Genomic DNA, 56,943 nt, shown 5'->3' with positions numbered 1-56,943 from the left:
AGGGACATCGGAGCTCGTCACGCCTCGATCCTGCCATGTCGGCAGCGACGCCGGGCGAGGCTGTGCGCGGTCTGTGGATGGATGCGGGTTATCCACAGAATCCACAACTTGATCCACAGGTCTCAGCTATCGGTCAGCACACTTTCGCGAGGCGTGGGCTATCAACCGACGTGCAGCCGGGGAAGCCAGCGGGCGGAACGGCCGATCCGAGACTCCCCTCCATGTCATCCCGGAGCGACCGTTCGCCGCTGACGTCGGGATTCCGAGGTTGTATCGGTCCCGACATCTACTTGGACGCGAGCCGGGCCGATTCGGTTCCATAAAAACGACATCACTAGAGAAAATCCTAAATCCTGGGATCCAGGCGGCCGGATCGGTAGCCTGAGCGCATGAACGTGAGCAGGGGGCTATTCGACAGTTTCGACATCAACGGCCTTAATACCGCTTTGTCCGAATCAACCTGTCTCGGAGTAGAGGTGGACGCCACGGCGGGGCGACTGCAACTCGCTCTCGAGGTGCTGACACTACCCGCCGACGGACCAGCGCCGACCGAGGCGAAAGTCCTGCTCACCTTCACCGGAGTCACCCGGGTCGCCGCTTCCCTGCGCATCCAGCGCTGGGACGACATCGAGGCCAGGGTCCTCCCGCTGACCCTCGACCAACTTGACGAGGCCATCGAGAGTTTCGGCGGCGGCGGGCTGCACGGCTGGGAATTCATCGATCTCGACGACAGCGGCTGGGCCCTGTGGAGCGAGCTGCTCAGCTTCGACACCGTGCTCGATCAGCGGATCGCCGCGCACGTCATCGAGTTCTCCCAGGAAGAGGGCATCGATCCGCGGGAACTCGATGTCCGCGTCTGGTTCGACAAGATCACCGTCACCGCCTCCGGTGGCCGGGAGATCCCCATGGCGGAGTTCATCGATGGCGGTCGCCGCTGGTGGGCCGCACATGATTCCGGCGACGCCAGGGCATCGAAGGCCGACGTCGCCCCTCCGCTGTAATCCGGGCCGATTCGGCACCACCCGCGCGCTCCCGGGAATGAGGGGCCGCACGCCTGCGGTTGCAGCGAGCGGGTGTACGAATGATGGTTGGTGTGCTCGTCCGAATGGGCGCACACAGCCCGACACACGGAAAGGGACATCGTGGCCGTCTACACACTGCCCGAACTCGATTGGGACTTCAGCGCGCTGGAGCCGCACATCTCCGGACAGATCAACGAGATCCACTTCACCAAGCACCACGCCGCCTACGTCGCCGGTGCCAACGCGGCACTGGAGAAGCTGGAAGCCGCCCGTGAGGCCGGCGACCACGCCGCCATCTTCCTGAACGAGAAGAACCTGGCGTTCCACCTGGGTGGCCACACCAACCACTCCATCTGGTGGAAAAACCTCTCGCCCAACGGTGGCGACAAGCCGGTCGGTGACCTGGCCGCCGCGCTCGACGACCAGTTCGGTTCGTTCGACAAGTTCCGCGCGCAGTTCACCGCTGCCGCGAACGGCCTGCAGGGCTCCGGCTGGGCCGTCCTGGGTTACGACACCCTCGGCCAGAAGCTGCTGACCTTCCAGCTGTACGACCAGCAGGCCAATGTGCCGATCGGCATCATCCCGCTGCTGCAGGTCGACATGTGGGAGCACGCCTTCTACCTGCAGTACAAGAACGTCAAGGCCGACTACGTGACCGCGTTCTGGAACGTCGTCAACTGGGCCGACGTGCAGGAGCGCTTCGCCCGCGCCGTGACCCAGGGCAAGGGCCTCATCTTCGGCTGAGCTGCTGTTCCGCCTCTCCGCGTATTTTGCCGGTCGTAGGTAGTTCGGCGAGTCTCAACCGGACTTGCGGTCGGGTGCGCTCGGCTTCTGGGCGTACCCGACGAGTTACCCATGTTCGGTCGAAATCAGATGGTGCGTGAAAGACCTCCCAGCTTCTGCTGGGAGGTCTTTTGCGTGTATTGACCGGTTCCTGGCACTCAGTGGTACTTGTGTGCCAGATGGGTTCGGGGCTATTCCTGTTGTATACGGGCATCGCCGCCCCGGATATCGGGAGGCCATCATGACGACGCACGGTCCGATCGGGATCACGCCGTTTCAGGCGCGCGGTCATCTGCAGGGATTCGTGGTGGGGGGGCCGGGGGGGGGGCCCCCCCCACGAATGGGGGCGCGGGGGGGGGTGGGGGGGCGGGGGGGGGCCGTTTCCCGCCCCCGGGGGTCCCACCCCCCCCCGGTTTTGCGGGCGGCAATATTCCCGCCCCCGGGTCGTTTCGGTATCCGGCCTTTTCTGGCGCGGGGTAATCTGCTGGTTTTGGGGGGGGCGGGCGGGGGGCCGCACACCACCAAGGAATGGGCGCAGGTGCTGGTGCTCGCGGTCCGGGTGGCCTCGATGCCCGGCCTGCTGGTCACCTCGACCGTGTTCGGCGTGCGCGAGGAGTTGCCCGACGACCCGGAGCCGGGCACCGTCGGGCTGGTGCTGGCGGAGGGGCCGGTGCTGGGCGCGGAAGCGGTCGAGCCGGGCCGGTTCGCCGATCACGTGCCGCCCGCGCTGCTGATGCTGCATCCGCCGTCGGAGACCCGGCCGTCGCTGCCCGAATGCGTGGGCGCGGCCTCGGGCTGCGTGCTGCTGCCCGGCGTGCCGCATCTGGGTCTCGAGCATCGCGCGGCGTGGGCCGAGGCCGAGCTCGACGGGACCGTCACCTCGCTGGTGAGCCGGGTCGGGATGGATCTGATCAGCGATCCCGATACCGCCGTTTTGGCAATGTTGCTGGCGGCCTGAGACTTTCGAAAGCCAGTCCTGGCGAACCTCCGGCAACGGCCGTCCGGCCGACGCGATTCAGGGAAACCGAACTCTCCCGGCCGCATTACCAAACTTATTGCGGCCATTGCGATTTCGATTACACGGAGTTGGCATACCAGCAGCAATCGCGCTAGGGTGAAAGCAGCGAAGGGGAGTAGCCCGCAATCGCCCAGTCGACATACTGATCGGCGCCACATCGGCGCGGTCCGGCTGCGCGAACCGGTCACCACCGGTGGGCGAGACCTTCGGCCACAAACCGATCCGTAGACCGGTGTGGCTGGAGGCGCACCCGTTTCTTCAGCCACAGGCCGGAGTGTCCACCTGGGAGCTGACTTTCATGATCGCCACGATCCTGCTGAGCTTCGGCGTGCTCTTCCTCGCCGAGCTGGGCGACAAATCGCAGCTGATGGCGCTGACGTTCTCGTTGCGCTATCGCTGGTGGGTGGTGCTGGCCGGAATCAGCGTCGCCAGCGTGGCGGTCAATCTCATCGCCGCCGGTGTCGGCCATTTCCTCGGAACCGCACTGCCCGCGAACGCCATCGCCGTCGTCACCGCGCTCACGCTGCTGGTCGTCGGCCTGTGGACACTGCGTGACGCGCTGAGCTCCGCCGCGGAATCCGACGACGCACCCGCGCCGAGCACCCGCAATGCCTTCCTCGTCGTCATCTCCGCCTTCATGCTCGCCGAACTCGGCGACCGCACCATGTTCGCCGCCGCCGCGCTGGCCTCGAAGAACGGCTGGCTCGCCGTCTGGATCGGCTCGACCGTCGGCATGGTCGCCGCCGGTGGCCTGGCGATCCTGGTCGGCAAGCTGGCGGGTAAGCATCTGCCCGAACGCGGCATCGCGTTCGCCTCCGGCCTGCTGTTCCTGTTCTTCGCCGCGAAGACGGTGCTCGACGCGTTCGTGCCCGGCCTCGGCGGCTGGGGTTCGACCGGCCTGGCGCTGCTCGCCCCGGTCGTGGTCGGCCTCGGTATCGGCGCCTGGCGGTTCTACGGACCGCGCAAGGACGTGGCGGTGTTGGATCAGCCGGCGAATGCGGTGCCGTAGACCGGACCCGAGCGGCGGGCGAGGTCGATCAGCGGTTCCTTCAGGCAGCGCAGGCCGTCCAGATCGTCGCCGGCGATCTTGCCGGTGACCATGGCGCCGATCGCGGCGGCCAGGGTCGCGCAGGCGAAGTGCTGCTCGACGGTCTGGGCGCCGAGCATGGCGGCCACCACCGCGACGAACCGGCTCTGCAATTCCATCCGCGCCTCGATCGCCGACGGCCCGACCGCGTACACCTCCACCAGGAACAGCCGGGCCGAGGCCGGATCGTCGATCATGTGGTCGAAGTAGGCCGTGAGGATGCGGTCCATCCTGGTGAACGCGTCGGCGTCGGCGGTTTCGGCGATCACGCCCTGTAGCCGCTCGGCCAGCAGCGCAGAGACCCGGTCGAAGGCGGCGGCGAAGCAGTCCTCCTTGGACCGGAACAGCTCGTAGAACGTCTCGCGGGACACCCCCGCCCGTTTGAGCACGGCGGCCACCGGCGTTCCGACGTAGCCGCCCTCGGTCATCGCCTCCCCCATCGCGACGAGGATGCGTTCCCGCTGAGAGGCCACCACTTCTTCGCGCGAGAGATGATGCCGTCCGCGCGGGAGCTGGCGCAGGGTGGATGCCGAATCGCTCATCGTCGAACTCCGTGTTTGTCGGCGGCTGGTGCCGCGATTCTCGCAGGTCAGGCTTGCCGTTCCATTCTGCGCGGTCGGGCAGGCTGGGTGGTGGTGAAGGGGACGTCCTCGGTGCGCGCGATCTCGATCGCGCGGGCGACCCGCTTGCCGAGCAACCGCTGCACCAGCAGCTGCGCCAAGGGTCGCACCGGCAGCACGAGCGACACCCACCAGGGTGAGACGACGGTCTTGCGCCTGCGCGCGATCGCCCGTTCCAGCGCGTCGACGGCGGGACCGATCGGCGAGACGCCGGTCAGGCTGGTCCCGCCGAGACCGGTGTGCGCGGCGGCCGTGCCGAAGCCGCGACTGGTCATGTCGGTGTCGATCTCGGCGAAATAGCTGACGCCCACCCGCGCGCCGGTCTGCCGCAGCTCGCAGCGCAGTGTGCCCGCCAGCGACTCGACGGCCGCCGCCGACGCGCTGTACGCGCCGGCCAGCGGCAGCTGCACGGCCGTGGAGATCGACGACATCATCAGTACATACCCACCGGGCCGCGCAAGATGCGGGCCCGCCGCCTGCACGGCGTAGGCGACGCCGAGCACGTTGACGGCCAGGGTCTCCTCCAGCACCGACGGATCACCGCCGATCATCGCCATCTGCTTGGCGATGCCCGCGTTGGCGACGAGCACGTCGAGCCCGCCGAGTTCGGCGACCAGCGCCTCGACCACCCGGTCGACCTGGGCGCGGTCGGCGACATCGCAGTAGCGCCACGGCGCGTCACCGCATTCGGCGGCCACCTCGGCCAGCAGTTCCGGTTCCAGGCCGAGCAGGGCGACGTGGGCGCCCCGCGCGGCCAGCTTCCTGGCCAGTGCGGCGCCGAGCCCGCGAGCGGCCCCGGTGATCAGGACCTTGCGTCCGGCCACCGACGGACCGGAGAACGATCTCATGAAGGCACGTTACCACCGGAAAACAGGGCTGTTCGCTGGTATTTTCGCAGTAGATCCGGCGGTGCCGGGAGGGGTGATGTGTGCCTCACCGAAACCCGCTAGGGTGCCAATTGACGAAGTGCCAACTAGCAGTCATGAACGAGAGGACCATCGTGGAGATTTCGGGTTCCGCCGCCATCGTCACCGGAGGCGCATCCGGCCTCGGTGCCGCCACCGCCCAGCGTCTGGCCGACGCGGGCGCTACCGTCTTCGGGCTCGACGTCCCGGCATCCATCGAGCGCGCGGGCGACAACGTCCCGGCCGGGGTCACCCTCATCGCGGCCGATGTGACCAGCAACGACGAGGTCGCGGCCGCGATCGCCCAGATCACCGAGGGCCCGGCGCCGCTGCGCATCGTGGTCAACTGCGCCGGTGTCGGCTGGGCGGGTCGCATCCTGTCCAAGAACGGCCCGCACGACCTGGAGCTGTTCCGCACCGTCATCACCGTGAACCTGCTCGGCACGTTCAACGTGATGCGCCTGGCCGCCGATGCCATCGCCAAGACCGAGCCGGTCGACGAGTACGGCCAGCGCGGCGTGGTCATCAACACCGCCTCCGTCGCCGCCTTCGAGGGCCAGATCGGCCAGATCGCCTACTCGGCGTCCAAGGGTGGCGTGCACGGCATGACCGTTCCGGCCGCGCGCGACCTGGCCCAGTTCGGCATCCGCGTGAACACCATCGCCCCCGGCATCATCGACACCCCGATGCTGGCCGGCGTCACCGAGGAGTACCGCAAGGGCCTCGAGGCCGGTGTGCCCTTCCCATCGCGCCTTGGCCGCCCGGACGAGTACGCCCAGCTGGTCGAGTACATCGCCAGCCACGACTACCTCAACGGCGAGACCATCCGCATGGACGGCGCACTGCGCATGGCCCCGCGGTAAAAACGCAAGCACCGGTCGACGGCGCCCTGTTCCCCGCGTGGACAGGGCGCCGTCGCCGTGTCAGGCCGCGGGCACGGCGGCGACGCCGAACAAAGCGGTGGTGTGCAGTGGGGTGTTCGGGCGGTAGGTGACGGTGAGGCGTTCGACGGCCGCGTCGGTGCGGCGCTGCCATTCCTCCTCGCCCACTTCGTGTCTGAGCACGGTCAGCGGGGCGCTGCTGCGGGTCATGGTGTCCCACAGGGCTTCTGCGCTCGGGAAGCACACCTCGACGGTGTGGCTGCGGATCGTCACCTCGTCGAACCCCGCGGCCCGCATCTCGGCTTCGAAGACGGCGGGGTTCTCCAGGCTGTGCCGATCCGGTCGCGGCAGTGCCGCGTTCGGGTCACCGGCGGTCAGCGCACCGAACAGCGCGCGCATGAGCGAGGAGTCGACGGCGGGCGCCCAGGCGGTGACCACGGCCGTCGCGCCCGGACGTAGCACGCGCCGCAGTTCGGCGAAGCCTTTCGGCCGGTCGGGGAAGAACATGAGGCCGAACAGGGAGAATCCTGCGTCGAACCGTTCGTCTTCGTAGGGCAGCTCCTGGCCGTCGCCCACCTGCGTGGTGATCGTGGTGTGCCCGGCGAGTTCGGCTGCCGCGGTGAGTTGTTCGATCATCGGCGCCGACAGGTCGATGGCGTGTACCCGCGCGCCCTGCGCTGCGGCGGCGAGGCTGAGCAGCCCGGTACCCGCGGCGACGTCGACGATCTCGGAATCCTTGTCGAGATCGACGTATTCGAGCGCGTGCGCCGCGAACGGGCCTAGGACGGCCGCCCCCGCTTCGGCGTAGCCCTCGGCCACCAGATCCCACGGTCGTGCCGTGACCGGCGTCCCCTCCGACATACGCGGTCGTTCCTCTCACCCAGCCGTCAATACCGCGACCAGCCTACGGAATTCGTGCGATGCGGGGTCAGAGCGTCCGCTCGAAGGTGATCAGTGAGCGGCCGGGGCCGTTGTAGTCGGCGACCGGGCCCGTGACGGTGAAGCCGAGGCTGCGGTGGAAATCGATCGAGGTGAAATTGGCCGGGGAGGTGATGGCGGTGACCACTTTCCGGCCGTCGGCCCTGACGATCTCGAAGAACTCGTCGTAGAGAGTGCGGCCGAGGCCGACCTTGCGCGCGTCGGGCCGGACGGCGACGAAGTGGATGTAGGCCGCGTCGGCGTCCGAGGGTGAGCCGAAACCCACCAGGAAACCGGATATTCCGTCCTCGTCGGTCGCGACCAGGCTGGTGCGGTGGAAGTGGTCGAGGAACAGCCGGGGCAGGTTGTGCACCACTGTTCTGCCCCACCAGCTGTCGACCATGCCGATCAGATCGTCGTAGTCATCGGGACGTGCCCGCCGGATCTCGTGCCCAGCCATATCTCCATGGTGACCGCAAACCGCCTCGTCGGCACGGGAAATGCGCGTGAACAGAAACTGCCCGCTGCCGAAATCGACAACGGGCAGTTCTGCAGACGACCGGGTAGTGGCCCGGGACTAGACCGTGCGGGTCAGTCGCTCGGTCAGCAGCTGGGCGAACCGTGCCGGGTCCTTCAGCTCGCCGCCCTCGGCGAGAACCGCGGTGCCGTAGAGCAGTTCGGCGGTCTCGGCGAGTTCGGGCACCTTGCCCTCGTCGGCATCGGACTTGCGGGCGTCGTAGGCGTCGCGCAGGCCGGTGACCAGCGGGTGGGTCGGGTTGAGCTCGAGGATGCGCTTGGATTCCGGCAGCGCCTGGCCCGAGGCGCGGTACATGCGCTCGAGCATCGGGGTGAAGTCGAAGACGTCACCGACGAGGCAGGCCGGGGAGGTGGTGAGCCGGTTGGTGAGGCGCACCTCCTTGGCGACCTCGTCGAGGGTCTTGCCGAGCCAGGTGAGCAGGTCGGCGAAGTCCTTGTCCTGCTGCTCACGCAGCGCCTCGGTCTCCTTCTTCTCGTCCTCGGTCTCCAGGTCGACCTCGCCCTTGGCGATGGACTGGAACTTCTTGCCGTCGAACTCCGGCACCGAGCCGACCCACATCTCGTCGACCGGATCGGTCAGCACCAGCACCTCGCGGCCCTTGGCCTTGAACGCCTCCAGGTGCGGCGAGTTCTCCACCTGCGCACGGCTTTCGCCGGTCATGTAGTAGATCGCGTCCTGGCCGTCCTGCATCCGCTCGACATACTGCGCGAGCGTGGTGAGCTCGGACTCCGAGGCGGTCGAGGCGAAAGACGAGACGGTGAGCAGGGTCTCGCGGTTGTCGGTGTCGGAGAGCAAGCCCTCCTTGAGGACTCGGCCGAACTGCGCCCAGAAGGTCTGGTACCTGGTCTGGTCCTCGGCGCCCTGCATGTCCTTGACGGTGGACAGCACCTTCTTGACCAGGCGCTTGCGGATCATCTGGATCTGGCGGTCCTGCTGCAGGATCTCGCGGGAGACATTGAGCGAGAGGTCCTGCGCGTCCACCACACCCTTGACGAAGCGCAGGTACTCCGGCATCAGCTCTTCGCAGTTGTCCATGATGAACACCCGGCGCACGTAGAGCTGCATGCCGCGCTTGTGCTCACGGGTGAACAGGTCGAACGGCGCGATCGACGGGATGAACAGCAGCGCCTGGTACTCGAAGGTGCCCTCGGCCTTCATCGGGATGATCTCGAGCGGCTCGTCCCAGGCGTGGCTGACGTGGTGGTAGAACTCCTTGTACTCCTCGTCGGAGACCTCGCCGCGCGGGCGCGTCCACAGCGCCTTCTGCGAGTTGAGGGTCTGGTCCTCGACGACGGTCTTCTCGACCTTGTCCTCGCCCTCGCCCTCCATCACCGTGCGCTCGACCTGCATGCGGATCGGCCAGGCGATGAAGTCGGAGTACTTGCGGACGATCTCGCGCAGCTTCCATTCCTGCGTGTAATCGAAGAGGTGATCGTCCTCGTCGGCGGGCTTGAGCTCGAGGGTCACCGCGGTGCCCTGCGGCGCGTCGGCGACGGTGTCGATCGTGTAGCTGGAGCTGCCCGCCGCGGCCTCCCAGCGGGTGCCCTCGGTCTCGCCCGCCTTGCGGGTGGTGAGGACGACCCGGTCGGCGACCATGAAGGTGGAATAGAAACCGATGCCGAACTGGCCGATCAGCTCCTCGGCGGCGGCGTCGGACTTGACCTCGATCAGCTTGCGGCGCAGTTCGGCGGTGCCGGACTTGGCGAGCGTGCCGATCAGGTCGATCACCTCGGCGCGGGACATGCCGATGCCGTTGTCGCGGACGGTCAGGACGCGCTTGTCCCCGTCGACCTCCAGCTCGATGTGCAGGTCGGAGGTGTCGGCGACCAGATCCTTGTCCTGGAACGCGGCCAGCTTCAGCTTGTCCAGTGCGTCGGAAGCGTTCGAGATCAGCTCCCGCAGGAACGTGTCTTTGTTGGAGTAGACCGAGTGGATCATCAGCTCCAGGAGCTGGTGTGTTTCGGCCTGGAACTCGAGAGTTTCGACGTGCTGAGTCACGGCACCGATCGTATTACTGTGCGCTCTGCGGTGCTCCCGAGGACCCTGCGTGGTTACGCTCCGCTGCCGCCTCCGGGTCCGCCGGTCGCACCGCGCCCGAAGTCGGTGAGCGAGGGAACCTCGTCGACAGCCCGCTGCGTCATCCATTCGCGCAAGACCTGGGTGGCTCGTACGTCGTCCTCGTTGTACTCGAACAGGCGGGTGCGCTGGGACAGATCCGGGTCGGCGTCGTAGCCGACGGCGCGGCGGTACCAGCCCATCGACGCCTCGCCGCCCGCCTCCGGGTCGCGCCAGCCGAAGCCGGCGACCGGGGCGATCTTCTTGAGGCCCTTGCCGTTCGGGCAGATGAACTGATCGGTGACTGCCTGGAACATGTCGACCCATTCGGGCGAGTCGACGAAGGCGCGCACCTGCTCGTGGGTCGGCACGCCGGGCTTGCCCGCGAAGCGGCGGGCCGACTCGTAGAGCCACTTGTCCTCGGCGGTCCGGGAATAGCAGTAGGCGGCGAAGGTCTTGCCCGCGGCGTGCGCGTCGGCCCGCACCTGCATCAGCCAGGTCCAGAATTCGCCGAACGAGCGGCCCTCGTCCTCGGTGGGCAGCGGGTCCCAGGTGACGAACGGGCGGTAGACGCCGTCGAGCAGGGTGCCCCACAGGTAGGCGCCGTCCTCCTGGTAGCTCTCCAGGTCGACGTCGACCTCGACGTCGGCGCGGCGCACGCTCACCGTGTCGAAGCGGCGGACCAGCGGGGCGCCCGCGATCCAGGCGCGGGCGGTGACCACGGTCTCGGAGAACGGGCCGTGCTGCCAGTCGTCGGGTTCGTCGCCTTCCCAGGCCGCCAGCTCGTCGACGGTCTGGACGCCGTGCACGCGCAGCACCTCGGCCCGCGAACCGGGCGCGACCAGGCTGACATCACGCATCAGCGCCAGCTGACCCTCACAACTGGGATTACCGTCGGCCCCGCGCACCCACCAGGGGCACTGCCTGCACTCGGGCACCTTCGACGGCTGCGTCGGCAGCTCGCCGCGCACCACCGCGATGCGGTCGGCGTAGCGCTGGTCGTAGTCGGCCAGGACATTGGTCAGGTCGTGCACGAGGATGCGGTCGAAAGCCAGACCGATCGCGCCGCCGACCAGGGCGGGGCTGGCCATGCCGTGGCGCTGCAGCATCCGGTACAGATGGGCGAGGCGCTGCTGGTCGCGCGGCTGCGGGCGCAGCTTCACGTGCTTGTCGCGGCGGGGCTGCCAGCGGAACAGGTCCGAGGTCAGCGGGTGGAAATCGGCCGGGTCGGGCCTGCGCGGGTCGGTGACCTTGTGGTTGACCACGATGATCGGGATGTAGCCGCCGCGGTCGTCGTCGCGCAGCAGGAACTCGGCGCCGCCGCGGCGGCCGGTGTCGGGTTCCTGGGGCAGCAGGCCACCCCAGATCCGGGGTGCACCGGCCTCGATGGCGGCCATGGTCGCCGCGGCCTTCTCCCCGGCGCGCAGCTGCGGGTCGATCACCACCCAGTCGGCGGGGGCGGCGGCGACCAGTTCGTCGCGCACCCTGGTGCGATGCGCGGTCGCGGCTTCCCTGCGCTGCTGTACCCCGGGATCTTCCCTGACCTCGGCGATGATCCCGGGATGCTCGGCGTCCAGGTGCAGGCGATGCCTGCAGCCGATCAGCGAGCGCGCGTCCAGGAAAGCGATCCGTGAAACCGTGGAATCGGCACCTCGATCGAGCGCAGCGGAAGCGGGGACCGGGCGAAGCACCGGCCCACCGTCGAAGTCGTCCTCGGCTGCACGCACGCAAGCAGTATGGTCCCTCCCCCCGACACAATGCCCAATCGCTACCCTCATCCCACTACGCTACGAAGTACGGCAGGCCGCTACCACGGCACTGCCTCATGACTTGGCGAGCATGACGGAGGGCCTGATCTCATGGGGTTGTTCAGCAAGCGCAAGCGGCGGCCGAGCCGACGCGCTGAGGCGAAGGCGCTCAAGCACAAAGCAGCGATGGAGGCGAAGCTCAGCGCCAAGAACGAGCGCAAGGCCGCCAAGGCGGGCGAACGCACCACCCGCCGCGCGGCCAAGGCACAGGCCAGGACCGAGGCCAAGGTGGCCAAGGCGCAGATCGCGACCCTGCACGCCGAGGAGAAGGCCGCCGAGAAGCTGGCGGCGAAGGCCGACCGCGAACTGTTCAGCGCGAGCCAGATCCGCAAGTACATCGGCGTCGCCCGCGTGCTGGTCCCGGTGCTCACGCCGCTGGCCTACCGTGGCGCGACCTACGTGCGCGGCCAGCTCGACGCCCGCAAGGCGCAGCAGCTCGGCATCGGCCTCGACCAGCTCGGCGAGTTCAGCGGCCACGGCGCACGCCTGCAGGCCCGCATCACCAACACCGAGACCGCGCTGGACAAGATCGCCGCCGATTCCCCGGGCGACGCCGACACCACGAAGTTCGTCGCGGCCGCCCGGTCCCGACTGGCCGACCTGACCGTCGCGGTGAACACCGCCGAACAGATGCCCGCCGCGCGCCGCAAGGCCGTGCACGCCTCCATCTCGGCCGAGCTCTCCGTGCTCGAGAACGACGTGCTCGCCCGCCTGGGCGTGCGCTGAACCGTGCCGTGACCACGCCGCAGCTCACCGCCCGCCTACGCGGTGGTGGCTGCGGCGTACTCGTCGGTGCGCTGGCGGTCGCCGCGCACGGACTCGGCGGTGGCGGGGTGCCGCGCTCCGCGGAAATCGCTCTGCTGCTGATGGTTTCGCTGGCGGCGGGGGTCTTCGCCAGTGGCCATAGCACCAAACGTGATGCGGCGCGGCCCGGTTCCCGGGCCAGCCGCCACGTGGGAACTGGCGCGCAGTACGCCCGAGGCGATGTCTCCGAATACACAGCGGCGCGGCCGGGTTCGTCGGTCCGCCAAGTCGTGGTGCCGGCGGGCGCACTGCGTGGGCGGGTTACTCGTGCCGTACGAACCTTCGCGACCACCCCGGCGGTGCGCGCCGCGTCGGCGCTGATCGGCGGCCAGTGGGCAGGGCATTTCGCCCTCACCGGCACGCTGGATCATCACGGCCGCGCCTTCGATCTACTGCATCTACCCAACGCCCCGATGATCACCGCCCACTTCCTCGCGGCCTTCGTCTGTGCCGCACTGGTTCTCACCGCCGAGCGGCTCTATCTCGTCGCGTCGAGCGTGGTTCGAGCGGTGCTCACCGCGCCGTCGCTCCCGATCCCGCAGCGCGCTGTCCGCTGGCCTGCCACCGTCGCCACCGCCCGTGGCGGCCGTCCGGAGGGGGTGCGCGGTCCGCGCGCACCGCCGCTGTTCGCCTGATTCCAGACGACCTCAGAACTCTTCGGACAGAAGGCAATTCCATGCAGAACTTCCTCACTCGCGGTACCGGCACCGCCGCGCTCGCGGCCGGGCTGGTGCTCGCCGCCTGCGGTTCGGCGGCCGCGCACGTGACCGTCGACGCCCCCGGCGCCGCACAGGGCAAGTACACCGTCGCCACGTTCAAGGTGCCGACCGAATCCGAGACCGCGTCCACCACCGGGCTGCGCGTCACCGTGCCGAACCTGAAAAGCGTGCGCACCGAACCGATGCCGGGCTGGACCGCGAAGGTCGAGCGCAACGACAAGGGCGAGACGGTCGCCGTCGCCTGGACCGCCGACCCGGGCAACGCGGGCGTCGGCCCTGGCCAGTTCCAGCGCTTCGTGCTCTCGCTCGGCCCGCTGCCCGCCCAGGACACGGTGAACTTCCCCGCCCAGCAGACCTACAGCGACGGCAAAGTCGTCGCCTGGGATCAGCCGAGCACCGGCGGCGCCGAACCCGAACACCCGGCCCCCTCGCTCACCCTGAGCGCCAAGGGCGGCGCCGAGGGCGGCGATCACCAGGTCGCCTCGGGCGAACCCGCTCAGTCGGAGACCGATTCGGTGGCCCGTTGGCTCGGCGGCATCGGGCTCGCGCTCGGCCTGTTCGCCGCCGCCCTCGGCCTCGGCCTCGTCTTCCGTTCGCGGCGGTCGTGATGCGCGTCGATCACTGCCGGTGCGCGAACACGATGATCTCCGACCGCTCCGGCGAGTTCGCGCCTGCCGAGCCGTCGGATGCGCTGCGCGGCGAATCTCGCAGCGATCAACTCGTCGCTGACATCAACAGGTCCTCGCGTCGGCGCATCGCGCGCAGGGCGCTTGCCGTCCTGATCGCCGGACTGCTCGCCGTGTTCGCGGCGTCGGGTGTCGCGAGCGCGCACTCCGGTGCCGTGAGTAGCGTGCCCGAGGACGGGTCGACCATCGAGGTCGGGCCCGCGCGCGCCGGCGTCACCTTCAACGAGGAACTGCAGCAGAACTTTCCGTCGCTGACCGTGGTCGGCCCGGACGGCAGGCTGTGGTCGAAGGGCAAGGCGCTCGTCGAAGGCCGGACCGTCAGTGTGGAACTGGGCGAACTCGGTCCGGTCGGTGAGTACACCATCGCCTTTCGGGTCACCTCCGCGGACGGCCATCCCGTCAGCGGGACACGGCATTTCACGCTGAGCAAGGCGGGCACCGGAACGCCGGGCCCACGCCCGGGCGAGGACAAGGCCGACGGCGGCGGCGACTCCGGCGGGGTGCCCGTCTGGGTGTTCATCGCCGGTGGCGTCGTGCTGTTCGGCGTTGGCCTCGCGGTGGCGCTGCTCGGCGGTCGCGCCGGACGCAAGAAGTAGCCATCCATGACGACCGGTCGCCGGGCACCCGGTTCGACGCTGCGGCAATGGCGGGTCCTGGTGCCGGTCGTGGTGGCCGCCCTGGCCGGGGTGGCGCTGGCGTGGGCATTGCGCCGCGGGGGTGGGTTCCCCGGTGCGGCGTGCGCGCGCGTCGTCGCCGACGGCGCGGGCGCGGCGGTGCTCGGGCTGGCGGCGCTCCCCCGGCTCAACGCGCGGCTGCATGTCGCCTGGCGGCCGCTGGCCGCGCTGGCGGGCGGCTGGTTCGCCGCCGAGTTCACCGTGCTGGTGTGTGAGGCGGCCGAGATCGTCGGCGTGCCGGTGACCGAGCTCGGCGCGGACGAGTTCGGCACGTTCCTCGGCAAGCTCAGCGGCGGCCAGATCGGCATCGCGATCCTGTTCTGCACCGGCGCGATCGCCTGCTACGCGGCACTGGCCTTCCGCAGGCCCGACGCGGCGTCGGCCGATCTGGTGCTGGTGTTCGCCGCGGTCGCGCTGGCCTTGCGCCCGATCACCGGGCACATGTCCCAGCAGGCGCTTGGTTCGGTGCTGGCCGCGGCGCACGCGCTGGCCGCCGCGGGCTGGTTCGGGCTGCTGCTGGCGATGGCGCTGGTGCTGCGCACCAGGGGCGACTGGGCGGCGACGCTGCCGCGCTATTCGGCGCTGGCCGCGCCGCTGGTGCTCGTGATCGCGGCGACCGGGCTGATCGACGGGCTGGTCCGCATCGGCGGGCTGGAACCGCTGTGGACGAGCGGGTACGGCCGGATCCTGCTGGCGAAGTTCACCATCCTGTGCGCGCTGGCCGGCCTCGGCTGGTGGTGGCGGGGCACCTGGGTGCGCCGGGCGGGCGAGCATCGGGTCACCGCCGATGTCTCGCTGCGCAACGCCGCGATCGAGGTGACGGTGATGGGCGTGGCGCTCGGCCTGGCGGCGACGCTGGCGGTCACCGCGTAGTCGGATCGGTCACCGCGTAGTCGGATCGGTCGCCGCGCCCCATTAAAGTGACCGATATGACCGAAGTGAGGATTGTCGAAGACTGTGCCGCATCCGCCGATACGGCGTTCGAGTACGTCAACGACTACCGCAATCTGCCGCATTTCCTGTACGGCATCGAATCCTTCGTCCCGGTCACCGACCAGACCGACGGGCTCGGCGCGACCTTCGACGGCCACATGAAGCTCGGCCCCGCGGCGCTCAAGTCCAGGGTCGAGGTCGTGAAATGGGAGAAGGGGCGCGTGATCGGCATCAAGTCGATCAAGGGATTCGAGATCATCTCGACGTTCCACTTCTATCCCAAGGGCGAGGAGCTGTGCACCGTCGACGCGACCATCGAGTTCTTCGTGCCCGGTGGCATCGCGGGCAAGATGCTGGGTAAGACGATCGAGCCGTTCGTCAAGATCGCGGTGAAGCACACCACCGACAACCTGGTCCGCGAGATCGCCAAAGCGCACCTCGAGGGCGCCTGACAGAATGCAGGCCATGACCGAATCAGCGAATGTTGTGGCCACCGCCGATCTGGCCGATGAGATCGGCCCCGAGATCCGCAGCTGCGACACCCAGTTCATCCAGTTCGGTGGCCGGGCCGCGTTCGCCGGACGGATCACCACGATCCGTTGCTTCCAGGACAACCTGCTGGTCAAGCAGACCCTGAGCGAGCCGGGCGAGGGCAAGGTCCTCGTCGTCGACGGCGGCGCGAGCGTGCACACCGCCCTGGTGGGCGACATCATCGCAGGCCGTGGCGTCGACAACGGCTGGGCAGGCGTGATCGTCAACGGCGCGGTGCGCGACTCCGCGATCCTGCGCACCCTCGACATCGGCGTGAAGGCGCTGGGCACCAACCCGCGCAAGAGCACCCAGACCGGCAGCGGCGAGAAGGACGTCACCATCGAGTTCGGCGGCGTCACCTTCGTGCCCGGCGAGATGCTCTACAGCGACCACGACGGCGTCGTGGTCCGCGCCGAGGACTGAGGCACGCCTCGCGGGTGTTCGGGGCTAGTTCCCGGACACCCGCACCTTGTGCCCGGCCAGCACGACGACATCACCGATCTGTAGCTGCCTGCCGCGGCGCAGCTCCACCTCGTCGTTGACCCGGACCAGGCCCTGGGCGATCACCATCTTGGCCTCGGAACCCGAATCGATCAGGTTGGCCAGTTTCAAGAATTGCCCGAGCTTGATGACATCGTCATCGATCGGCACATCGACTGGTTCCGACATGGGAAAATTATTACCCGCCCAGGGAAATCGCGTCGCAACCGGCCCCGCCACGGCCACGGTGACGAACACGCCGCAGCGACGGCGGCACCGATCCGGCCCGAATGGACGCACACTGGATCGGTGACCCTCACGCAGGCCGAGCAGCATCCCACCGTCGAGGCCCCGCCGGACCGCGCCGCCGTCCCGCATCGCGGGCGGGGCAGATTGGCCGAGGTACCGCACATCACCGGGCTGGTCCTCGGTGTCTTCGCGGTCCTGTGCTTCCTGTGGAGTCTCTCGCCTGCCCTGCGCCATCTGACGCAGGCGCCGCGGCACTACGTCGACACCTACTACTTCGACGCACCGGACACCAGCCTCGTGTGGGCACTGGTCGTCGGCCTGCTGGCCGGGGCGCTCGCCGCGCGCAAACGTGTCGCGTGGTGGCTGCTCATCGTGTACCTGCTGCTCTTCGCGGTGACCAACATCCTGGATTTCGTCTCCGCGGACGACATCGACGCGCTGGTCGCCTTCGTGGTGCACGTCGTCGTGCTCGGGATCCTGGTCGCGGCGCGGTTGGAGTTCTACACGCGGGTGAGGCCGGGTGCGCTGTGGAAGGCGCTCGGCGTCCTGGTCGGGGGCCTGGCACTGGGCTGCCTGCTCGGCTGGGGGCTGGTCGAGCTCGCGCCCGGCTCGCTGCCCGCCGGTGCGCAGCGGCCGCTGTGGGCGGTCTACCGGGTCACCGCGGCGGTGCTGGTCGACAACGAGCACTTCGACGGGCACCCGCCTTCGTGGGTGAACTTCCTGCTCGGCCTGTTCGGCGCGATCGCGCTGCTGGCCGCGGTGGCGGTGCTGCTGCGTTCGCAGCGCGCCGACAACGCGATGACCGGCCTGGACGAGTCGGCGATCCGCGGGCTGCTCGCCGCGAGCGATGTCGAGGACTCGCTCGGCTACTTCGCCACCCGCCGGGACAAGGCCGTTGTGTTCGCGCCGAACGGCAAGGCGGCCATCACCTATCGCGTCGAGCTGGGCGTCTGCCTGGCCAGCGGCGATCCGATCGGGCCGAAACAGGCGTGGCCGCAGGCGATCAAGGCGTGGCTCGAGCAGGCCGACCGGTTCGGCTGGGCGCCCGCGGTGATGGGCGCGAGCGAGCTCGGCGCGACCGCGTACCGCGCTGCCGGGCTCTCGGCGCTGCGCCTCGGAGACGAGGCGGTCCTCGACACCCGCACGTTCTCGCTGGCCGGGCCGGAGATGAAACAGGTGCGCCAGGCCGCGAACCGGCTGCGCAAAAACGGTCTCGGCGTGCGTATCCGCAGGCACCACGACATTCCCGCCGCCGAGTTCGCCGGCGTCGTCGCCCGCGCCGACGCCTGGCGCGACACCGAGACCGAACGCGGCTTCTCGATGGCACTCGGTCGCCTCGGTGACCCGCTCGACGGCGAGTGCCTGCTGGTGGAGGCCGTCGACCACGACGACCGGGTGTACGCCATGCTCTCGCTCGTCCCGTGGGGCCGCAGCGGCGTCTCGCTGGAACTGATGCGCCGCGACCCGCAGAGCCCCAACGGCGTGATGGAGCTGATGATCTCGCAGCTCGCGCTGAACTCCGACCAGTACAGCATCACCAAGATCTCGCTGAATTTCGCGGTGTTCCGTTCGGTGTTCGAGGAGGGCGGCCGGATCGGCGCGGGCCCGATCCTGCGGGCGTGGCGCGGTGTGCTGCTGTTCTTCTCGCGCTGGTGGCAGCTCGAGGCGCTGTACCGGTCGAACGTGAAGTACCACCCGCGCTGGGTGCCGCGGTTCTTCCTGTTCGAGGAGCGCAGGCAGCTGCCGCGGGTGGCGACGGCCAGCGGGCTGGCCGAGGGCTTCCTGCCCCGCCTCGGCAAGGAACCCGACGCGGCCGTACACACCGGCACCCACCCGGCCGTACCCGCGGGCATCACCGGTCTGCACGCCGACGGCAGCCCACCCGAGGCACCGGAGGGCGAAGAGGCCGAGCAGGGCCCGCGCAGGCCCGAGCAGGTCCGGGTGCGCATGGACAAACTGGACCGGCTCACCGCCGCGGGCGTCGACTCCTACCCGGTCGCCTACCCGCCGACGCATACCATCGCCGCGGCCCGGGACTGCCCCAAGGGCACGACGGTCCGGATCGCGGGCAGGCTCTTGCGCATTCGCGACTACGGCGGCGTGATCTTCGCCGTGGTGCGGGACTGGACCGGCGAGATCCAGCTCGTCATCGACCGCGAACGGGTCGGCGCCGACCGCAGCGCCGAATTCACCGAATTCTTCGACCTGGGCGATCTCATCGAGGTGAGCGGCCAGCTCGGGAACAGCCGCAGCGGTGAGCTGTCCCTGCTCGCCCAGGACTGGCGGATGAACGGCAAGTGCCTGCATCCGCTGCCCGACAAGTGGCGCGGCCTGGCCGATTCCGAGGCCAAGGTCAGGCAGCGCTACGTCGACATGGCGATCAATCCGGAGACCCGCGAGGTGATGGGCAAGCGCAGCGCGGTGCTGCATTCGCTGCGCGACTCGCTGTTCACCTGGGGCTTCCTCGAGGTCGAGACGCCGATCCTGCAGCAGGTGCACGGCGGCGCCAACGCGTTGCCGTTCCGCACCCACATCAACGCCTACGACCTGGACCTGTACCTGCGCATCGCCCCCGAGCTGTATCTCAAACGGCTCTGCGTCGGCGGTATGGAGAAGGTGTTCGAGCTCGGCCGGACCTTCCGCAACGAGGGCGTCGACTTCAGCCACAATCCCGAGTTCACGATCCTGGAAGCCTATGAGGCGCACAGCGATTACCTGCGGATGATGCACCTGTGCCGTCGGCTGATCCAGGACGCGGCGCTGGCGGCCAACGGCGCCGAGGTGGCGCTGCGCCCGAACGACGAGGGCGGTTTCGACGCCGTCGACATCTCCGGCGAGTGGCGGGTCAAGACGGTGCACGGCGCGGTCTCGGAGGTGATCGGCACCGAGATCACCGCGCGCACCGAGCTGTCGCGTCTGCGCGAGCTGTGCGACGAGGCGGGCATCAACTACCAGCACGGCTGGGACGAGGGCCAGGTGGTGCTGGAGATGTACGAGCACCTGGTGGAGTCGCAGACCACCGACCCGACGTTCTACCTCGACTTCCCCACCTCGGTCTCGCCGCTGACCCGCTCGCACCGCAGCATCGACGGCGTCACCGAGCGCTGGGATCTGGTGGCCTGGGGCGTCGAACTCGGCACCGCCTACAGCGAACTCACCGACCCGGTCGAACAGCGGCGCAGGCTCACCGAGCAGTCGATGCTCGCCGCGGGCGGCGACCCGGAGGCGATGGAACTCGACGAGGACTTCCTGCAGGCGCTCGAGCACGCCATGCCGCCCACCGGTGGTCTCGGCATGGGCGTCGACCGGGTGGTCATGTTGATCACCGGACGCAGCATCCGCGAGACGCTGCCGTTCCCCCTGGTGAAACCACGCTGAACGGGGTACACGGACCGTGGTGTAAACGAAATCCGGCTCCGCCGCGATCAACCACTGCTCCGCGTCTAGACGAGGCTTTCTTACCGAAAGTCACACCGACAGCGTTAGTCTCGGAGTTCCGGCACCGGGAGGATGTCGGGCCAACAACACATCGGGATGGGATTACATGTATCTGGACCTGCTGACCACGGCCGCTCTGGTCGATCCGCACATGCTCACGAGCAGCTTCGACACCTTGGCGAGTTCGGACGCGGTCAACACCGCTCTGGACCTCGCGGCGAAAAAGAAGAAGAAGAGCAACACCGGCCTGATCATCGGCGGCATCTGCTGCCTGATCATCGTGGTGCTCATCGTCGGTGGCATCTTCCTGCTCAAGAACAAGAAGAAGGACGGCGGTCAGCCGCCCGCCCAGCCGCCGTACGGTGGTCCCCAGGGTGGTCAGCCGCCGTATGGTCAGCCGCCCTACGGCCAGCCCTGACCTGATGGAGGGACTCGCGGCGATGTCCTCGCCTCGATGACGAGGTATCCCGCGAGTCCTCCGGGCCGATACGGCAGAGTGTGTGAGCGTGCAGCTCATTCTCGTGCGTCATGCCCAGCCAGAACGCGTCGTCGGTGCCACCGTCGCCGCCGACCCCGGTCTCACCGGCATCGGCCTGCAGCAGGCCGAGCGCGTCCCCCCGGCCCTGGCCGCCCACGAGATCGCCCGGATCGTCAGCAGCCCGCAGCGGCGCGCCCGCGACACCGCGGCTCCCACCGCGGCGGCGCGCGATCTGCCCGTCGAGGTGATCGACGATCTGGCCGAGTACGACCGGGACCTGCCCGCCTACATCCCCATCGAAGACGCCAAGACCGACTTCGCCGACGCCTACAACCGGATCAAGGCCGGGTTTCTCCCGGAGCAGATCGACGGTCCCGCCTTCACCGCCCGCGTCCTGACCGCGATCGATGCCCTGGTCGCCGCGGCGGCGCCGACCGACACCGTCGTCGCCTTCGCCCACGGCGGCGTCGTCAACGTTCTGCTGGCCGACATCCTCGGCCTGCCCCGCCCGCTCACCTTCCCCATCGACTACTGCTCGGTGACGCGCATCCTGTACTCGCGCACCGGCGCCCGCACCGCGGCCACGATCAACGAAAACGGCCACATCTGGGACCTGCTCCCCCGCAACCTCGCCCGCACCACCCCGTGACGCGGCGGGGCCCGGTGTCGGTCGACGACACCGGGCCCCGCTACGCGCTGACTCAGGCCTGCTGAGCGATCCAGTTGTGCATCCAGGAGATGGCGGTCTGGCCGCCGCCCACGGAGTAGCTGCCGTACAGCGTGTGCGCCTGCGAGCGGTAGAAGCGCTCGAGGTCCTTGGCTCGCTGCTGGTTGGCCGTGTCCGAGAGCTGCGCCTGCAACGTCGGGACGCCGCCGTGCGCCATCAGGTCGTTCATGATGGCGCCCGCTTCGATCTGGTAGCGCCACAGGTTGGCCGGGTTGGCATCCGAGCTCTGCGCGAGGAAGCCGGCGAAGCGGGTGACGAAGTCGTCGGTGGCGGTGGCGCAGTACAGGTCGTCGACCGCGCAGATGGTCCGCACCCGGTCACTGATCCAGCCGAAACCACCGGGCCTGGCGCCGCCGGCACCCGCGCCCTGGGCGATCGGGCCGACCTGCACGTCGGCGGGCGAGCGGCGCGGATCGGAGATCAGGCCGACGGCCTTGACCTTGCCGGGCGCGATCTTGCTGACGCCGGTGCCGATCTCGGCGGCGAGGTCGCCCGCCGCGTCGGCGCCCTGGCTGTAGCCGACCAGCGCGATATCGGTGCCGCCGCACGCGGCGAGCTTGTCGGTGATCAGTCCACGCGCCGCGTCGACGGCCTGCTTCTTGGACTGGCCGTAGACATCGCCTTCCCACGGGAACGCGGTGGCGGCGTAGGTGACGTAGTCGACGTCGGTGTTACGGGGTAGGCCTCTGGTGACACCGGCGAGCATGCCGGGCCCAGGGGCCTTGTCGTGGCCGGTTTCCCAGGTGCCCGGGATCGCCACGACGTACAAACTCGGGCAGCCGGGCGCCGCCGCGGCGCTCGTGCTGCCGGCCATGATGCCAGTGGTCATCGCCGCAGCAGCACCCAGCGCCGCGACAACTTTCTTCAACTGCATACCGCTCCAGTCCAACCTTGCTCGATGCAGAGCAAACCCCGATAAGTTGCTGTCAAGTTGGGAGAACTCGGCAGATGACCGTCGTGGTGACGACCTGAAGCTGCTCACCCAGACCCGCCGCGGATCACAATAGGCGTACGGCCGCGCTGATGCCACACGACCCGTCGAGCGTGTCTGATTTCCGACAGTCCGGCGACGATCTCATGACGCGGCATAGATCAATCCCGCGCGGCAGTCTCGTCCACACAGGCAACCGAAAACGCGCAAAAGGCGAGAATCGTGGGCAACATCGTTGTGGCCGAGTGTATTTGCGCGGTGGGATGTCGGCGGCCACACGAGTCGCCGACATATCCACGGCTGGGTGAACTCACACCTCCAGGTCTTCTTCGATGCCCTTGAGCCGGTGGCGGGCCAGGGCGAGATTGGCCCGGCCCCGGTCGAGCGCGAGGTAGAGGAACAGACCCTTGGACTTGCGCCCGGTCATCGGCCGGATGACGTGATACTGACTGCCCAGGGTGATGAGGACGTCCTCGATGTCCTCGTTGATACCGAGCTGCTCGATGGTGCGCATCTTCGCGCGGACCACCTCGGTGTTGCCTGCCGCCGCGATCTGCAGGTCCAAGGCCTTGCTGCTGCTCAGCATCCCGAGCGCCATGCCGCTGCTGTAGTCGACGACCGCGGCGCCTATCGCGCCGTCGATCACCATCATGTCTTTCAAAGCCAGGTCCATGTTCGACATCTCGTGCCTTTCATTCGGATTCTTGATGGGGGTGCGCCGCCGCCAGATGTTCGGCGATGGCGCGAGCCACCGGCCGCGACTCCAGATGGAGCCGGCCGACGTTCACTTCCGGGCCCGCGAGCACGGTCAGCGAGGTGTAGCCGGCGGCGTAGATCACCACCTGCCCCTCGGTGCCGAGCACGACGACCTCGTTGAACCCGCCGCCATGGGCGGTGGTCGCCAGCCGATACGACAGCGACAACTGCGCGGCCGCCATCGCGGCCATGCCCGCGGGTTCGATATTCGGGGGTAGGTCGTGTTCGATGAGCAGCCCGTCGCTGGACGCGACAACCGAGCCGGTGAGGCGGGGTACCCGCTCCCGCAACGACTTGAGTTCGGCCAGCACGACCGTGTTGCGTTCGGGCACGGGCATCGCCACCTTCGTCAACCTTCCCCTCCATTCACCGAGCAGCTTCTTCCGCACGGTCACGCAAGCTCCTCCAACGCCGCTCTGAGCCGGATGAGTAGTTCGCGGTCCACCTGCTGCCAGCGCTCGGGCTCGTAGGGTGCTGTGCCTGCCTGGGTTCCGCGTCGCCGGGCGGGTGCGGTCGCTTCCTCGTCGACCGCGTGCCGACCGGATCTTTCGTTCGTTCCCGCTTGCAGCGGGTGCGGGGAACGAACGGTCCCCGCGGCGAGGACGGACGGGATCCGCCTCGGTAACGCGGGCACGCCTGTTGTCGGTGCCGGACGCCGGTGCCGCGCGGTGTCGTCGGCGGGCTCCGGTGCCAGGGCGAGGTGACGGCCTGCCGGCGGCGCCTGCGGCGCTTCGACCGCGGTGCCGTCGGGGGTCTGGAGCAGACCCGCTGCGGCGAGGTCGGGTTGCTGGATCAGGCCCGCCGTGGTCAGGTCGCGGACCGCGACGAGGCAGCCGTAGGTGGTGCGGCCCAGGTCGCGGGCGATCTCGGCGATGCTGCGGCGTTCGTCGGCGGCCGCGAGGACCTCGGCTTGGCCGCCGGTGAGCACCACGCGATTGCGGCGGACCCGGCGCGCAGGCACCACCGGCACCGCTGCCACCAGATCGGCGGGCCACGGTCCCCATTCCGGGTCGCTGCGGCGGGCGCATTCGTGGACCAGGGCGCGGGGTGCGACGCGGCAGACCGGGGCCAGCCAGTGTTCCGGCGCCGGCCGGAATTCCGGCTCGGCCGCCGAGGCGAGCAGGAAGTACGCGGCGTCGAAAACCGACAGCAGCGCAAGGGTTTCCAGTCGCGGCTTGTGCAGTAACCGGCCCGGATCGCCCGCGCCGGCCCGGCGCCAGTCCTCGGCCGTCGCCACGCCCGCCTCGACGACGAGCCGGTCCAGACCGATGGTGCGGCGGCAGCCCGCCGAGGCGATGGCGCCGCGCGCCAGATGGAATTCCCCGTCCCCGGCCCGCAGTACCCCGGTCGATCCCTGTTCCTCTAGCCTGTGCAGTTCCTCGGCGAGGGCGAGACTCATCGCTGCCCACCCGTCAGTTCCGCGAGCGCGGCCCGGAGCTGATACCGCGCCATCCCGAGATTGCCGGTGTCACCGTCGAAGACGACGTGCACGAACAGCCTGCCGTCGAAATCACCGTCGACCAGGTGCAACAGGTGGAATCCGCCGGTGCGGCAGACGACGATCTCGGTGATGTCGTCGTCGGGGCGCCCGGTAGCCAGCGCCGAACAGCTCAGCGCCGCCCGCACCACATCCGTTGTCCCCGCGGCATCCTCGTGTTCGTCCACGATGTCGTGCACTCCAGCGGCGGCAATCGCCAACCCGCTGGCCCCATCCACCAGTGTCACGCTGCACGCACCGGGAATATCCATGATGCGTTTCAGGCAGCCGTCGAGAGAATTCACACGCCCCGGCCTGTCATCGAGAGGGTTATCGAAACGAGACCTTATACCCACCCGCAAATCCCCGCATCTCGAACGCCGGAAAATTGCTGCGCCCCATAATGTTTGCTGAGGGTTGCTGGAAAACCGCTCGGTATCAATACTTTTGGGTAACTTGAGCCGGATTCGCTGCCGACCCGAGAAACCCCGTGCTCAACCGCCTTTTAGCACCCGGCGACCATCTCGCGAACATAACGAACTGGACGTGAACAATCCGCGAACCTGAACTCGGTCCGCTCGAACACCCGCCCGGCGTGTCGCTCAGCCCGCCGCGCGGCGGTACCAGGATTCGGCTTCCCGGTGGGCGCCTTGGGATTCGAGGAGGGCGGCGAGGTTGGCCATGGCGCGCGGGTGGCCGTGGTCGGCGGCTCGGCGGAAGCAGCGGCGGGCTTCGGTGAGGGCGCCACGGCGGCGCAGGAGCATGCCGAGGTTGTTGATGGCGTCGATGTCGCCGCTGTCGGCGGCGTCGCGGTACCAGGCTTCGGCGTCGTCGAGGCGGTTCTGGTCTTCGAAGAGGCGGGCGAGATTGTACATCGCGTCGACGTTGCCCGCGAAAGCCGCGTGGTGGTACCAGGTTTCGGCGTCGCGACGGTCGCCGCACTGGTAGAGCAGGGTCGCCAGGTTGTACATGGCGTTGGCGTTGCCACCGGCAGCCGCACGGCGGTACCAGGATTCGGCCTCGTCGACCTCGCCGAGCTTGTCCAGCAGGACGGCGAGGTTGTTCATCGCGCGGGTGTGTCCGGCGGCGGCCGCCCGCCGGAACCAGTGCTCGGCGGCATCGAAATCGCTGTGGTCGTAGTAGATGTTGGCGAGATTGTGCATGGCGGTACCGTCACCGCGCTCCGCGGCGCGATGCAGGCTCGCCATCGTTCCCGGCGGTAACGGCACAGCTCCCCCTCGGATCATCACCGGTTACACATCGATAACGGAAAGTCTATGTGCTGCACCGGAGATCAGCTACGTCGTTTGCTTCGCCACCGAAGATTTTGGGCGCGTAACATGTTCAGTCCCCTACGCGCCCGGTGACAAACCGCGCCAAGCGCGATAGAGCCCGCGGACTCGGATGCCCCTGCGCGCCACGTGTTTCGCGTGTCAGCGCTGGGCGCCACGCATCCATGACTTCGGGCGAGAGGCACCGAATAAGAGAAAATCCCTGTTCAGAGGCATGGATCGGTTGTCGGTGACAGCCAGGACAGCTACACTGAATAACCTATGGAAAATCTATTCAGGAGGTGAGGGCCGTGGCTACTGCTTCTATCGGTGAGCGCATCGAACGCGCGCGTGTTGCGGCTGGCCTGAGTCAGAACCAGCTGGCCGAGAAGGCTGGAATCACCCAGCCGACGCTGTCGCGGACCATCGCGGGCAGTCGGGTCGCGAAGATGAACGAGCTCGTGGCGATCGCGCACGCTACCGGCAGCTTGCTCCAGGAACTGACCGGGTTCTCCCCGGTTGCCGACGAGGTCCAGTGCGCGGCACGCTCTGCCAACGGTGCCGCGATGGATTCGATGTACGACCAGATGTTGCACTTCGTCGAGATCGATGTGTATCTCGACGATCAGGGGATCGCGGCCATCGGATGACAGCCGAATCCGACGGCCGGGTCGCCGCCGAGAAGTTCCGAGCAGACTACTCGCTAGGCTCGCAACCGGTCGGCGACCTTGTCACCCTGATCGAGCAGACCGTCGGCGCCGACGTAGCGGTTCTCGATGCTGAGGTCGATCAGCACGGGATGACCATGCGCCGCAGCGAGAACAGTCACATATTTATCGCAGTGGCGCGCAGCCGAAACCCGATGCGCCAACGCAGCACCCTCGCCCATGAGCTCGGACATGTTGTGTTCGGTGATTGGGCTACCGCACCGATTGTCGACTCTGCGAGCCCGGCGGAGAGTAGGGCAAACGTCTTCGCACGACATCTACTTGTCCCCCAGGAGGGTCTTCGCGAGTTCCTCGGCACACGTCCGGAAGTTGATCTGGCGGCTCTGTCGAACGTTGTCCAATGGTTTCAAGTCTCGCCCCAGATCGCGGCGATCGCGCTGGAACAGGCCGGTCGCATCGACCCGACCACGAAGACAAGCTTTATGGAGCAGACCGCGCCCCAATTGGCTGCCAGGTATGGCTGGTCGGATCGATATCACGCGATGCAGCGAGAGTCGGATCGCCGGCGAGCACCGCAACGGTTGCTGACCCGAGCGATTTCAGGATGGCTTCAAGGCGTGGTGCCGATCGAGATGCTCGCGACTCTGCGGGGTCTCGACGTTGTGGCGCTGCAGGAGGAACTCGCCGACGCCGGAGTAACCCCCGTGGAGGTGGTACCGGTGTGGGCCAACGGCTCGGAGCTGCCCCATGTCGAAGTCGACCTGACCGGACTGGACGAGCTGGATGACGATTTGCATGAGGAGGGAACCGGCGGATGACATCCAGGCCCGTCATCGATGCTGGGCCTGCGCTGAATTTCGTGGCCACGAACCAGCAACGACTTCTGTTCAAAGTCCTCGGACCGCTGAGTACACCAGAGACAGTCCAGGCGGAGGTATTACGGAAGCCCAAGAACGATCCTCGGTTCCAGCGCGTACCGCTGACATGGTCGAAGCTAACGCCCACCTGGATCGAGATCCTGTGCGATGACGTAACTCCCGAGCTAGATGCTGTCTGCCGCCGCCTGTCGGCTACTGGCTTGACTGATCGCAAGGCCCGCGCCCAGGACCTCGGCGAACTCATGGTCATTGCGCACGCCGTCGCTATCGCTGAGCATCATGCTCTGGCGGTAACCGTGGTGATCGATGAGCGCAACGGCGCCACGATGGCCACCACTGAGGCGAAACGCCTTGACCGCTTTTTACGAGAAGCTGTACGCCTGCGATGACGGGTTGCCGCCGATCCGGGATACGACGCTCTTGTCGGCCAGGTTATGGAACCGGTAGCGCGACCGCACTGACGCGCGTCATGCCGAGGTGGTGATCGATCAGCACACCGGAACAAGCGCCCGCGGGCTCGGAAGTCCGCGGGCGCTTCGTGTTCCGCCTGTCAGCGCTGGACGACAGCGGTCGGCGGGATCGGCGAGCGCGGTCTCGGCCGCGGCCGTCGTAACCGACCCCGAGGTCGGTCAGCAGGCCGGGCTTCTGCGGACTGGCACCATCAGGCGAGCCTCTCGATATCTTGCAAAAGGCCCCAACTGAACCCCGCACCATAACGCTTACCGTCGGCCGCAGTAAACAGCAGTTCCTCGTATGGCGGCATCGAGTCGCCGACCTCGACTGCGCTGAAAGAACCCGCAACTTCGTCGAGCGTACATCCCCACACCGGGACCGACATCGGATTGACAAGAATAGGATGCTTCTCGCCCTCTGCGCGCTGAAAACGCGCGCTTTTCCAGCAACCTTCCTGCCCCATAACGACAAAGTCCAATCCGGGCCACAGGACGGACCTATACGAGAGTACTGGATGCTCATCCGCCGGCACATCAACCATCAGAATTTCCGCAAGGTTGGCGAACTGGTCTGGACCGAACTGCACCTTGGGCCGAATACTCTCACGAATTTCCATAGCTTCATCCATAGTCAGCCCGGCTCTGACGATGGCATTGCGTTTCAATTCTTCCTTGCAGACCATGCCCATCAGCAGAAAGACATCGAATTTCAAACAAGCAGCCTCATCCACCATATGATCCTTCTTTCGCCTGACGACGCCTCGCGATTAACGTGCGATGAAATCGATTACGGAGCCACGCGCAGCGATCACAGATCCATCCGCCCGGACTATCATTACCACATTCTGCGTAGCATAATATGGCAGGATCACAGTTCCGCCGCCAACTGCTGGTGCGGTACCTCCAATCTCACCGAATGCACGTTGCGACGCAGCGATTGTGGCCTCCACAGCCTCGTCGTGCGAGAGGTTCTGCTCAGTGAGCTTCGTTGCCATGATATCCGGCTTGCCAGACCCTTTTGGCAGGTCCTTGATCTCGTCACCGATCTTATTTCCTTTGTCTGCCGCCGACGTGCCAGCTGGGGCCTTCGGCGCAGACTCGGACCGTACGGGCCTATTCCGGCTCAAATTTCTGGCCTCATCGATGGAATTGCGGGACTTCTGCAGATCTCGTGCAGCACGCTGGCCCTCACGGACACTTTTCGCCCGATGCCATGCACCTACCGCATCGGCAATCAGGCCCGCGAATCTGCCGATGATTGTCCCGCTAGCAACGCTAGTCGCCACAGCACTCAAGCCACATGTCAACCAAGCCGTAGCCGCAGTGATGACCACCTGAGTAAGGAGGGCGGCGGCAAGTTCGTTCAGTAACAGGGTTAGCGTTTCGCGCCGGAGTGTCTCCAGCTCAGACTTCTGGTCACTGCACATCGTAGCCAGCTCACCGCAAGTTCCCAGGACATCATCGACCGCCCCTTGCATAGCCCGTAGCCGATCGCGTATCGCATCTGCATCAGGCGCATCAATAACGTCCATCCGTTCAGCCGCACCGTTCATTACCCATGCAATGTCAGCAGTGTGGCCGGTCTCAAGACGGTGCCAGATGTCAGAGGCTGTCTGTAGCTTGCCGGTATCTCCGTCGGGAATCGGGATCAGCATTTTATCAGCGAGTGTGATTGCCGTGTCCACGGTATCTCGAATGCCTTCACTGGGTCCGCCAGCGGATGGCACGTCACCGTAGTATCTACATTCGGGCCCCGGCGTACTCGGAATCTCCGGTATTGCCCCGCTCGGATTTCGGGTGCTGTAGTAGTCAGCCAGTTGATAGTTGTATCCAGCTTGGGTGATTACTCCACCCAAATTCTGCAATCCTTCGCCCAATTCCGCGGTCATTCTGAGCAGTTCAACTACCCGTGCGTCATATTTTTTACCCCACTCGACGCCCGCCTCATCAACCCCTGCCATCGACTTACACGCTGCAAGCGCTTCAGTCTCGCCGATAAAAGCATCCTGAACGGCGTCCGCGAGCTGAAAACACAATCTACCAATCGAATAGTAGGTATTCCAATCTACCTTCAACAGACCCTCCACCCCGTTCTATAAACTAGTTACGGGCTTCACTCCAACATCTTCACATTTGCCGTCGCAGCCTCAGAATAGTTTGCGTGCGCCGCAACTGCCAACGCCTCCAGATCCCCCAGATTGACATGCACTTCATTCATTCCAGAAACGAACTGGAGATGAGCTTCAGAATATGCATCCGCAGCTGCTCCGTCCCATTTGCTCGACAGTTCTTTAGCCGCGGATTCCAGGGCCACAATATGGTCAGCGAGAAAGTCCTTGTAGCCTCTTATTCGAATAGTGACCTCATCGAGGTGTTCGAGATCGACGTCGAATCCGTCGCTAGTCACAGATACCTCTCAATCCATCGCGAGCTGGGGCCCTGCGCCGAACGATCCTGCGGTGGATACGTCAGCTTCCCTAAAATTCTCTGCGGTAATTCCTAATTTTTCGGCGAGCGTAAACATTGCGTCCCATACCTGGGATGCACCGCGGCCCAGCTGATCCCATTCGTCGTTGTACGCGTCAGCTGCCGCTCCTCGCCATGAGTTCATCAAGCCGGCGACATCATGGTCTACAGTGGTCGCCCCAGAACGCAACTCCTCTGCAGTTCGGTAAACGAGCCTTCCGAACTCCTGCACCGAATCCAGACCCACGCCCAACACCCCGGACTGAGAAGCTCCGTCTGTTGTCACCTGATCAACCCCCATCCTGTTTGCACTTCGTCAACAGGCTATCGCAATCACAAAAGCGCCCGCGGACTCGGAAGTCCACGGGCGCTTCGTGTTTCGCGTGTCAGCGCTGGGCGACAGCGGTCGGCGGGATCGGCGCGGGCAGCGCGGTCTCGCCTTCCAGGAACTTGTCGACCGCCGAGGCCGCGGCGCGGCCTTCGGCGATGGCCCACACGATCAGCGACTGGCCACGGCCCATGTCGCCGGCGACGAAGACGCCGGGGATGTTGGTGGCCCAGTTCTTGTCGCGCTGGACGTTGCCGCGGCCGTCGTAACCGACGCCGAGGTCGGTCAGCAGGCCGGGCTTCTGCGGGCCGACGAAGCCCATGGCCAGCAGGACCAGGTCGGCTTCGAGGGTGAAGTCGGTGCCTTCGACCTTCTCGAAACGGCCGTTGGCCATCTTGACCTCGTGGGCATCGAGACCGGTGACCTTGCCGTCCTTACCGACGAAACGCTCGGTGTTCACGGAGAACACGCGCTCGCCGCCCTCCTCGTGCGCCGAGGAGACCCGGTACATGAGGGGGTAGGTCGGCCACGGGGTGGAGCCTGCGCGCTCCTCCGGCGGACGGGGCATGATCTCGAACTGGTGCACCGACTCGGCACCGTGGCGGTGCGAGGTGCCCAGGCAGTCGGCGCCGGTGTCGCCACCACCGATGATGACGACCTTCTTGCCCTTCGCGTGGATGGGCGGCAGGCCGTTCTCGTCGGTGATGTCGTCGCCGAGCTGGACGCGGTTGGCCAGCGGCAGGAACTCCATCGCCTGGTGGATGCCGTCGAGCTCGCGGCCCGGGATCGGCAGGTCACGGGCGATGGTGGCGCCACCGGCCAGCACGATCGCGTCGAAACGCTCACGCAGCTGCTCGGCGGTGATGTCGACACCGACGTTGACGCCCGCCTTGAAGATGGTGCCTTCGGCCTCCATCTGCGCCAGGCGGCGGTCGATGATGGACTTCTCCATCTTGAATTCCGGGATGCCGTAGCGCATCAGGCCGCCGATGCGGTCGTCACGCTCGAACACGGTCACGGTGTGACCGGCGCGAGTGAGCTGCTGGGCGGCGGCCAGACCGGCCGGCCCCGAGCCGACGACGGCGATCTTCTTGCCGGTCAGGCGGGTCGGGTACACCGGGGTGACCCAGCCCTCGTCGAAGGCGTTCTCGATGAGCTCGACCTCGACCTGCTTGATGGTGACCGGCTGCTGGTTGATGCCGAGCACGCAGGACGCCTCACACGGAGCCGGGCACAGGCGGCCGGTGAACTCCGGGAAGTTGTTGGTGGCGTGCAGGCGGTCGATGCCCTCGCGCCACGCACCCTTGTACACCAGGTCGTTCCACTCGGGGATCAGGTTCCCCAGCGGACAGCCGTTGTGACAGAAGGGGATACCGCAGTCCATGCAGCGGCTGGCCTGCTTCTGCAGGGTGTCGTGCGAGAACTTGTCCTCGTAGACCTCTTTCCAGTCGAGCAGTCGCAGCTCGACCGGGCGACGGGTCGGGAGTTCCCGTGAGGTGTGCTTCAAAAAACCTTGTGGGTCAGCCACGAGCTGCCTCCATGATCGCTTCGTCCACGTCCTTGCCGCTCTTCTCAGCTTCGGAGATGGCGAGCAAAACCTTCTTGTATTCGCGGGGCATGACCTTCACGAAGTGGTTCACCTGCTGGGACCAATCGCTCAGGATGCGCTCGGCGACAGCCGAACCCGTTTCGTCGCGGTGCACGGCGATGATGTCGCGCAGCCAGGTGAAGTCGTCACCGGAGAGCTGCTCGATCGCCTCGGCCTGATCCGGGTTGACGCGCGCGGGGAGCGTGCCCTCCGGGTCGTAGACGAAGGCGACACCACCGGACATACCGGCGCCGAGGTTGCGGCCGGTGCCACCGAGGATGACCACCCGGCCACCGGTCATGTACTCGAGCGCGTGGTCGCCCACACCCTCGACGACCGCGGTCGCACCGGAGTTACGCACGGCGAACCGCTCACCGGCGACACCGTTGATCAGGATCCGGCCACTGGTCGCGCCGAACATGATCACGTTGCCCGCGATGATGTTGTCCTCGGCGACGAAGCTCTCCGGCGCGTTGAGCGCGGGGCGGACCACGATGTGACCACCCGAGAGACCCTTGCCGACATAGTCGTTGGCGTCACCCTGCACGCGCAGCGTGATGCCAGCCGGGACGAACGCGCCGAAGCTGTTGCCCGCCGAACCGTTGAAGGTGATGTCGATGGTGTTGTCGGGCAGGCCCGCGCCACCGTAGAGCTTGGTCACCTCGTGGCCGAGCATGGTGCCGACCGTGCGGTTCACGTTGGTGATCTTGGTTTCGATCTTGACCGCCTGGCCACGCTCGAGCGCGTCGGCGCTCTGCGCGATCAGCTCGTTGTCCAGCGCCTTGTCCAGACCGTGGTCCTGGGTGCCGGTGCAGCGGGTGTTCTGGTTCATGAACGCCGTCTCCGGCATGTCCAGAATCGGCGACAGGTCCAGCTTGGCGGCCTTGAAGTGCGCCTTGGCGGCGGCGGTGTCGAGCAGGTCGACCCGGCCGACGGCCTCGTCGAGCGTGCGGAAGCCCAGCTCGGCGAGCAGCTCACGCACCTCCTCGGCGACGAACAGCATGAAGTTCTCGACGAACTCCGGCTTGCCGGTGAAACGCTCACGCAGCACCGGGTTCTGGGTGGCGATACCCACCGGGCAGGTGTCGAGGTGGCACACGCGCATCATGATGCAGCCCGAGACGACCAGCGGAGCGGTCGCGAAACCGAACTCCTCGGCGCCGAGCAGGGCGGCGATCATCACGTCGCGGCCGGTCTTCATCTGACCGTCGACCTGGACGACGATGCGATCGCGCAGGCCGTTGAGCAGCAGGGTCTGCTGGGTCTCGGCCAGGCCGAGCTCCCAGGGACCACCCGCGTGCTTGAGCGAGGTCAGCGGCGAGGCGCCGGTGCCGCCGTCGTGGCCCGAGATGAGCACGACGTCGGCGTGCGCCTTGGACACACCGGTGGCGACGGTGCCGACACCCGGCTCCGCGACAAGTTTCACGTGAATCCGCGCCTGCGGGTTCGCGTTCTTCAGATCGTGGATCAGCTGCGCCAGGTCCTCGATCGAGTAGATGTCGTGGTGCGGCGGCGGGGAGATCAGGCCGACGCCCGGCGTGGAGTGCCGCACCTCGGCGACCCACGGGTACACCTTGTGCGCGGGCAGCTGGCCGCCCTCGCCCGGCTTGGCGCCCTGGGCCATCTTGATCTGGATGTCGGTGGCGTTGGTCAGGTAGTGCGCGGTGACGCCGAAGCGGCCCGAGGCGACCTGCTTGATCGCCGAACGACGCCAGTCGCCGTTCTCCTCGACCTCGAAGCGGGCCGGGCTCTCGCCGCCCTCACCCGAGTTCGAGCGGGCGCCGAGGCGGTTCATCGCGATCGCGAGGGTCTCGTGCGCCTCGGCCGAGATGGAGCCGTAGCTCATCGCGCCGGTGGAGAAGCGCTTGACGATGTCGCTCGCGGGCTCGACCTCGTCGATGGAGATCGGCGCGCGCTGACCGGTCTTGAACTTGAACAGGCCACGCAGCGCGGCCAGCCGCTCGGACTGATCGTCGACCAGCTTGGTGTACTCCTTGAAGATCGAGTACTGACCCGAGCGGGTCGCGTGCTGCAGCTTGAACACCGTGTCCGGGTTGAACAGGTGGTACTCGCCCTCACGACGCCACTGGTACTCGCCGCCGACCTCGAGCTCGCGGTGCGCGCGCTCGTTGCGGTTCTCCAGGAACGCGACACGGTGGCGGGTGGCGACCTCGTCGGCGATCTCGTCGAGACCGATGCCGTCCAGGTGCGAACGCAGACCGGTGAAGTACTCGTCGACCAGGTCCTGCGCCAGGCCGATGACCTGGAACAGCTGGGCGCCGTTGTAGGAGGCGAGGGTGGAGATGCCCATCTTCGACATCACCTTGAGCACGCCGTTGCTCGCCGCGGTGCAGTAGTTCGCGACGGCCTTGCGGAAATCGGCGGCCAGGTCACCGGTGGAACCGGGGATCTGCAGCGAACCGCGCTCGAGCATGTCCTCGATCGACTCGAAGGCCATGTACGGGTTGATCGCGGCGGCGCCGAAGCCGACCAGCATCGCCATGTGGTGCACCTCGCGGGCGTCACCGGCCTCGACGACCAGGCCGACCATGGTGCGGGTGCGCTCGCGCACCAGGTGGTGGTGCACCGAGGAGGTGAGCAGCAGCGACGGGATCGGCGCCAGCTTCTCGTTGGACTCGCGGTCGGACAGCACGATGATCCGCGCGCCGCCGTCGATGGCCGCCGACACCTGGGTGTTGATGGCCTCGAGCGCCTTGCGGATGCCCTCGCCGCCCTCGGCGACCGGGTACAGACCACGCACGACCACCGAGCGCAGCTCGGGGTGGCTGCCGTCGTCGTTGATGTGGACGAGCTTGGACAGCTCGTCGTTGTCGAGGATCGGCTGCTCGAGCGCGATCTGCTTGCACGACTCGGGGCCCGGGTGCAGCAGGTCGGCCTCGGGGCCGATGTTGCGCTTGAGGCTGGTGACGACCTTCTCGCGGATGGCGTCCAGCGGCGGGTTGGTGACCTGCGCGAACAGCTGGGAGAAGTAGTCGAACAGCAGGCGCGACCGGTTCGACAGCACCGCGATCGGGGTGTCGGTACCCATCGAGCCCAGTGCCTCGCCGCCGGTCTTGGCCATCGGCGTGATCAGCAGGTTCAGGTCCTCGGTGGTGTATCCGAAGATCTGCTGACGGATCAGCACGCGGTCGTGCGACATGTGCACGTGCGGGCGGTCGGGCAGGTCGGCCAGGCGGCTCACGCCGGCGTCCAGCCACTCCTGGTACGGCTGCGCCGCGGCCAGCTCGGACTTGATCTCGGCATCGGTGACGATGCGACCGGCCTCGGTGTCGACCAGGAACATCTTGCCCGGCTGCAGGCGGATCTTCTGGACCACGGTGGACGGGTCGATGTCGAGCACGCCGACCTCGGAGGCCAGCACGACCAGGCCGTCCTCGGTCACCCAGATGCGACCGGGGCGCAGGCCGTTGCGGTCGAGCACGGCGCCGATCTTCTTGCCGTCGGAGAAGCAGACGGCGGCGGGGCCGTCCCACGGCTCCATCAGCATCGAGTGGTACTCGTAGAACGCCCGCAGCTGCGGGTCCATGTTCTCGTTGCGTTCCCAGGCCTCGGGAATCATCATCAGGATCGCGTGGTGCAAGTCGCGGCCGCCGAGGTGCAGGAGCTCCAGCACCTCGTCGAAGCGCGCGGTGTCACTCGCACCCGGCGTACAGACGGGGAAGATCTTCTGCAGGCGGTTCTTGCCCGCCTCGTCCTTGCCGAACACGTCCGAACGCAGCAGCGCCTCACGCGCGCGCATCCAGTTCTCGTTACCGGTGACGGTGTTGATCTCACCGTTGTGGGCGACCCGGCGGAACGGGTGCGCCAGCGGCCACGAGGGGAAGGTGTTGGTGGAGAAGCGCGAGTGCACGATGCCGATGGCGGACTCGACGCGCTCGTCCTGCAGGTCCAGGTAGAACGCGCGCAGCTGCGGCGTGGTGAACATGCCCTTGTAGATGAAGGTCTCGCCGGACAGGCTCGGGAAGTACACCGATTCCTTGCCGACGGTGCCCTCGCCGGAGCCTGCCTTGCCTAGCTCGTGCTCGATGCGCTTGCGGATGACGTAGGCGCGACGCTCCAGCTCCATGCCGGACAGCTGCTCGGCGGAGTTCTTGGGCGAGCCGATGAAGATCTGCCGGAAGGTCGGCATGGCATCGCGGGCCAGTGCGCCCAGCGACGACTCCTCGATCGGCACCTCGCGCCAGCCGAGCACGGCCAGGCCCTCTTCGGTGACGATCTTGTCGACGCCGTAGGCGGCACGCGCGGCTTCACGACGGGCCTGCGGCAGGAAGGCGATACCGGTGGCGTAGGAGCCGACCGGCGGCAACTCGAAGTCCACGACAGCGCGGAAGAACTTGTCCGGAAGCTGGATCAGGATGCCGGCACCGTCGCCGGAGTTCGGCTCGGCGCCCGCGGCACCGCGGTGCTCCAGGTTCAGGAGGGCCGTGATGGCCTTGTCGACGATGTCTCGACTGCGTCGTCCGTGCATGTCGGCCACGAATGCGACGCCGCAGGCGTCGTGCTCGAATGCCGGATCGTAGAGCCCGGTGGCACCGGGTGACCTGTGGCCAGGAAGTTGCGTCATGCCTCTGCCTTCAAGAAAGTCGGCTGTCGATGAGATCGGCCGCTCAGCGAACTGAGTTGGGCCCTTCGTCGTTTCGCCTCCGTCAAGACTGCGTCCGTACGATCCGAAACCAGCGACGGTGATGGTTTGCGGCGTGCAGTCACGTCTCCAGTTGTCCACCCGCTTCGTTGACGTAGTGGGTGCTCAGAGGTAACGGAACGCTTACGCATCCCTTACCTCCGCGCGGGGTTTCACCCGCTAGTCTTGGTCCGGTTTCACCGGCCCTCGAAACAGGTGGTTGTGCCGAACTGGGTGCGTTCGGCGTAAGAGCAAACGATAAGTCAGACCGCAGACCCAACCAACTAAGGTCGGGCTAAGAAACCTGTCTAGCTGGGGTTTGTAACGGCGGCATGCTTCGTCGCGCGCGTCGTCCAGTGTAAAGCAGAGCTGGCACGGGATCGATCCCGAACAACCCGCGCCGACCTGCGCGAACACTGTGGACGAGCAGGCCGGAAACGGCCGTCGGCGCGGCGCCGAAAGCTGAACTCACCTGCACCGCAGCAGAATTCCCAGACAATGCGCAGGTCAAACCTGCCTGCTCCGCTAACCGGGGTGGAAACGGTGAGATATTCCTGACAGCGGCTCCGACGTGCCTTGGTAGCCATCCGACCGTACGGTCTGTATGCCGAATGTGCGTCACAGCACATTCTCGGCAAATTCTGGAACAGTGTCGTTCGCCACAAAATGGCCTCCACCTACCAGTAGGTACGGATCGCCGGTGACGACACGCCGAGGTGGGCGGCGGTGCCCGCCCGCGCAGTCGTGTCGCGCCGATGCCGGGTTCGCTCGACTGTGAGGCTGACCACACGAGGGGCCGCGACACTCGGTGTGTCGGCTCCGCGCCTGTCACGCTGGCACAACGAATCCATGACAGTTTCGCCATGCCCAGTGGAGCGCAAGAACCGGGGAGAACAGATGACCCGCATACTCACCTGGCTCGGCGGAGGCCTCGCCTCGCCCCGGCAAAGGGACCCCGAAACCGGCGCCGACCTGGCCTTCAACCATGAACAGGGCGGCTACTTCGTCACCGGTGCCGCCGTCGCGCTGTTCGCCGCGATCGCCGGGATCGTCACCGCCGCCGCCCTCGCCGCCGCCGACGGAATCGGGGCCTTCGCCGTCGTCGCGCTCGCGCTCGTCGCCGGGGTAGCCGCCGGTGCGCTCGGTCGTGCGCTGGCCACCACCCGGCCCGGCGCGAGTGCCGATCGGGTCGGTCTCGCGGCCAGGATCGGCGTCGGCGTGCTGGCGGGCGTCCTCGTCGCCGAGCTGGCCTCGACCGTGCTGCTCGGCGGCACCGTCGACCGGGAACTGGACGTGCGCGCGCAGGCGAGCGCCGAGAACGCGCCCGGCGTCGTCGCCGCGCGCACCGAATTCGACCGGGCGAGCGCCGACCGCGCCGCCCTCGACGTGACCATCGCCGAGGCACAGGCCGGTATCGACCGCGCGCTGGTGATCGCCCGCTGCGAATACAACCCGACGCCCGAGTGCCCGCAGACGCGGATCACCGGCGTGCCCGGCCGCGGTCCGGAGACCCAGACCGCCAACGACATGCTCGACGACGCGCGCAAGCAGCTCGCCGCCGCGCAGGCCCGCACCGAGCAGCTCGACCAGCAGGTACGCACCGAGACCGCCGAACTCGCCACGGCCCGCGCGACCGCGATCGCCGAGGCCGACCGTGGGCTCGGCGCCCGCTGGCTGGCCATGAACGGCTACACCGCCGCCCACGCGGGCGCCGCCGCGCTGCGGGTGCTCATCCTGCTCGCCGGGGTCCTGCTCGCCCTGCTGCCGCTGCTGCTGCGCTGGTGGCGCGGCGAGACCTCGCTCGACCGCAGGGTCGACGCCGCGGAGATCGCCGACCGGGCCCAGCGCGAGGCCGACGCCGCCATCGCGGTGAAGCGGGCCGAGGTGCGCACCGAGGCGGCCGCCCTGCGCGCCGACCACGAACTCACCGCAGCACGGCTGGCGATCGAAGCCGATACCGTCATCGATCGAGAACGTCAGCGCACCAGGATCATCGCCGCGATCGGCGGTTTCGAGCTCGGGTTCACCGAGCCGCATCGAAAGGACGACTCCGTGGCTCTGGAGCCGAACGTGACACCGCAGCTGCCCGCCGGGTACCTCCCCAACGCGCTGCCCGCCGCCGCGCCGCCGGCGGGCGCCCTGGTGCCCGTGCAGCCGCCGGTGAGCGCGCCCGCCGCGCCCGCGCAGGCCCCGACCAGCGGTGGCGGGCTGGAGCTGCCGATCATCGGCACGGTGCCGTTCACCGACACCGCCGCCCGCTGGATCCGCCCGCTGGTGCCCTCGTTCGTCGCCAACGCGATCGACTCGGCGACCCACCCGCTGCGGACCGCGCGCCAGGCCTTCGAGGAGGTCGAGGAGGTCACCTTCACGCTGCGCCGCACCCGCAAGGTCACCGTCGACACCCAGGATTCGCAGGCCCAGCAGCAGATGGTGCCTGCGGGCTACCAGCTGCAGGGTGGTCAGCCGGTGCAGGGCTACCTGCCCGCGGGCGGCTACCAGCAGCAGGCGCCGCAGTACCAGCAGGCGCCGCAGTATCCGTACGCCCAGCAGATCGCCTCGACCGTCGTCGACGCCCCGTCGACCCGCTACCACCCGGACCCGCGCCAGTACCAGGCCGCGCCGACCTACACCGCGCTGCCCGCGGGTCAGGGCAACGGCCTGCCCGAAGCGGACGGCTACGGCGAGATCGCCGGCGGCAACGTCAACGAACTGCCCGGCCACCGCGGACCGCCCGAACTGCCACCCGCCCGCTGATCCGCCCGACGGCCTGGGCGCCACAGACGCCGCCGGCGAGCTCGTCGGCGGCGACACCCGCGTCGACCAGCTACCGCCTGCCGCAGGCCAGGGCAACGGCCTGCCTGTGCCGGTCGGCTACGGCGAGCTCGCCGACGGCGACGTCACCGAGCTGCCCGGCCACCGTGGGCCGTACAGCTGCCGCTAGCCCGCTGACCAGACGAAACGGTTACCTCCGGCCGCGCGGTATGCCGCGAACCCGCTGACCAGCCGACGCGACCACCGCGGGCCCCGCGAATTGCCCCAACCCACTGACCAGCCGATGCGGGGCCGGATCCCTCCGGCCCCGCATCGTCGTCACGCTTGCGTAGTCTTCGTGCGCACCGCACTGTAGGCCGCGAGCAATAGCACCGCGACGATGCCGAGCACCGTCAGGTGGATACCGCTGACGAACGCCTGGTTCGCCGAGGACAGGAACTCCTGTGCCACTGCGGCGGGGAGTTCGCCCGCGACCTCGATCGCGCCGCTGAGCGAACCCGATGCGGTCGCCACCGCGTCGTCCGGCAGCAAGGACAGGTCCAGGCCGCGCCGGAAGATCGCCATCACGGTGCTGCCGAGCAGGGCGACACCGAGGGCGAGCCCGGTCTCATAGGCGGTTTCCGAGATCGCCGCCGCCGCACCGGCGCGTTCCTCGGGCGCCGAGCCGACGACCAGGTCGGCGGCCACGGTCATCGCCACACCGGCGCCGAGGCCGATGCCGACGAAACCGAGGACGAACGCCTCGGCGCCGCTGGTCGCGTCGACCGCGAGGAAGACCGCAGCGCCCACCGCCGTGATGACCAGCGCACCGGCCAGCACGGCCGCCGCGCGCCAGCGCCGCACGAGCCAAGCCGCCGCGAGCGAGCCGAACACGCTGGCCGCGAGTCCGGGCAGCATCAGCAGACCCGCCTGCAAGGGCGAGCGGCCGAGGACCAGCTGCAGATACTGCGAGCCGAAGAACAGCACGCCGGCCAGCGCGAACACCGCGAGCAGGTTGGTGAACACCGCGACCCGGAACCTCGGCAGCGCGAACAGCCGCAGGTCGAGCATCGGATCGGTCAGTCGACGTTGCCTGCGCACGAACAGCACGGCGGCGAGCACACCGGCCAGGCCGACCAGGAGCGCACCGACCGTCGGGCCGTGTGCCGCGGTCTCCTTCACCGCGTAGACCACCGGCACCAGCGCGAGCATGGACAGCAGCGCGCTGAGCGCGTCGAACCGGCCGGGGTTCGGGTCACGCGATTCCGGGATGAGCAGCGGCGCGAGTGCCAGCAGCACCAGCATGACCGGCAGGTTCACCAGGAACACCGAGCCCCACCAGAAGTGCTCGAGCAGCCAGCCGCCGACCAGCGGACCGGCCGCGGCGCCACCACCGGCCATCGCGCTCCACACGCCGATCGCCAGGGTGCGCTGCCGCGCGTCCTGGAACATCGAGCGGATCAGGCCCAGCGTGGCGGGCATCAGGGTGGCACCGGCGACGCCCTGCAGCACGCGCGCCGCGATCAGCATCTCGGGCGAGACCGCCCAGGCGGCCAGCGCCGAGGCGATGCCGAAGCCGACGGCGCCGAGCAGCAGCAGCCTGCGCCTGCCGATCCGGTCGCCGAGGTTGCCCATCACGACCAGCAGGCCGGCGAGCACGAACGAGTACACGTCGATGATCCAGAGCAGCTGCGGTGTGCTCGGGGCGAGGTCGGCGCTGATCGCGGGCACGGCCAGGTCGAGCACGGTCGCGTCGACGGCGAGCAGCAGCAGGGCGAGGGCAAGTACGCCCAGGCCGGCCCACTCGCGCGGGGTGGCGCGCGGCGGGGTGAGTGTGGTGACGGGGGTGTTCATCGGTCTCTCGACTTTCAGGTTTGGTAAACCGTCCAGCCGGTACAGTAACAGGAAAACCGTCCAGACGGTACAGTGATCGACGTGAGCCCCGGCACCCGCGATCGCATCCTCGACGCCCTGGAGACCCTGCTGCTCGAACGCGGCGCGGCCCAGATGACCCTCGACAATGTCGCCGCCGCGGCGGGGGTGTCCAAGGGCGGGTTGCTCTATCACTTCAAGAGCAAGGACGCCCTGCTCGTCGGCCTGGTCGAACGGCTCGGCGAACGCGCCCGCGCCCAGCTCGACGAGATGCGGGCGAACGGAACCCCGGTCGCCGAGTGGTACCTGCAGACGCCCGACCCCACCACGCAGGCCGACGCCGTCGAACTCGCCTTGTACCGCTCCCTGCTGGCGACCATGCGCACCATCGACGCCTCCGCGGGCAGCGACCCCGACGAGGTGCAACTGGCCCTCGACGGCGTGATGACCGCCTGGTCGGACGGCCTCGACGACGAAGTGGACGACCCCGTCCGCGCCGACACCATCCGCCTGGTCGGCGACGGTGTCTACCTGCGCGCTCTGCTCGGCCTGCCGCAGATCGAGCCCGCCCGCTACCGTGACGTCGTCGACCGGCTACTCGAGCGCTGAGCACAACATTTTCAGTGGACATGTGTACTCCGAACCCATACCGTGCCGACCCACATGCCCGCGCCGACCTCCAGCGCCGGAAAACGGATCACTGACTGGTCATATAGCCGACCATCGGAATACGTGACCTGAGATACACCTTGGATGGAATTGCGTAGCTCGGTTTACAGTGCGTAAGTGATCCACCGCGACGAACCACCGTGCGCGCCGAGCGCAGCGCCATGGGGCTCGCCACTGCTCGGGCCGGTCGACGAGAAGCCGGCGATCCGCCGCGTGCGGGTGCAGCTGCTGCTCACCGTGCCGCTGTTCATCGCCAATCTGATCGGCATCGCGATGGTCGTCGCGCTCGCCGGTTTCGTCCTGCCGGGACCGACCCTCTTCACCCGTGACCTGCTGCTGATCAACACCGTCTTCACGCCGCTGTGCGCGGTGATCGCACTGACCGTCGGCACGGTGTGGGGCACCGTCGCCGGTCTGCGTGCCATGCGCTGGGCCAGCGATCCCGAGCACATCCCGACCGCGGCCGAACGCCGGGTCACCGCGTCGGCGCCGTTCTGGATGGTGCTGCAGCAGGCGGCGCTGTGGACGCTGGCGCTGATCGTGCTCACCGTCGCCTACGGCGTCGCCGATCCCGCGCTGATCCCGAAGATCATGCTGGCGATCGGCGGCGCCGCGATCGGCGTGTGCGCCGACAGCTACCTGATCGTGGAGTTCGCGCTGCGTCCGGTGACCGCCCGGGTGCTGGTGGCCGACCCGCACCGCCGCCGCGGTATCGGCGTCTTCGGCCGGACCATGCTGTCCTGGGTGGTCGGCGTCGCCATGCCGGTGGCGGTGACGATGACGGTCGCGGTGTGGGCGCTGGCCGATCCCGCGGTGAGCAAGGCCAGGCTGGCGGTGTGCGTGCTCAGCCTCGGCGGCTCGATCCTGCTGTTCGGCGGGCTGTTGATGGCCCAGGTCGTCGCCGCGACGGTCGCGCCGATCATGGGTGTGCGTCAGGCGTTGCGCCGGGTCGAGAACGGCGATCTCACCGCCGAGATCCCGCTCTACGACGGCACCGAGCTGGGTGAACTGCAGAGTGGCTTCAACCGGATGGTGCACGGTCTGCGCGAGCGCGCCATGATCGAGGACCTGTTCGGCAAGCACGTCGGCCACGATGTCGCGATGGCGGCGATCGCGTCCCAGCCGGTGCTCGGCGGCACCGAGACCGAGGCCGCCGCCCTGTTCATCGACATCATCGGCTCGACGACAATGGCCGCCACCCGGCCCGCCCCCGAGATCGTCGGCATCCTCAACCGGTTCTTCGACATCGTCGTCGACGAGGTGGAACGACACGGCGGCCTGCTCAACAAGTTCGAAGGCGACGCGGCGCTCGCCGTCTTCGGCACCCCGGCACCGCTGAACGACCTGGCGGGCTCGGCACTCTCGTGCGGCCGCGCCATCCAGCGCAGACTGCGCGAAGCCTCCGACCTGAACGCGGGCATCGGCGTCGCCGCGGGCCGGGTCGTCGCGGGCAATGTCGGCACCCACAACCGCTACGAGTTCACCGTCATCGGCGACGCCGTCAACGAGGCAGCCCGCCTGTGCGAGCTGTCGAAGAACTACGACGAACGCCTGCTCAGCTCCGCGACCACACTCGCCGCCGCCGCCGACACCGAGTCCACGCACTGGGACCTCGGCGAAACGGTCACCCTGCGAGGCAGATTGAAGCCAACCCAACTGGCCCTGCCCCGGATGTCCACGCAAAACCTGGACCCAACTGCCTCGCACCTGGAACAAACCGAGGCCCACTGACACTCCCAGCCCCGCACGACCCGACCTCGAGGAGGGTCCGCCGCGCAGCGGCGGTGGGGGGCGGGGCGGGCCGCCGGCAGGCGGGTGGTTGGGGGCGGTTCGGGGATAGTAAACCACATAGAAGGGGGGGGGCGGGGGGGGGCCCCGGCGCCCGGGGGGGGCCGCCGCCCCCCCACTTGTTTTGTCTGTTGGGTTGGGATTTTTTTATCATCTCAAGGCCCTTTCTCCGCCGGGACACGAGGGGCCGCGACTCGAGCGCGCCAGCGCTCCGACAACACAGCTAGACTCGGCCGCGTGCGTCCCGCCGTCGAAGCGGTCGGCGCCGTCGGGGCGGGAATCGAACCGGCACAAGCGCCTGCGCCGACGCCGCCATCTCCGCCGACGGTTCCGATCAGGCCCCTGCGTTTCCGCGAATTGCTCGACGAGCCGTTCGCCCTGATCCAGGCCCATATCCGGGCTCTCGCGGCGCTCGGCGGCGCTGCTCTCGTGCTGACGGTACTCGGCGTGCTCGGTGTCACCGGACTGGTCTCGCACCTCACCGACGGCTCCGATGACGGCACCGCGTGGGCCGCCGTTCTGGCGACAGCGGCCGGTGTGTGGCTACTGCGCCTCGTGCTGCGCGGCACCACCGTCGCCATCGCGCTCGCCGACTTCGGCGGGGTCCGCTACGGCGCGCGCGCCGGGTTGCGGGCGGCCGCGCGGCGGGCGGGGCCGCTGGTTCTCGCGCAGGTCATGTTCTCGCTCACCGGAATCGGGGTGCTGCTGGTCGGCAGCCTGCTGATCGTCACCTATCCGCTGGCGCTGATCTGGCTGTCGTCTGTGCGTGCGCGCCGGTTCGTCGCCGAACCGGTGATCCTCGGTGAGCAGGCGGGATTCGGTGTCGCCGTCGCCCGCTCGAAAGAACTGGTGCAGGGCGCGGACTGGACCTTCGCCGGCCTGTGGCTCACCCAGCGGCTCATCTTCGCGGTACTCGCGGTGCCTGCGTTCGGCATTCCTTTCTTCCTGTCCGACTTCTCCGGCACGCACCGCTGGGCCTTCATCACGCTGCTGGTCGGCGGACTGCTGCTGGTGGTGACGGTCGGCGAGATCATCGAGGCGACCAGCCGGGTCCTCTGCTATATAGACCGGCGCTGCACCCGCGAAGGCATGGACATCCGGATACCGGGTGGTACCCGATGAGCGACAACAACTTCCCGGACCTCCCCGGCGGTGCACCGCCGCAACCCGGCCACAGCGGCGCACCACCTCAGCCCCGCCTCGGCGCGGCCGCTGAGCACCGGGCCGCCGCCGAGAACGCAGCGGGTCGCCGCGACTACGATCGCGCACTCCGCGAACGGTTCCGCGCGGTGCTGCGCGCCCTCGAACAGGGCGGCACCCTGCCGGTCCGCCGATCACGCACCGCGCAGGAGACCGCCGACGACGCGACCACCGCGCTGCCACTGGAACAGTCCACCGAATTACACCCGGCGGCACGCAGTTTCGACGAGGTCGTCTACGGCGGGCGCGCCGCGACCGAGGACGAATACCGCAGGCTCGAATACGCCGACCGGTACTCGCAGTCGGCCCCACCGCCGGTCGCCGAGCCGGTCGAACTCGAGATCGTCGAACGGGAGCCCAAGCGGCGCAGGCAACTTCCGCCGCTGCCCGGGCTGCTCCGCAATCCCCGGTTCTGGGCCGCGCTGGCCGCCGCCCTGGCCCTGGCCCTGCTGCTGTACGCCACCTTGCAGTCGTGCGGTGCGCCCAACGCACCCGAGGCGCCCGACCCGCCGATACCGCCTGACCTGCCCGATCAGCCCGAGGACGACAGCTTCGACCCCGATTTCGGCGAGGGGAAGGACTCGATCTTCACCAGCCTGCCCGGCTGGCTCGCCTTCGGCGGTCTGCAATTCCTGATCGCCTTCGTCGCGCTGATGGGGTGGCGCGGGCGCAGACGCGGCGCGCTGGTCGGCGAACCGCGACCGGTCGAGGTGGCCGCGAACGAACTGCTCGCGGGTCAGGCGGGTCTGTACCGTCGCTCCGGCGACGTCGCCCACGTCGCGCGGACCCTGCGCACGGCGACCCTGCGCCGGATCCGCCCACGCCTCGGCGCACGCGAACTCACCGACGATCAGCTCGTCGAGACGGCCGCCACCCGCCTCGGCGTGCCCGCCCAGCAGATCGGCACCGTCCTGTTCGGCCCGGTGCCCGACGAGACGACCCTGTATTACGTTGCCGCACACCTCGAATGGATCGAGACGGAGCTCGGATGACCGACAACACTGTCCTGCAGAAGACGCCGAGCGCCTCGGAGGCCGGTGCGGCGCTGGCCGCGCTGCGCACCGAGATCGGCAAGGCCGTGGTCGGCAACGACCAGGCCGTGCTGTACCTGGTGCTCGCGCTGCTGTGCCGCGGCCACGTGCTGCTGGAAGGCGTGCCAGGCGTGGCCAAGACGCTGCTGGTCCGCGCGCTGGCAACCTCGCTGGCGCTCGACCACGCCCGCGTGCAGTTCACCCCCGATCTGATGCCGGGCGATATCACCGGTTCGCAGATCTACGACCCGCATTCGGCCGAGTTCACCTTCCGCCACGGCCCGGTCTTCACCAACCTGCTGCTGGCCGACGAGATCAACCGCACCCCGCCGAAGACGCAGTCCGCGCTGCTGGAGTCGATGGAGGAGCGTCAGGTCTCGGTGGACGGTCAGCCCAAGCCGCTGCCCGAGCCGTTCGTCGTCGTCGCCACCCAGAACCCGATCGAGCAGGAGGGCACCTACCCGCTGCCCGAGGCTCAGCTCGACCGGTTCCTGTTCAAGGTCGACATCCGGCTGCCCGACCGCGACGACGAGTTCCGCGTCCTGCAGCGGCACGCGAGCGGCTTCGATCCGCGCGATCTCGGCGCCGCCGGGCTGCGTCCGGTGGCCGGACCCGAGCACATCGCCGCCGCCCGCGCCGCGATCGCGCAGGTGACGGTGAGTCCCGAGGTGCTCGCCTACATCGTCGACCTGTGCCGCGCCACACGCAGCTCGCCCGCCGTCGCGCACGGCGCGTCCACCCGTGGCGCGACCGCGCTGCTGGCGGCCGCGCGCGCCTTCGCCTGGCTGAACGGGCGCGCCTACGTGACGCCCGACGACGTGAAGACCGTGGCCGTGGCCGTGCTGCGGCATCGGCTGATGTTGCGGCCCGAGGCCGAGCTGGACGGGGTGAGCACCGAGGGTGTGCTCTCGTCGTTGCTGGTCTCGGTGCCGGTTCCGGTGTAGCGGCGTGGTCGTCACAGGCCGGTTCGCGCTGCTCGCCACGATCGCGGCGGCGCTGGTGATGTTTCTCGCGCCGTCATGGGTCGGCGTGCTCGGCGCGTGCGTCACACTGCTGGCAGTCGGACTTTTCGATGTCGCGCTCACCGCGCGGGCCGACTCGCTCACCCTGACCCGCGACCCGCTGACCGTCGTGCGGCTGGGCCGGGGCACCGAGATCGAACTCGTGGTGACCAACACCGGCACCGCCACGGTGCGCGGCATGCTGTGGGACGCCTGGCCCGACAGCGCCCGCGCCGATCACCGCACCCATCACCTCGCGCTGGCGCCGCGCACCCGGATCCGGTTGCGCACCAGCCTCACCCCTACCTACCGCGGCGACCGGGTCGCGGGCCCGGTGACGGTGCGGCTGCTCGGCCCGCTCGGGCTGGCCGGTCGGCAGACGCGCGTCGACGTGCCCGCCAGGGTCCGCGCGCTGCCCCCGTTCCGCAGCGAACGGCTGCTGCGGTCGAAGGTGAAGCGGCTGCATCATCTCGAGGGCCGCAATGTCGCGAACACGCGCGGGCAGGGCACCGAGTTCGATTCGTTCCGCGAGTACGTGGCGGGCGACGATGTCCGCAGCATCGACTGGCGGGCCACCGCCCGGGCCGCCGACGTCCTCGTGCGCACCTGGCGGCCGGAACGCAACCGGCACGTGCTGATGGTGCTCGACACCGGGCGGGCGAGCGCGGGACGGGTCGGTGCGGGAACGCGACTGGATTCCTCGATCGAAGCGGCGCTGCTGCTCGGTGGTCTGGCCGCGGCCGCGGGCGACACCGTGGATCTACTGGCCTACGACCGCCGAGTGCGCGCCGAGGCGACCGGTGCGAGCGGACATCAGCTCCCCCTCAAACTTATGCACACCCTCGCCGGCGTGACGCCACAGCTTGTGGATACCGACACCACCGGCCTGGTCCGGACCGTGATCTCCCGGGTGCGCAGGCGGGCACTCATCGTCTGGTTCACCAGCCTGGACGGTCCGACGGTCACCGAGCATCTGCTGCCCGCGTTGCCCACGCTCACCCGGCGGCACCGGGTGTTGATCGTCTCGGTCACCGACCCCGATATCGCCGCGGCCGCCCGTGATCGGTCCACCGCGGACGCCGTCTACACCGCGGCGGCGGCCGAAACAGTGCTGGCCGAGCGGGCTCTGGTGCAGGAATCACTGCGTCGACGTGGGGTGCAGGTGGTTGCCGCCGCACCGGACCGGTTGCCCGAGGCACTGGCCGACGAATACCTGGAATTGAAGCAGTCCGGATCACTGTGAGTTGTGGACAACCGAAGTTGTCCACCGCCACTCACAGTCCATCCACCGTCTCGCCAACATGTTGTGCACAGGACGATTTCATCCACAAGGCTCAGCCGCGCGAAAGCTGCTGCCGCCGAGCCAGAACCGCACCGAGGACGTGGTACGGCGGATATTCGGTGGGTACCGGGCGCTGCACGGCGGCGCACACCGCCACCACGAGCTGAGTGCCGAGATGGTGCTGCGCGGCCGGTGTCAACGTGCGCAACCTGGTCAGATACTGACGGACCGCCCCGGCCAGCTCGTCGGACATCCCGCTCGGATCGAGTTGTGCCGCCCAGCCGGTCAGCCACGGCGGCGCGACGGCGAGCGCAGGCATCGGCAGGCTCTGCCGGGTGTGCACAACCACGGTCCCGGCGAGCACGTCACCCACCCGCTTGCCGTCGCGCGAGCACAGCGAGCTGATCACCGCGATCGCGCCGAACGCGCCGAGCATCCAGAAATCCACAATCGCCCCGGCCAGCCCGCGGGTGAGCGCGTGCCGGAAGTCGATCGGCCCCGCATCGGCGCGCACGACGCGCAGCCCGAACGCCAGCTTCCCCAGTGAACGCCCGCGCGAGACGGTTTCGCTGGTCACCGGATAGGCGACCAGCACGGTCACCAGCGTGACGACGGCGGTGACGCTCCACCACGCCGAATCGGCATCGGCCGCGAGCAACAGCATCAGCCCGGCGTAGGCGAGGGTGGCCGCCAGCGACAGCTGGATGACCAGGTCGAGCAGAAAGGCGCCCGCACGGCTGGGTATGCGCGCGATCGGGAGTTCGAGCGCCACCGCTTCGCCGGTGGTGAATTCGGCCATGTGGCTAGCATTCCCGATATGGACACCGATGCCTACAGCTGGGCGCATCAACGGTCGTGGTATCGGTTGGATCAGCTGGTCCGCCAGCGCAAACTCTCCGGGGCCGAGGCCGACGAACTGGTCCGGCTGTACCGGGCCGCCTCGCAGCAGCTGGCGAAGCTGCAGGGCCACCACCCCGATCCGGAGCTGGTGGCCGGGCTCAGTGCCCTGCTCGCCAGGGCCAGGGGACGGGTGCTGGCCGCGCGGTCGCAGCCGTGGCGCGAAGTCGGCCGGTTCTTCACGCGGCATTTTCCCGCGGCGGTGTATCGCGCCTGGCCGTGGTGGGTGGGGGTGACCGCGGTCTTCCTCGCCGTCTCCGCCGTGATCGCTGTCCTTGTGGACAACTCGGCGGCGGCGCGAAAAGCACTGGGGATACCCGAGGGTGATACGTCGATCATCACCGGACCGGGTGGCGCATTCGAGACCTACTACTCGGAGCACCCGAACGAGGCCTTCGCCGCACAGGTGTGGACACACAACTCGTGGGTGTCGGCGATCGCCCTGTTCACCGGTGTGCTGATCCTGCCCGCTGTGTATGCGCTGTTCATGAATGCGCTGAATCTGGGGATAACCGGTGGATTGATGTCCGACGCGGGACGGCTGGAGTCGTTCTTCGGATTCATCCTGCCGCACGGCACGCTGGAGCTGACGGCGCTGTTCGTCGCGGGCGGGGTGGGACTGAAACTGGGCTGGACGCTCGTCGATCCGGGACGGCGCAGCAGGGCGGCCGCGGTGGCCAGGCAGGGCAGGGTGACCGCGACGGTGGCGCTCGGACTGGTCGCTGTGCTGCTGGTGTGCGGTCTGATCGAAGGTTTCGTGACCCCGAGTCCGCTGCCCGCCCCGGTGCGGATCGCCTTCGGGTTCGGCGCCGAAGCGTTGTTCCTCTTCTACGTTTTCGGTCTCGGCCGGCGGGTGGCCGACGAGCAGGACGCCGCGGCCGCCGCGCCCGCGGCCCTGCCGGACCCGGCAGATCGATGGTTGTCTGCGCCAAAGACACTGAACCGGGCGTGAACGCGCAGATGCACGTGCATTTGCGAGTTAGGAAACTCCGAGCACACCCCTGCGGAAACAGCTCCGGACAATCGGCAGCTACGCGAGGTTACGAGATGGTGTCGAACTCCCCCATTTGAGTTCCGCTGGCCGCAGCGAGTCGGGCTCGAGCTGCGGCCAGCGTTACCGTCAACTGTACACAATCGTTATGCCCATGCAACCCCCAACGCGCAGGTCGGGCGTACTGATTGCGAACCAGCAAACATCTGTCGATCCACCGATTTTCACCGACACAGCTAACTTCCGGCGGCAGTCTCGGCGGGTGCTCGCCGTCACCGGAAATTCACCCGCGGCAAACCTTCGACAACGATCCACCCGACCGCCGGCGCGGTCGGGTGGGAATGTTCCCGCTGGTTGCCCGACGCTGCTCGAGATGGCTCGCATAGCCGACTACCTGGGGATTTGGCAACGGAATATCGATTTGCCGCACTTGAAACGCTTTAAAAGAGACTCCAAGTTTGTTTACAACGCTGCAAACAAGATCAGCACCTAGCAATCGAGCCCAAGCACCTGTCACGAGGCCTTCAATGGGCCGAACAACCGGTTGCGAACCGTCCGCCGAACGACGCGAAATCGGCAAGCAGAACACCCGGAATGCAGCCCGTACCACACGGTGTGATCTTCGCCTCACCGGCACCTTCCGGACCCCGGCCGCCGGCGCATCAGCCGATGCGGATGACCTAGGTCACAGTGCCTTGCAGGAAATCCTGAACGCCTACGATTGCCGCATGCCCGGGGTCAAGGATCGCCTGCTCACGTCCATCGCCGATCAGCTCGGTAATCCGCACGGAATGCTCGGTAAGGGTGTGGCGTTCGTCCTCAATCGCAGCAATAAGCGTGCCATCGCGGCCGCGGTCGACGCGGCGGCGCCGAGCTCGGGCGCGACAGTCGCCGATATCGGATTCGGTGGTGGCGTCGGGTTGGCGCTGCTGCTCGACCGGGTCGGTCCCGACGGTGTGGTGCACGGCGTCGAACCCTCCGCCGACATGCTCGCGCGCGCCCGCTCCGCTTTCGCCATGCCCGTCGCCGCCGATCGCCTCATCCTGGCCGACGGCACGCTGGCCGCGCTGCCGCTGCCCGACGCGAGTCTGGACGCGGCGATCACCGTCAACACCATCTACTTTCTCGACGACCTGCCCGCCGCCTGCGCCGAACTGGCCCGCGTCCTGCGCCCCGGCGGTACCGCGGTGATCGGTATCGGCGACCCCGAGGTGATGGCCAAGATACCGTTCACCCCTTATGGATTCACCTTGCGTCCGGTCGCCGACATCGTCGCGGCGCTGTCCGGCGCAGGCCTGACCGTCGAGCAGCGCACGCTGCCGAACCCGCCCGTTCCGCATCATCTGCTGATCGCCCGCAGAGGCTGATCTCCCTCGCACAACGATCGGCGCTCTCGGCCGTCCCGAGGCTTGACCGACCGGTCGGTCATGGCTAGCGTCGATGCATGGGACTTCCCGAGAAGCTGACCGTCCCGACTCCCTTCGGTGACATCGCGGTTCACCTGCGCGGCCGGTCGCCGGACGAGGCGCCGGGATTGGTGCTGCTGCACGCGAATCCGGGTGACCATCGCGACTTCGACGAGATCGTGCCCGCGCTGACGCCCGACTGGGCGATCGCCGCGATCGACTGGCCCGGATACGGCGCGTCGACCGTCCGCGATCCGGAGCTGATCACCATCGATGCGCTCGTCGAGGTGACTGTTCGGGTCGTCGATGTGTTGTCCCGGTACGGATTCGGCGCGTTCACGGTGATAGGTAACAGCGCGGGTGGGTATGCCGCCGTGCGGTTGGCCGAGCGCGCGCCGGATCGGGTGCGTGGGCTCGTGCTCGTGCAGCCGGCGGGGTTCGCGCCGCGAAATATGTTGACCAGGACGTTCTTCCGCATTGTCGCGAGCCCTGTCGTCGCCCGCCGGTTCGTCGTGCCGAACGCGCGGATGTATCTGGGTCCGCTCGATCGCGGCGGCGTGCGCGCCATCTTCGACCGGGCACGGGCGATACCCGGCGATCCGATTCGTCTCGCCGTCTATCGCAGTCTCTGGCGCAGCTTCGACGATCCGCGATTCGATCTGCCCACGGGCGGACCGCTGCTGCCCGGTGTGCCGGTTCAGGTGGTGTGGGGTCGCAACGACCCGTCGAATCCGTGGCTCATGAACCGCCGCGGCGTCGCCGCAGCACTGCCGCACGCGGAGGTGAAGGTCATCTCCACCCGGCACGAGCCGTTCGCCGAGGCCCCCGGGCTGTTCCTCGAGACGGTGCGGGATTTCCTGACGGCCCGTGCTGGAATGCGACCATGAGATCCGCCGAGCCAGGACGGCGCGCGCTGCTGGAGGCAGGCCGCACCCTGCTGTCCACCGAGGACCTGACCAAGCTGTCGGTCAACGCGATCGCCGCGCAGGCGAAGATGGCGAAGGGCAGCTTCTATCAACACTGGCCGAGCCGCGAGGCCTACTTCGTCGCCCTGCACCGTGCCTTCCACGATCACCTCGACGACCTGGTGTCCGCCGCGGTCGCCGACCTCCCGCCCGGCGAGTCCCGCCTCACCGCGGGCATTACCGCCTACCTCGACGGCTGTCTCGCCGACCCCGCGACAAAAGGCCTTCTAGTACAGGCGCGCACCGACGCCGGCCTCGGCACCGAAGTAGCAGCCCGCAACGCCACCGCCGCCGCCCTCCTCACCACCGACCTCATCGCCATCGGCTGGCCCGACCCGGACCCCATCGCGGTCCTGCTGGTCGCCGCGATCGCCGAAACCGCGCTCCAGGAACTCGACGCGACCACCCCGCGCCCCGACCTGCGCCGGGCGCTCGTCCGCCTGGTCGACCGCAGAAACGACTAGAGGCCCGATCCGGATGGATCGAGCCTCTAGTCTTTGTGGGCGAAGGGGGACTTGAACCCCCACGTCCTTACGGACACTGGCACCTGAAGCCAGCGCGTCTGCCATTCCGCCACTCGCCCGAGCGACTGGAAAAATCTAACATGCCCCGCGGCCGAAAATAAAATCGGGTCTCTGACCTGCGATGATGTGAGCGAATTCGGCTCGGGAACCGGCGCGCTTCGCCGGGAGTTACAGGGTTGGAGGATCGTGGATATCATGCAAGGAACGTGGTCGGGTCCGGACACGCCGTAACCAGCGTGTCGACCTGGTCGGACACGCGCACCGAAGGGAGGGCTGTGATGGGCATCGTGTCGAGATTCGAGCGTCGCCTGCAGGGCGCCGTCGGTGACGTGTTCGCGAGGGTGTTCGGCGGCAGCGTCGTTCCCCAGGAGGTGGAGGCCGCGCTGCAGCGCGAAGCCGCAGATCAGGTGCAGGATCTCGGCGGCGGGCACAAGCTCGCGCCGAACAGTTACGTGATCACGATCAACGAATCCGATCACGGAAAGCTCGACGCCGATCACGACCTCACGACCAAGGCGTTCGCCAAACATCTGCAGGATTACATCCGCGAGCAGGGCTGGCAGACCTACGGCGAAGTACACGTGTCGTTCGAGGCATCACCTACGCTGCACACCGGAATGTTCAGAGCGAGCGGCCGCGTCGACCCCGACGCCGGTCGCGGGACCGCCCCACCTCGCCCGGAACCGCCACAACGACCCGCACACCCGCAACCAGGAGCTGGCCCCATGACGCACAACTCAGGCTACGAGCCGAGCCGAGAGCCCGCGGAGTCCGATCCACGCAACCGCGGGTACGCTCCGCCGCCCGCCGGACGTGGTGCCACTCCCGGCGCCTACCCCGACGAGTACGGCCAGCAGGGCGGCTACAGTGCCCAGCCCGGCTACGGCGATGCCGCGTACGGCCAGCAGGGTGGCGAATACCAGAACGGGTACGACCAGCAGGGCGGCGCACAGCCCGGCTACGGGCAGCAGGGCGGCTACGGCGCCCAGCCCGGTTATGGCGAGCAGGGCTACGACCAGCAGGGCGGCTACGGACAGCAGGCCTACAGCCAGCAGGGCGGCTACGGCGCCCAGCCCGGCTACGGCGAACCCGGTTACGACCAGCAGGGTGGCTACGGCCAGCAGGGCTACGCCGAGCAGCAGCAGGGCTACGGACAGCAGGCCGGCTACGGACAGCAGGGCTACGCCGAACCCGGCTACGACCAGCAGGGCGGCTACGGCCAGCAGGGCTACGCCGAACCCGGTTACGGGCAGCAGGGCGGCTACGGCGCCCAGCCCGGTTACGCCGAGCAGGGCTACGCCGAGCCGGAGCAGGCGGGCTACGGCCAGCAGGGCGGCTACGGCGCCCAGCAGGGCTACGGCCAGGCCGCCGGTGCCGGGTACGGCGCCGCGCAGTCCAGCTACTCGGCCACGCTGCAACTAGACGACGGCAGCGGCCGCACCTACCAGCTCCGCGAGGGCAGCAACATCATCGGCCGCGGCCAGGACGCACACTTCCGGCTGCCCGACACCGGTGTGTCGCGCCGCCACATCGAGGTGCGCTGGGACGGTCAGACCGCGATGCTCTCGGATCTGGGTTCCACCAACGGAACCCTGGTCAACGGCTCGCCCGTGCAGGATTGGCAGCTCGCCGACGGCGACGTCATCCGGGCCGGACATTCCGAGATCCTGATCCGGATCGTCTGATCCCGTAAGCTGCGCGGTGCACGTCACGAGTCGACGCTGTCGGCCCTATGATGCTGCCATCACACGCACGGCCCCGACCTCGGGGCCCGCAAGCCAGCACGCTGGTGGGGGTGGTTCGCCCCGCACCTGCCGTACCGACGTACCCGGGCGAACAGGAGGTGGAACGCCGTGCAGGGATTGATCCTGCAATTGACCCGCGCGGGGTTCCTGCTGCTGCTCTGGTTGTTCGTCTGGGCCGTCCTGCGGACCTTGCGCAGCGATATCTACGCGGCATCCGGCATTCGGATACAGCCCAGGGCCGCACGCGGTTCCACGGTGCTGCCTTCCTTCAGCCGAGGCCAGAAGGGCGCCAAGTATCTAGTGGTGACTCATGGTTCACTCGCCGGCACTCGAATCACCCTCGGCACGCAGCCGGTCCTCATCGGCCGCGCCGACGATTCGACGCTGGTACTCACCGACGACTATGCCTCGACCAGGCACGCGCGACTTTCTCAGCGTGGTGACGACTGGTACGTGGAAGACCTCGGCTCCACCAACGGCACTTATCTAGACCGCGCGAAAGTCACCACCGCCGTCCGTGTTCCGCTCGGCACTCCGGTGCGAGTCGGCAAAACTGTGATCGAGCTGCGATCGTGACACTTGTTCTGCGCTATACCGCGCGAAGCGACCGGGGCCTCGTCCGAGGCAACAACGAGGATTCGGTCTACGCGGGCGCACGCCTGCTGGCCCTCGCCGACGGCATGGGTGGCCACGCCGCCGGAGAAGTTGCCTCCCAGTTGATGATCGCCGCGCTGGCGCATCTGGACGACGACGAGCCCGGCCAGGACATCCTCGGCAAGCTCGACCGCGCAACGCGTTCCGGCAACGCGGCCATCGCCGACCATGTCGAGGCCGAACCCGAACTCGACGGCATGGGCACCACGCTCACCGCCATCCTGTTCGCCGGCGGCAAGCTCGGCATGGTGCACATCGGCGACTCGCGCGCGTACCTGCTGCGCGACGGCGAACTCGCCCAGATCACCCGCGACGACACGTTCGTGCAGTCGCTGGTCGACGAGGGCCGGATCACGCCCGAGCAGGCGCACACCCATCCGCAGCGCTCGCTCATCATGCGCGCCCTCACCGGCAACGAGATCGAGCCGACGCTGATCATGCGCGAAGCCCGCGCCGGTGACCGGTATCTGCTGTGCTCCGACGGCCTTTCGGACGTGGTGAGCGACGAGACCATCGGCAACACCATGCGCGAGGGCAACACCGACGAGTGCGCCGACCGGCTCATCGAGCTGGCGCTGCGCAGCGGTGGGCCCGACAACGTCACCGTCGTCGTCGCCGACGTGATCGATCTCGACTACGGCCAGAGCCACCCGATCGTCGCGGGCGCCGCCTCCACCGAGGACGAGGAAGACACCCCGCCGCCGAACACCGCCGCGGGCCGGGCCGCCGCGATGCGCCCGCCGCGCGCGCAACCGCGCCGGGCCGCCACCGCACCGCCGCCGCCGGAGCCCAAGTCGCACAAGCTGCGCTGGCTGCTGCTCTCGCTGGCACTGATCGCCGCGGTCGTGGTCGGACTCGTGGTCGGCTACAAGATGATTCGCAGCAACTACTACGTGGGCGCCGACAACGACGGGGTGGTCGTGATGCGCGGGCTGCCCGGCTCGATCCTCGGCTACTCGATCCACGATGTCGAGCTCACCGGCTGCGTCAACAACAAGGGCGAGCTGACCCTCGTCGAGGCGGGCACGGCGGCGCCGACCGGCTGCAAGAAGCTGATGGTCAGCGACCTCAAGCAGACCGGCCGCGACCAGGTCCAGAAGGGCCTGCCGCCGGACTCGCTGGACAAGGCGCGCGACAGCATGAAGATGCTGGCGCGCAACGAACTGCTGCCGCCCTGCCCGAAGAAGGAATCGGTGCCGCAGCCCGGCGTGCTGCCCACCGAGCAGCCGCCGGTGCTCCCCGGTGGCGCACCGACCCCCGGCCCTGATCAGCCCGCGACGCCGACCACGACGCCCCCTGCCCCGCCCACGACGACCGTCCCCACGACAACTCCGCAGATCTCAGGGGAGAACTGCC

At 68.1% G+C, this 56,943-nt stretch carries 54 protein-coding genes and 1 tRNA gene (2 of these 55 running past the window's edge); 32 read left to right on the top strand and 23 right to left on the bottom strand.

Annotated elements, in window-relative coordinates; genetic code table 11:
• Positions 1–21: the beginning of a rhodanese-like domain-containing protein gene (locus tag ACFVAV_RS16625; protein WP_379035762.1), read on the bottom strand. 339 nt of this gene lie to the left of the window's left edge; the window shows 21 of its 360 coding nt (coding positions 1–21); its start codon is at positions 19–21; its stop codon lies off the left edge, out of view.
• A gap of 368 nt (positions 22–389) precedes the next feature.
• Here ACFVAV_RS16625 and ACFVAV_RS16620 point away from each other — a divergent pair, with 368 nt between their 5' ends.
• From ACFVAV_RS16620 to ACFVAV_RS16605, 4 genes are all read left to right on the top strand, one after another.
• Positions 390–1,001 (top strand): hypothetical protein, encoded by a 612-nt coding sequence (locus ACFVAV_RS16620; RefSeq protein ID WP_379035761.1) that lies wholly within the window; start codon positions 390–392, stop codon positions 999–1,001.
• 141 nt (positions 1,002–1,142) lie between these two features.
• The gene (locus ACFVAV_RS16615) at positions 1,143–1,766 is read left to right on the top strand and encodes a superoxide dismutase (RefSeq protein WP_189031919.1); all 624 of its coding nucleotides are present in this window, start codon (positions 1,143–1,145) and stop codon (positions 1,764–1,766) included.
• A 529-nt stretch (positions 1,767–2,295) separates the two neighbouring features.
• Positions 2,296–2,763, top strand: a complete 468-nt coding sequence (locus ACFVAV_RS16610) for a peptidase (RefSeq protein WP_379035759.1) — start codon at positions 2,296–2,298, stop codon at positions 2,761–2,763.
• A 358-nt stretch (positions 2,764–3,121) separates the two neighbouring features.
• Positions 3,122–3,832 (top strand): TMEM165/GDT1 family protein, encoded by a 711-nt coding sequence (locus ACFVAV_RS16605; protein WP_379035757.1) that lies wholly within the window; start codon positions 3,122–3,124, stop codon positions 3,830–3,832.
• On the opposite strand, the gene ACFVAV_RS16600 is transcribed toward ACFVAV_RS16605, so the two are convergent.
• Both ACFVAV_RS16600 and ACFVAV_RS16595 read right to left on the bottom strand, forming a co-directional pair.
• Positions 3,808–4,452, bottom strand: a complete 645-nt coding sequence (locus ACFVAV_RS16600; protein WP_379035755.1) for a TetR/AcrR family transcriptional regulator — start codon at positions 4,450–4,452, stop codon at positions 3,808–3,810. The genes ACFVAV_RS16605 and ACFVAV_RS16600 overlap by 25 nt on opposite strands.
• A 47-nt stretch (positions 4,453–4,499) precedes the next feature.
• On the bottom strand, positions 4,500–5,378 hold the full coding sequence (locus ACFVAV_RS16595; RefSeq protein ID WP_379035753.1) for an SDR family NAD(P)-dependent oxidoreductase: 879 nt from the start codon (positions 5,376–5,378) through the stop codon (positions 4,500–4,502).
• Between the two features lie 152 nt (positions 5,379–5,530).
• Between ACFVAV_RS16595 and ACFVAV_RS16590 the strand changes: the two genes are divergently transcribed.
• Positions 5,531–6,298: an SDR family NAD(P)-dependent oxidoreductase gene (locus ACFVAV_RS16590; RefSeq protein ID WP_379035945.1), complete on the top strand. Its 768-nt coding sequence runs from the start codon at positions 5,531–5,533 to the stop codon at positions 6,296–6,298.
• A 60-nt stretch (positions 6,299–6,358) separates the two neighbouring features.
• Here ACFVAV_RS16590 and ACFVAV_RS16585 read toward each other — a convergent pair whose 3' ends face one another.
• From ACFVAV_RS16585 to ACFVAV_RS16570, 4 genes are all read right to left on the bottom strand, one after another.
• The gene (locus ACFVAV_RS16585; RefSeq protein ID WP_379035752.1) at positions 6,359–7,177 is read right to left on the bottom strand and encodes a class I SAM-dependent methyltransferase; all 819 of its coding nucleotides are present in this window, start codon (positions 7,175–7,177) and stop codon (positions 6,359–6,361) included.
• A 67-nt stretch (positions 7,178–7,244) separates the two neighbouring features.
• Positions 7,245–7,694 carry a GNAT family N-acetyltransferase gene (locus ACFVAV_RS16580; RefSeq protein WP_379035751.1) on the bottom strand — a complete coding sequence of 150 codons (450 nt, stop codon included), beginning with the start codon at positions 7,692–7,694 and terminating at the stop codon, positions 7,245–7,247.
• Positions 7,695–7,811: 117 nt separating this feature from the next.
• Positions 7,812–9,770: a molecular chaperone HtpG gene (gene htpG / locus ACFVAV_RS16575; RefSeq protein ID WP_379035749.1), complete on the bottom strand. Its 1,959-nt coding sequence runs from the start codon at positions 9,768–9,770 to the stop codon at positions 7,812–7,814.
• A gap of 53 nt (positions 9,771–9,823) precedes the next feature.
• Positions 9,824–11,455, bottom strand: coding sequence for a TM0106 family RecB-like putative nuclease (locus ACFVAV_RS16570; protein WP_379035944.1), 1,632 nt, complete (start codon positions 11,453–11,455; stop codon positions 9,824–9,826).
• A gap of 231 nt (positions 11,456–11,686) precedes the next feature.
• Here ACFVAV_RS16570 and ACFVAV_RS16565 point away from each other — a divergent pair, with 231 nt between their 5' ends.
• Genes ACFVAV_RS16565 through rraA form a run of 7 tightly spaced genes read left to right on the top strand, consistent with a single transcriptional unit; the run spans position 11,687 to position 16,405 of the window.
• Positions 11,687–12,361, top strand: coding sequence for a DUF6474 family protein (locus ACFVAV_RS16565; protein WP_379035747.1), 675 nt, complete (start codon positions 11,687–11,689; stop codon positions 12,359–12,361).
• Positions 12,362–12,369: 8 nt separating this feature from the next.
• Positions 12,370–13,074 (top strand): hypothetical protein, encoded by a 705-nt coding sequence (locus ACFVAV_RS16560; protein WP_379035745.1) that lies wholly within the window; start codon positions 12,370–12,372, stop codon positions 13,072–13,074.
• Between the two features lie 41 nt (positions 13,075–13,115).
• The gene (locus ACFVAV_RS16555; RefSeq protein WP_379035743.1) at positions 13,116–13,766 is read left to right on the top strand and encodes a YcnI family protein; all 651 of its coding nucleotides are present in this window, start codon (positions 13,116–13,118) and stop codon (positions 13,764–13,766) included.
• A 32-nt stretch (positions 13,767–13,798) separates the two neighbouring features.
• Positions 13,799–14,440, top strand: coding sequence for a copper resistance protein CopC (locus tag ACFVAV_RS16550; protein WP_379035741.1), 642 nt, complete (start codon positions 13,799–13,801; stop codon positions 14,438–14,440).
• Positions 14,441–14,446: 6 nt separating this feature from the next.
• A complete protein-coding gene (locus ACFVAV_RS16545) occupies positions 14,447–15,391 on the top strand; it encodes a copper resistance D family protein (protein ID WP_379035739.1) in 945 nt (314 codons plus the stop codon).
• A gap of 56 nt (positions 15,392–15,447) precedes the next feature.
• Entirely contained in the window at positions 15,448–15,903 is a 456-nt protein-coding gene (locus ACFVAV_RS16540; protein WP_379035737.1) for an SRPBCC family protein, read from the top strand.
• Positions 15,904–15,916: 13 nt separating this feature from the next.
• Positions 15,917–16,405 (top strand): ribonuclease E activity regulator RraA, encoded by a 489-nt coding sequence (rraA, locus tag ACFVAV_RS16535; RefSeq protein WP_379035735.1) that lies wholly within the window; start codon positions 15,917–15,919, stop codon positions 16,403–16,405.
• Between the two features lie 24 nt (positions 16,406–16,429).
• Here rraA and ACFVAV_RS16530 read toward each other — a convergent pair whose 3' ends face one another.
• On the bottom strand, positions 16,430–16,651 hold the full coding sequence (locus tag ACFVAV_RS16530) for an RNA-binding S4 domain-containing protein (protein WP_379035733.1): 222 nt from the start codon (positions 16,649–16,651) through the stop codon (positions 16,430–16,432).
• Positions 16,652–16,771: 120 nt separating this feature from the next.
• Here ACFVAV_RS16530 and lysX point away from each other — a divergent pair, with 120 nt between their 5' ends.
• The 3 genes from lysX (at position 16,772) to ACFVAV_RS16515 (ending at position 21,276) form a co-directional block, all read left to right on the top strand.
• The gene (lysX, locus tag ACFVAV_RS16525; protein WP_379035731.1) at positions 16,772–20,089 is read left to right on the top strand and encodes a bifunctional lysylphosphatidylglycerol synthetase/lysine--tRNA ligase LysX; all 3,318 of its coding nucleotides are present in this window, start codon (positions 16,772–16,774) and stop codon (positions 20,087–20,089) included.
• Between the two features lie 166 nt (positions 20,090–20,255).
• A complete protein-coding gene (locus ACFVAV_RS16520; RefSeq protein WP_379035729.1) occupies positions 20,256–20,567 on the top strand; it encodes a hypothetical protein in 312 nt (103 codons plus the stop codon).
• An 88-nt stretch (positions 20,568–20,655) separates the two neighbouring features.
• Entirely contained in the window at positions 20,656–21,276 is a 621-nt protein-coding gene (locus ACFVAV_RS16515) for a histidine phosphatase family protein (RefSeq protein WP_379035727.1), read from the top strand.
• 52 nt (positions 21,277–21,328) lie between these two features.
• On the opposite strand, the gene ACFVAV_RS16510 is transcribed toward ACFVAV_RS16515, so the two are convergent.
• From ACFVAV_RS16510 to ACFVAV_RS16485, 6 genes are all read right to left on the bottom strand, one after another.
• Positions 21,329–22,228: a cutinase family protein gene (locus ACFVAV_RS16510; protein WP_379035725.1), complete on the bottom strand. Its 900-nt coding sequence runs from the start codon at positions 22,226–22,228 to the stop codon at positions 21,329–21,331.
• A gap of 367 nt (positions 22,229–22,595) precedes the next feature.
• Positions 22,596–22,967: a hypothetical protein gene (locus ACFVAV_RS16505; protein ID WP_379035723.1), complete on the bottom strand. Its 372-nt coding sequence runs from the start codon at positions 22,965–22,967 to the stop codon at positions 22,596–22,598.
• Positions 22,968–22,977: 10 nt separating this feature from the next.
• A complete protein-coding gene (locus tag ACFVAV_RS16500; protein ID WP_379035721.1) occupies positions 22,978–23,436 on the bottom strand; it encodes a roadblock/LC7 domain-containing protein in 459 nt (152 codons plus the stop codon).
• A complete protein-coding gene (locus ACFVAV_RS16495; protein ID WP_379035719.1) occupies positions 23,433–24,440 on the bottom strand; it encodes a hypothetical protein in 1,008 nt (335 codons plus the stop codon). Before ACFVAV_RS16495 ends, ACFVAV_RS16500 begins: the two co-directional genes overlap by 4 nt.
• The gene (locus ACFVAV_RS16490; RefSeq protein WP_379035717.1) at positions 24,437–24,757 is read right to left on the bottom strand and encodes a hypothetical protein; all 321 of its coding nucleotides are present in this window, start codon (positions 24,755–24,757) and stop codon (positions 24,437–24,439) included. The genes ACFVAV_RS16495 and ACFVAV_RS16490 overlap by 4 nt, the downstream gene beginning before the upstream one ends.
• 363 nt (positions 24,758–25,120) lie before the next feature.
• Positions 25,121–25,726, bottom strand: coding sequence for a tetratricopeptide repeat protein (locus ACFVAV_RS16485; RefSeq protein ID WP_379035715.1), 606 nt, complete (start codon positions 25,724–25,726; stop codon positions 25,121–25,123).
• A 374-nt stretch (positions 25,727–26,100) separates the two neighbouring features.
• On the opposite strand from ACFVAV_RS16485, the gene ACFVAV_RS16480 reads away from it, so the two are divergent.
• Genes ACFVAV_RS16480 through ACFVAV_RS16470 form a run of 3 tightly spaced genes read left to right on the top strand, consistent with a single transcriptional unit; the run spans position 26,101 to position 27,724 of the window.
• Positions 26,101–26,439, top strand: a complete 339-nt coding sequence (locus tag ACFVAV_RS16480; RefSeq protein WP_379035713.1) for a helix-turn-helix domain-containing protein — start codon at positions 26,101–26,103, stop codon at positions 26,437–26,439.
• Positions 26,436–27,275 carry an ImmA/IrrE family metallo-endopeptidase gene (locus ACFVAV_RS16475; RefSeq protein ID WP_379035711.1) on the top strand — a complete coding sequence of 280 codons (840 nt, stop codon included), beginning with the start codon at positions 26,436–26,438 and terminating at the stop codon, positions 27,273–27,275. Before ACFVAV_RS16480 ends, ACFVAV_RS16475 begins: the two co-directional genes overlap by 4 nt.
• Positions 27,272–27,724, top strand: a complete 453-nt coding sequence (locus ACFVAV_RS16470; protein WP_379035709.1) for a hypothetical protein — start codon at positions 27,272–27,274, stop codon at positions 27,722–27,724. The genes ACFVAV_RS16475 and ACFVAV_RS16470 overlap by 4 nt, the downstream gene beginning before the upstream one ends.
• A gap of 272 nt (positions 27,725–27,996) precedes the next feature.
• Here ACFVAV_RS16470 and ACFVAV_RS16465 read toward each other — a convergent pair whose 3' ends face one another.
• The 6 genes from ACFVAV_RS16465 to gltB all read right to left on the bottom strand — a co-directional run bounded on the left by ACFVAV_RS16465 (position 27,997) and on the right by gltB (position 36,754).
• Positions 27,997–28,518 (bottom strand): hypothetical protein, encoded by a 522-nt coding sequence (locus ACFVAV_RS16465; RefSeq protein WP_379035707.1) that lies wholly within the window; start codon positions 28,516–28,518, stop codon positions 27,997–27,999.
• A 36-nt stretch (positions 28,519–28,554) separates the two neighbouring features.
• Positions 28,555–29,862 (bottom strand): hypothetical protein, encoded by a 1,308-nt coding sequence (locus tag ACFVAV_RS16460; RefSeq protein ID WP_379035705.1) that lies wholly within the window; start codon positions 29,860–29,862, stop codon positions 28,555–28,557.
• A gap of 38 nt (positions 29,863–29,900) precedes the next feature.
• Entirely contained in the window at positions 29,901–30,194 is a 294-nt protein-coding gene (locus ACFVAV_RS16455) for a WXG100 family type VII secretion target (RefSeq protein ID WP_379035703.1), read from the bottom strand.
• 9 nt (positions 30,195–30,203) lie between these two features.
• Positions 30,204–30,500 (bottom strand): WXG100 family type VII secretion target, encoded by a 297-nt coding sequence (locus ACFVAV_RS16450; protein ID WP_379035700.1) that lies wholly within the window; start codon positions 30,498–30,500, stop codon positions 30,204–30,206.
• 139 nt (positions 30,501–30,639) lie between these two features.
• Positions 30,640–32,109: a glutamate synthase subunit beta gene (locus tag ACFVAV_RS16445; protein WP_379035698.1), complete on the bottom strand. Its 1,470-nt coding sequence runs from the start codon at positions 32,107–32,109 to the stop codon at positions 30,640–30,642.
• On the bottom strand, positions 32,102–36,754 hold the full coding sequence (gltB, locus tag ACFVAV_RS16440; protein WP_379035696.1) for a glutamate synthase large subunit: 4,653 nt from the start codon (positions 36,752–36,754) through the stop codon (positions 32,102–32,104). Before gltB ends, ACFVAV_RS16445 begins: the two co-directional genes overlap by 8 nt.
• Positions 36,755–37,708: 954 nt before the next feature.
• Between gltB and ACFVAV_RS16435 the strand changes: the two genes are divergently transcribed.
• Positions 37,709–39,565 (top strand): DUF4407 domain-containing protein, encoded by a 1,857-nt coding sequence (locus ACFVAV_RS16435; protein ID WP_379035694.1) that lies wholly within the window; start codon positions 37,709–37,711, stop codon positions 39,563–39,565.
• 336 nt (positions 39,566–39,901) lie between these two features.
• On the opposite strand, the gene ACFVAV_RS16430 is transcribed toward ACFVAV_RS16435, so the two are convergent.
• Positions 39,902–41,416 carry an MFS transporter gene (locus ACFVAV_RS16430; protein WP_379035692.1) on the bottom strand — a complete coding sequence of 505 codons (1,515 nt, stop codon included), beginning with the start codon at positions 41,414–41,416 and terminating at the stop codon, positions 39,902–39,904.
• Positions 41,417–41,497: 81 nt separating this feature from the next.
• On the opposite strand from ACFVAV_RS16430, the gene ACFVAV_RS16425 reads away from it, so the two are divergent.
• The 6 genes from ACFVAV_RS16425 (at position 41,498) to ACFVAV_RS16400 (ending at position 48,366) form a co-directional block, all read left to right on the top strand.
• Positions 41,498–42,043 carry a TetR/AcrR family transcriptional regulator gene (locus ACFVAV_RS16425; RefSeq protein ID WP_379035690.1) on the top strand — a complete coding sequence of 182 codons (546 nt, stop codon included), beginning with the start codon at positions 41,498–41,500 and terminating at the stop codon, positions 42,041–42,043.
• A 177-nt stretch (positions 42,044–42,220) separates the two neighbouring features.
• Positions 42,221–43,834: an adenylate/guanylate cyclase domain-containing protein gene (locus tag ACFVAV_RS16420; protein WP_379035688.1), complete on the top strand. Its 1,614-nt coding sequence runs from the start codon at positions 42,221–42,223 to the stop codon at positions 43,832–43,834.
• 294 nt (positions 43,835–44,128) lie between these two features.
• Positions 44,129–45,013, top strand: a complete 885-nt coding sequence (locus ACFVAV_RS16415) for a hypothetical protein (protein WP_379035686.1) — start codon at positions 44,129–44,131, stop codon at positions 45,011–45,013.
• Positions 45,010–46,083, top strand: a complete 1,074-nt coding sequence (locus ACFVAV_RS16410) for a DUF4129 domain-containing protein (protein WP_379035683.1) — start codon at positions 45,010–45,012, stop codon at positions 46,081–46,083. The genes ACFVAV_RS16415 and ACFVAV_RS16410 overlap by 4 nt, the downstream gene beginning before the upstream one ends.
• Positions 46,080–47,066, top strand: a complete 987-nt coding sequence (locus tag ACFVAV_RS16405; protein WP_379035681.1) for an AAA family ATPase — start codon at positions 46,080–46,082, stop codon at positions 47,064–47,066. The genes ACFVAV_RS16410 and ACFVAV_RS16405 overlap by 4 nt, the downstream gene beginning before the upstream one ends.
• A gap of 4 nt (positions 47,067–47,070) precedes the next feature.
• Complete coding sequence (locus tag ACFVAV_RS16400; RefSeq protein WP_379035679.1) at positions 47,071–48,366, top strand: DUF58 domain-containing protein; 1,296 nt, start codon at positions 47,071–47,073, stop codon at positions 48,364–48,366.
• 91 nt (positions 48,367–48,457) lie between these two features.
• Here the strand turns inward: ACFVAV_RS16400 and ACFVAV_RS16395 are convergent, their stop codons facing one another.
• A complete protein-coding gene (locus tag ACFVAV_RS16395; protein WP_379035677.1) occupies positions 48,458–49,204 on the bottom strand; it encodes an RDD family protein in 747 nt (248 codons plus the stop codon).
• Between the two features lie 18 nt (positions 49,205–49,222).
• Here ACFVAV_RS16395 and ACFVAV_RS16390 point away from each other — a divergent pair, with 18 nt between their 5' ends.
• From ACFVAV_RS16390 to ACFVAV_RS16375, 4 genes are all read left to right on the top strand, one after another.
• Complete coding sequence (locus tag ACFVAV_RS16390) at positions 49,223–50,254, top strand: stage II sporulation protein M (protein ID WP_379035675.1); 1,032 nt, start codon at positions 49,223–49,225, stop codon at positions 50,252–50,254.
• A gap of 767 nt (positions 50,255–51,021) precedes the next feature.
• The gene (locus ACFVAV_RS16385) at positions 51,022–51,660 is read left to right on the top strand and encodes a methyltransferase domain-containing protein (protein ID WP_379035673.1); all 639 of its coding nucleotides are present in this window, start codon (positions 51,022–51,024) and stop codon (positions 51,658–51,660) included.
• A 77-nt stretch (positions 51,661–51,737) separates the two neighbouring features.
• Positions 51,738–52,586 carry an alpha/beta fold hydrolase gene (locus ACFVAV_RS16380; protein WP_379035671.1) on the top strand — a complete coding sequence of 283 codons (849 nt, stop codon included), beginning with the start codon at positions 51,738–51,740 and terminating at the stop codon, positions 52,584–52,586.
• The gene (locus ACFVAV_RS16375) at positions 52,583–53,128 is read left to right on the top strand and encodes a TetR/AcrR family transcriptional regulator (RefSeq protein ID WP_379035669.1); all 546 of its coding nucleotides are present in this window, start codon (positions 52,583–52,585) and stop codon (positions 53,126–53,128) included. The genes ACFVAV_RS16380 and ACFVAV_RS16375 overlap by 4 nt, the downstream gene beginning before the upstream one ends.
• A 36-nt stretch (positions 53,129–53,164) precedes the next feature.
• On the opposite strand, the gene ACFVAV_RS16370 is transcribed toward ACFVAV_RS16375, so the two are convergent.
• Positions 53,165–53,247: transfer RNA gene (locus tag ACFVAV_RS16370), tRNA-Leu, on the bottom strand.
• Positions 53,248–53,466: 219 nt separating this feature from the next.
• Between ACFVAV_RS16370 and ACFVAV_RS16365 the strand changes: the two genes are divergently transcribed.
• The 3 genes from ACFVAV_RS16365 to ACFVAV_RS16355 all read left to right on the top strand — a co-directional run.
• A complete protein-coding gene (locus tag ACFVAV_RS16365; RefSeq protein ID WP_379035667.1) occupies positions 53,467–54,873 on the top strand; it encodes a DUF3662 and FHA domain-containing protein in 1,407 nt (468 codons plus the stop codon).
• 168 nt (positions 54,874–55,041) lie between these two features.
• Entirely contained in the window at positions 55,042–55,509 is a 468-nt protein-coding gene (locus ACFVAV_RS16360; RefSeq protein WP_110037970.1) for an FHA domain-containing protein, read from the top strand.
• On the top strand, positions 55,506–56,943 hold the 5' portion of the coding sequence (locus ACFVAV_RS16355; RefSeq protein WP_379035665.1) for a PP2C family protein-serine/threonine phosphatase. Its footprint extends 14 nt past the window's final position; only the first 1,438 of its 1,452 coding nucleotides appear in the window; it begins with the start codon at positions 55,506–55,508; the stop codon falls past the right edge of the window. Before ACFVAV_RS16360 ends, ACFVAV_RS16355 begins: the two co-directional genes overlap by 4 nt.

The organism is Nocardia sp. NPDC057663 (assembly GCF_042799895.1).
In the GTDB taxonomy this organism is placed as follows: domain Bacteria; phylum Actinomycetota; class Actinomycetes; order Mycobacteriales; family Mycobacteriaceae; genus Nocardia.
This window is presented reverse-complemented; position numbering and strand designations above follow the sequence as displayed.

Bases quoted from the DNA above. Each gene is read 5' to 3' on its own strand.
- ACFVAV_RS16485 (WP_379035715.1), bottom strand. From the start codon at position 25,726: ATGGCGAGCCTGCATCGCGCCGCGGAGCGCGGTGACGGTACCGCCATG.
- ACFVAV_RS16475 (WP_379035711.1), top strand. From the start codon at position 26,436: ATGACAGCCGAATCCGACGGCCGGGTCGCCGCCGAGAAGTTCCGAGCA.
- ACFVAV_RS16585 (WP_379035752.1), bottom strand. From the start codon at position 7,177: ATGTCGGAGGGGACGCCGGTCACGGCACGACCGTGGGATCTGGTGGCC.
- ACFVAV_RS16600 (WP_379035755.1), bottom strand. From the start codon at position 4,452: ATGAGCGATTCGGCATCCACCCTGCGCCAGCTCCCGCGCGGACGGCAT.
- ACFVAV_RS16390 (WP_379035675.1), top strand. From the start codon at position 49,223: ATGGACACCGATGCCTACAGCTGGGCGCATCAACGGTCGTGGTATCGG.
- ACFVAV_RS16380 (WP_379035671.1), top strand. From the start codon at position 51,738: ATGGGACTTCCCGAGAAGCTGACCGTCCCGACTCCCTTCGGTGACATC.
- ACFVAV_RS16365 (WP_379035667.1), top strand. From the start codon at position 53,467: ATGGGCATCGTGTCGAGATTCGAGCGTCGCCTGCAGGGCGCCGTCGGT.
- ACFVAV_RS16545 (WP_379035739.1), top strand. From the start codon at position 14,447: ATGACGACCGGTCGCCGGGCACCCGGTTCGACGCTGCGGCAATGGCGG.
- ACFVAV_RS16405 (WP_379035681.1), top strand. From the start codon at position 46,080: ATGACCGACAACACTGTCCTGCAGAAGACGCCGAGCGCCTCGGAGGCC.
- ACFVAV_RS16620 (WP_379035761.1), top strand. From the start codon at position 390: ATGAACGTGAGCAGGGGGCTATTCGACAGTTTCGACATCAACGGCCTT.
- ACFVAV_RS16555 (WP_379035743.1), top strand. From the start codon at position 13,116: ATGCAGAACTTCCTCACTCGCGGTACCGGCACCGCCGCGCTCGCGGCC.
- ACFVAV_RS16395 (WP_379035677.1), bottom strand. From the start codon at position 49,204: ATGGCCGAATTCACCACCGGCGAAGCGGTGGCGCTCGAACTCCCGATC.
- rraA (WP_379035735.1), top strand. From the start codon at position 15,917: ATGACCGAATCAGCGAATGTTGTGGCCACCGCCGATCTGGCCGATGAG.
- ACFVAV_RS16580 (WP_379035751.1), bottom strand. From the start codon at position 7,694: ATGGCTGGGCACGAGATCCGGCGGGCACGTCCCGATGACTACGACGAT.
- ACFVAV_RS16410 (WP_379035683.1), top strand. From the start codon at position 45,010: ATGAGCGACAACAACTTCCCGGACCTCCCCGGCGGTGCACCGCCGCAA.
- ACFVAV_RS16505 (WP_379035723.1), bottom strand. From the start codon at position 22,967: ATGTCGAACATGGACCTGGCTTTGAAAGACATGATGGTGATCGACGGC.
- ACFVAV_RS16550 (WP_379035741.1), top strand. From the start codon at position 13,799: ATGATCTCCGACCGCTCCGGCGAGTTCGCGCCTGCCGAGCCGTCGGAT.
- ACFVAV_RS16510 (WP_379035725.1), bottom strand. From the start codon at position 22,228: ATGCAGTTGAAGAAAGTTGTCGCGGCGCTGGGTGCTGCTGCGGCGATG.
- ACFVAV_RS16605 (WP_379035757.1), top strand. From the start codon at position 3,122: ATGATCGCCACGATCCTGCTGAGCTTCGGCGTGCTCTTCCTCGCCGAG.
- ACFVAV_RS16520 (WP_379035729.1), top strand. From the start codon at position 20,256: ATGTATCTGGACCTGCTGACCACGGCCGCTCTGGTCGATCCGCACATG.
- ACFVAV_RS16435 (WP_379035694.1), top strand. From the start codon at position 37,709: ATGACCCGCATACTCACCTGGCTCGGCGGAGGCCTCGCCTCGCCCCGG.
- ACFVAV_RS16530 (WP_379035733.1), bottom strand. From the start codon at position 16,651: ATGTCGGAACCAGTCGATGTGCCGATCGATGACGATGTCATCAAGCTC.
- gltB (WP_379035696.1), bottom strand. From the start codon at position 36,754: ATGACGCAACTTCCTGGCCACAGGTCACCCGGTGCCACCGGGCTCTAC.
- ACFVAV_RS16540 (WP_379035737.1), top strand. From the start codon at position 15,448: ATGACCGAAGTGAGGATTGTCGAAGACTGTGCCGCATCCGCCGATACG.
- ACFVAV_RS16385 (WP_379035673.1), top strand. From the start codon at position 51,022: ATGCCCGGGGTCAAGGATCGCCTGCTCACGTCCATCGCCGATCAGCTC.
- ACFVAV_RS16470 (WP_379035709.1), top strand. From the start codon at position 27,272: ATGACATCCAGGCCCGTCATCGATGCTGGGCCTGCGCTGAATTTCGTG.
- ACFVAV_RS16430 (WP_379035692.1), bottom strand. From the start codon at position 41,416: ATGAACACCCCCGTCACCACACTCACCCCGCCGCGCGCCACCCCGCGC.
- ACFVAV_RS16495 (WP_379035719.1), bottom strand. From the start codon at position 24,440: ATGAGTCTCGCCCTCGCCGAGGAACTGCACAGGCTAGAGGAACAGGGA.
- ACFVAV_RS16375 (WP_379035669.1), top strand. From the start codon at position 52,583: ATGAGATCCGCCGAGCCAGGACGGCGCGCGCTGCTGGAGGCAGGCCGC.
- ACFVAV_RS16595 (WP_379035753.1), bottom strand. From the start codon at position 5,378: ATGAGATCGTTCTCCGGTCCGTCGGTGGCCGGACGCAAGGTCCTGATC.
- ACFVAV_RS16565 (WP_379035747.1), top strand. From the start codon at position 11,687: ATGGGGTTGTTCAGCAAGCGCAAGCGGCGGCCGAGCCGACGCGCTGAG.